The organism is Hyphomonas beringensis, from assembly GCF_000682755.1.
In the GTDB taxonomy this organism is placed as follows: Bacteria; Pseudomonadota; Alphaproteobacteria; order Caulobacterales; family Hyphomonadaceae; genus Hyphomonas; species Hyphomonas beringensis.
Genome location: NZ_AWFF01000024.1, coordinates 1 through 57,671 on the forward strand (window position 1 = coordinate 1; position 57,671 = coordinate 57,671).

Sequence of the window (57,671 nt, forward strand, 5' to 3'; positions counted from 1 at the left end):
ATGCCCAGACCAACAAGGAAGTCTCTGCGCAGGCCGTTTCCTATACGACGGGCGTACCACCGGTCTCCGGTGCGGCGATGTTCTTCCGCGGTGAATGGTCCGGACACGGCGTGTTCAATGTCGAACAATTCCCGGCCAAGCCCTTCCTGGAAGATATCGCAAAGCGCGGCCTGCCCTGGCACATCATCGATGTGGATGGCGGCGACCAGGAAGACCTGTTTGCGGTGGAGACGTAGTGGACCCAACACTCAGCCCCAGCGAGAGAAAGAAGGCGGTTCGCAATGCGGGAATTGCGCTGTTTGCAATAATTCTCCCGTGGATTCTTCTTGGGCTCACCTTCATGGTACTGTTCGTTCTTTCCTCGGCGCATCACATATTCGGGCTTTGACAGACGCATGACCAATCCGATACTCACCCCTCTGCTGCGTCCTCGACGTTGCACGTCCCCGGAGAAATCTGGAGACGGCTCAGCGCGTGCGGGAGGAAGCCGATTGCAAAATCCTGCTGGCCACCAAGGATGGAGAGCCGGTGGCGAAGATGCTGTACAATGTCTGCGACCATGCCCAGACCAACAAGGAAGTCTCTGCGCAAGCCCCGTGCTGTTGGAAACAGGATCATCATGACAGAAACAAATACGCCGCCCGGAATGGAACTGACCCTGCGGACGCTGGCCATGCCGGCCGATGCGAATGCGGCCGGAGACATTTTCGGTGGCTGGGTGATGTCGCAGATGGACCTTGCCGCCGCCGTGCGCGCCAATGAACGCTGCAATGGCCGCACCGTAACGGTCGCAGCCAACGAGATCATCTTCAAGCAACCGGTCCATATCGGCGACACGCTGTGCGTATACACCGAAGTTGAAAAAGTGGGCCGCAGCTCTATCATCATTCGTATAGAAACATGGGCGCGGCGTGCCTTGTCATCCCAGCGGGACAAAGTGACCGAAGCCCGCTTCACCATGGTGGCCGTTGACGATAATGGCCGCCCACGTCCGGTGGACGCCCCGCCGCCTGATCGGCCTATCAAGGCCTGACACTTAAAGGACTGATCCTTATGACCCCGCCGCCCCTGCCTGACCATATCCCCACGCCCTGCTTTGTGCTGGATGTGTCCCGCCTGCGGAAGAATCTGGAGACGGCTCAGCGTGTGCGGGAGGAAGCCGATTGCAAGATCCTGCTGGCGACCAAGGCCTTCTCGCTGCCAGCGACGTTTCCGATGATGACGGACTATCTGGACGGCACCACGGCCAGCGGCGAGCATGAAGCAATCATGGGCGCGGAAAGCTTTGGCAAGGAAGTGCACGTCTATTCGCCCGCCTATACCGAAGACGAAGTGCGTCGTCTGACGGATGTCGCGCAGCACATCTATTTCAACTCCAATGAACAGCTGAAGCGCTTTGGCGATATTGCCCGCGATGCGGGTGCGAAAGTGGGCCTGCGCGTCAATCCCGGCTATTCCAATGCCACGCTTGGCGGAGACCTTTATAATCCCTGCGCGCCGGGCAGCCGGTTTGGCGAAGTGGCCTCAAAACTGGATGAGGTCGACTGGTCCGGCGTCGACATTTTCCACGTGCATGCCCTGTGCGAGAGCCTGCATGAAGGCTCTGTCGGCCTGATCCAGCATGTGGCGGAGACGTTCGGCCAATATATCGAGCAGGTGAATGCCGTGAATTTTGGCGGCGGGCACTTCCTGAACAAGGAAGGTTATGATGTCAGCCAGCTGATCAATGCGACCAAGGCCTTCAAGACGCGCTTTGGTGTGGAAGTTATTCTGGAGCCCGGCGCGGGCCTGGTCGTGAATACGGGCGAACTCTATGCCAGCGTTCTGGCTCTGCACTGGAACGAGATGGATTTGGCCATTCTGGACGCGTCCGCCTCCACCCACATGCCCGATGTTCTGGAAGTGCCCTACCGTCCGGACATCATCGACGCAGGCCAGCCGGGGCAGAAGGCGCATACGTATCGCCTTGGCGGCAAAACCTGCATGACCGGTGATGTGATCGGCGACTATTCCTTTGAAGCCCCGCTGAAGCCCGGCGACACACTGATCTTTACCGACCAGATGCACTATTCCTTTGTGAAGACAAACACGTTCAACGGCACGCCACTGGCCAATCTCGCCGTGCGCTGGGAAGACGGCATTGTCGAAACGCTGTCAGACTTTGGCTATGAAGAATTCCGCCATCGCCTGGGGCGCTAATCAGAACAGGGAAATTCAAGAGCCATTCTTAACGGCTCTTTGCGCGGGCCAGGCTATTCTCCGCCTTCGGAGGAAAGACCGATGCGCAGATCACACACGGCAATCCTGTTGGCGCTATTGCTGAATGCGGGACCAGCCCTGGCCCATGGCGGCGGCTTGAATGCGCAAGGCTGTCACACGAACCGCAAGACCGGCGATTATCATTGTCACCGCAAGTCGCCATCTGCCTCCCCCACGCCGCAACGCACACGTCCGGCAGATCGCGTGCAGCCTTTGGCCTCTCCCGCCTCACCTGGCCGCGCCTTCCGAAACTGCACAGAAGCGCGCGCGGCAGGCGCCGCCCCGGTCCGACGGGGCGAACCGGGCTATGGCCCTCACCTTGATCGCGACAATGACGGCATAGGCTGCGAGTAATTCTATCCGCACTCAATCCGGGTCAGCACAGAAGACCTAAATCAAAATATCCCGATCATTGCCGAGCGATGGGATGCGGGCGCGGGCCTTGGCGATGGCGCCCAGATCGAGGTCTGCCAGCAGGATACCCGGCGTGTCATCGGCTTTCTCGGCCAGCACCTCTCCCCAGGGTGAGACGATCAGTGAGTGGCCGAAGGTTTCGCGGCCATCTTCATGTTTGCCGCCTTGAGCGGGCGCGATCACAAAGCTGCCGGTTTCTATGGCGCGCGCCTGGATGAGGACATGCCAGTGCGCCTGCCCCGTCACACGCGTGAACGCAGCGGGGATGGTGAGGATACCGGCGCCCGCCTGAGCGAGCTTTCGATAAAGATGCGGGAAGCGGACATCGTAGCAGATGGTGAGGCCCAGCGTGGCAAAGTCTGTCTCGGCCAGAACAGCGCGCTCTCCCGGCCGATAGGCGCGGCTCTCGCGATAGCTCTGCCCGTCGCCGACTTCGACGTCGAACATGTGGATCTTGTCATACCGTGCACGGATGCTGCCATCCGGCGCGATCAGGATGGAGCGATTGGCGAAGCGGTCCTCTCCCTCCACCGTGACGGCGAGCGAGCCGATCAGCAGCCAGACGTCCAGCTCCTCTGCCAGCGCGCGCAGCGCGGCCAGCGTCGGGTCATCTGCCTCTGCCATCAGTTTCGGGCGCGCCATGCCGGGGCGGATATCCAGCAAGTTCGTCATTTCCGGCGTCGCGATGAACCTGGCCCCCTGCCCGGCTGCCTCACGGATCAGCTGGCTGGCATGGGCAATGTTCGGCGCGAGTTCCACACCGGAACGCATCTGAATACAGGCGGCACGTAATTGGGTCATGGCGGGCACCCTATCGAATCTGCCGCAACGCGAAAGCCCCGCTCAACTTGACGCCGCCCTGTCTGCACGCGGGATGGGCAATAGAGTGAGACACGATCCAAACTGTCTGATTATCAGGCGCCTGTTCCGGGCAGCAGGTCTTCCAGGAAATAGGCGGACAGGGCATTGCGTCCGGCCAGCTGGCTTTTGCGGTAAACGGCGCGGGCCTGTTCGCGCACCGTGCGTTCGCTGGTCTCTCTCAGATCGGCGATTTCCTGCAGAGAGAGCCCCTTCAGCAGCAAAAGGCCGACATCTGATTCCGCATCGCTCAGCCCCCAGGCAGAAAACTGCCGCGCAATGGCAAGGCCCAACCCCTGAACCAGCGCACGGTTCTCTTCCTGCCAGCGGCCGACATCCTGACGCGCATCGGCCAGCGCCCGGCGCAACCGGCCGAGACGCCACAGCATCGCGCCGAGGCCAAAGGAGGCCGCGACCAGCACGATCATCTCGGCCGCAAGATGCACTGCACCAACCCCCTCCCCGCGATCAGTGAGAAGGTCCACGCCAATGAACAGCGCGATCGCGCCAAACAGCGCGGCTATGCCGAGAAGGCCCCTGCGGCCGGATACGTCATCTGACATAAAGCCATCTTGCCCAAAGCTGTAGGAATGGGAATGCGTCATGTGGCGGGTAGCCTGGCCCAAGCGGGCTGCGCACCTTCATCCATATGCCAATCCTGCAATATGGAGCCCACCCTATGAGCCAAACATCTTCGCGCCAAACCGTCTGGGACCCGCTTGTGCGAATCGGCCACTGGACCCTCGTCATTGCCTTTTTTACCGCCTATTTCGCGGGCGATGACCTGTTCAGCATTCACAAATGGGCCGGCTATGTGGTTGCAGCGTATGTGCTGGTCCGCGCTGTCTGGGGCCTTGTCGGCACGCGACATGCGCGGTTTACGGATTTTGTACGCGGGCCGGGCGCCGTGTTCGGCTATCTGCGCGGCCTGGTAAGCGGAAAGGTGCCTGACTATGCCGGACACAATCCGGCAGGCGGCGCCATGGTGGTCGCCCTTCTGTTCAGCCTGCTCGTTACCACGTCCAGCGGTCTCGCACTCTATGCGGTTGAGGACAATGCGGGCCCACTTGCAGGCATCGTGACAGAACAAACCTTCGCCCCCCTCGCATCAGCCTTTAGCGAGGAAGAGGAGCATGGGGGGCGCGAAGAGTCCGGCAGCGAGGACCTGCTCGAAGGCGTGCACAAGACCTTCATCTACATCACGCTAGCTCTTGTGGGCCTGCACTTGGCCGGTGTGGTTGCCTCCAGCCTTGCCCACAGGGAAAATCTCGCCCGCGCCATGGTGACCGGCCGCAAGACCATACGTGACGCGGATCATGGCGACGCCTGACCCGGGCGGCGCCAATGGCTCCGGGCTCAAACTACATGCTGAACTCGCCCAGCCAGGCCAGCGCGGCCTGAAGGGCAAGGTCTGGTCCGTCGCCATTGTCTGCCGTCACCTGATGCGGCGGCGTCCATTCATGGCGCGGTGTGCCATAGACATGGGCGAGACTGTAGGCAGGCAGACGAATGGGAAAGCCCGTATGGCTAAGTGTGTATTCTTCCACGCCGCCTGCAAGGCGGGCCATGTCACTTCCGAAGACGTCGCCCCGGCGGGCCCCGTCAAAGCCGATGGCCAGCCCCTCACCCATACTGCCCGTCCAACGGCCGACCAGAACGACAACCGTGCCTTCAGCCTTCCAGCCACCATGCGGCGAGGCCTGCTTCACCCAGGCGGGTTCATCCATAGGCAGGACACGTTGATAGCCCGTCGTCTCACCCAGGAAGTGGCCGAGGATCGGTTCGGCGACGTCGGTATTGCCGCCGCCGGGCGTGTCGCGCAAATCGAGAATCCAGGCCCGCGCGCCTTTCAGCTGGTCCATCGCGGCGTCAAAGGCCGCGACGGTCGCGTCCTCTCCTAGGGAATTGTTGAGGCGGATATAGCCGATCCGGCCTGGCAGCATGTCTGCTGTTACAAGTTCCTGCGGCTCGGCCACACTATAATTCTCAAGCGAGAGCGTGTCCGGCCCACCCATGCGAGCAACCGTGACAGACCGCGGTTCGTTCCGGTAACCGGCAGCGGCCGCGTTCAGCGCCCAGGCTTTCTGGGCCGCGTCATAGGCAACGCCTTTCGGCTGAAGCCGCGTTTCCATGGCCTCGTCCAGCGGGCGGCCATTGATGGCGATCACTCGGTCGCCAACTTTCAGCCCAGCTTGCGCGGCTGCGCTGCCTTGGCGGACGGCCACGACCTGATTACCTGTCAGCCAATAGTCTGCCCCCGAAGGAACAAGGCGCGGCGATATTCCGGAATTCGTTCCAAAGCTCGCATGCGGATCATGGAGCGCGTCTAGCAATGTCTCCAGAACCTGCAACTGCTCTGCCTGGTTCATGACGGGCCCGACCTTTTCCGGAAGGTCTGCGCAGGCCGCCTCCCAGATGTTGCGGCGGGATTCATAGAAAGCGTAGTCGGTGCGTACGAGGGCGCACAACTCCTCCGCATCGGCGAGCGTGTCGGGACGCATATCCGGCTGAGTAAGTGTGGCCGTGTGTGACAGGGGCGCCGTCTGGGCGCACCCTGCCAGGAAGAGACCGGCCAGCAGCAGGCCGGGGCTTAGACGTCCCATTCGCTGAGCGCCGCATCGATGATGCCCGTCGCTTCGCGGACATTCTCGTCATTGATGACCAGCGGCGGCGCCAAGCGCAGCACATTGTTACCCGCCACACCGACCAGAAGGTTCTTGTCGCGGCAGATGCCCTGCAGGCTTTTCGGTTCGCCCTTCATCTTCAGGCCGGTCAAAAGACCCTTGCCGGTGACGCCTTCCACCTTGTCAGGATGGCTATCGGCAATGCTTTTCAGGCCCTGGGCCAGCGTGCCGGACACGCGGCGCACTTCAGCCAGGAAATCCTCATCGGAGATGATGTCCCAGACCACATTGCCCACCGCCATAGCCAGCGGGTTGCCGCCATAGGTAGAGCCGTGGCTGCCGGGCTGCATATGCTCACCGCAGGCTTCAGTCGTCAGGCAGGCGCCAAACGGGAAACCGCCGCCGATACCTTTGGCGGAGCACAGAATATCCGGCGCGGCCCCTTCGACCCATTCATGGGCGAACAGTTTGCCGGTCCGGCCCATGCCGCACTGCACTTCATCATAGATCAGCAGCACGCCATGCTCGTCGCACAGCTCACGGAAGCGTTTCAGGTCTTCCTCAGGTAGGGCGCGCACGCCGCCTTCGCCTTGCACCGGCTCAATCAGGACAGCGGCAGCGGTTGGGCGGGCGATGGCGTCTTCAAGAGCGGCCATGTCTCCCCATTCGAGGTGCACGAAGCCAGGCAGGGCCGGGCCGAAGCCTTCAAGGTATTTCGGATTGCCGCCAGCATTGATCGCGCCCAGCGAGCGGCCGTGGAAGGCGCCCGTAAAGGTGATGATGTCGATCCGCTCTTCATGGCCATTGGCCCACTGATATTTGCGGGCAGACTTGATGGCGCATTCGATCGCTTCAGTGCCGGAGTTCGTGAAGAAGACGCGGTCAGCAAACGTGTCGCGGCAGATCTTGTCGGCCAGCTCTTCGGCTCCGCGCACGCGGAACATGTTGGATGTGTGCCACAGCTTGTCAGCCTGATCACGCAGGGCTTTGACCATGGCCGGGTGGGCATGGCCAAGGGCGTTTACGGCGATGCCGGCGATGAAGTCCAGATATCGCGTGCCATCCTCAGTGAAGAGGCAGACGCCCTCCCCTTTTTCAAAGACTTCTTCCGGTGGCCGGTAGACTGGCATGATGTGCTGGCGCGGATCGCTCATGATGGCTCCCTAGGGTCTGCAAGAATTACATTTAATCAGACGCATGGCCGGGCCCTGACTCGGAGTCAACACATCGGCCTGCTCCGGCAGGGCATTTTACTGACCCGGGCGAGACATCAGGATATCTCATCGCCCTCATTAAAAAACATTAATCGAAAATCGATAATAATGATTGACGTTTATCGATAATCGTTTATTGATATTCGTGAAGCCAAGGCGGACCGGGGTGATGTTCAAAACGCCCCCTACCTCACCTGAGCCGTTGTCCCGGACTGCCTTGGCCTACCCAATTTCCCTGAGTGCAACAAAAAAGGCGCGAAAGCCTCATTAGAGCTTTCGCGCCTTCCACCGTTTGCAGCGTTTCCTCCCAGAAACTTGCTGTGTCATATGGCCGCGCGTTTAGAGATATGTCAAGATTATGAATTCAAGTTTTTCAATAAATCTCGTCAAGAATCTTTGCTGCACTGCGCAATAAAGACAATGAGTTGCGCGCTTCGCCGGTCCAGTCAGCGCGCGTGGACACTGCAAGAACGGCCTCGCTTTTCAGAATAACCCCGTCCGACAACACTTTCAGGCCGTTGGCCCTAAGGGTTGCCCCTGTTGACGTGATATCGACGATTACATCCGCAGAGCCTGTGGCGGGCGCAGCTTCGGTCGCCCCGGCGCTTTCGACAAGACGATATTCCCCGACTGATTTGGCCGCGAAGAAGCGGCGCGTGAGTCGCATGTATTTCGTTGCGACTCGCAGGCGGCGGTGATGCGCCTTGCGGAAAGCAGCGCCAGCGGCCTCCAGATCCGACATCGTGTCGACATCCAGCCAGGCCTGCGGAACAGCAACAATGACGTCCGCGCCGCCAAAGCCGAGGCGTTCGGCAATCCGGAACTCGGCATCGCCCGTGGGAGACAGATCCTGCAGCAGGTCTTCGCCCGTCACGCCGGCATGGATCGTGCCGTCAATCAGGCCCTGCGCGATCTCTCGGGCCGAGAGGAGACGCATGTCGACCTGCCCCAGCCCGTCAATCTCGGCCTGATAGCCGCGCTCCCCACCGATCTGGCGAATGGGAAAGCCCTGCTCGCGGAACCAGTCTTCCGTCTTTTCCTTCAGCCGCCCCTTGGACGGAATGGCGAGTGACAGGATGCTCATGCCGTCTCTCCCTTTGCACGCAGGATACGATCCGGGCGGACCATGCCGCCTATGCCCGACGCAGAAGCGCGCGAGCGGGACAGGCCTTCGATCAAGCCATCATACCGCCCACCAGACGCAAGAGGCTGGCGAGAGGTGAGGTTCTGCCCGAAGGTCTCAAAAACGAAGCCGTCATAATAGGTGAAGCGACGCCCGAAGCCGGAGCGGAACCGGGCCTCGTCTGCAATGGAGGGCATGGCGGCCAGGATCGCCTCCATGCGCCGCGCAATCCGCTCGATGACGGAAGACACGGAACTGAGGCCATGCTTGTCAGCAATCTGCTGCAGCACATCTGCAGCTTGCGCCGCCGGGCAATTTACTTCCGCTAGGTCTGACAGGGCTGCCCGCGCCGCGTCCGGCACACCGCCCGCATCATGCACAGCCGCCTTGCCGCGCAGACCGGCAATGATCTCTGCCTCGCTGCGCGTGCCGATCATGGGAATGCCCCGTGCTTCAAGCACTTTGCGGAACTCGGTCTCTGCGGCCTTGGCGCCATTGGCGTCCAGCGTGGCCTGCAGGTCTGCGTCAACGGCCTGCGGCGCTGCCACGAGCAACTCGCCCACGCCGCCCTCCTGCCGAAAGGCGCGTTTCAGCAGATCCGTCGTGATACGGGCCAGGCCCAGAGCATCGACAAAAGCCGGGAATACGGAAAGGTCGCCCATCTCGGTCGCCGTGGGGGTGACGTCACAGGCGGCCACGGCTTCGCGCACCAGCGTGAAGGCCTCGGCATCTGCCTCCGGTGTTCTGTCGCGGCCGAACCATTCGAAACCGACCTGAGTGAACTCCATCGGATCATTATCCGTGGCCGGAAGGCGGAAAGCGCGCGCGGCATAGGTATAGGCTTTTGCGCCATCGCCGCCAGCGGCGCGGCGCTCTGCCTCCTGCCCCGCCACAGGCAGGGTCAGGTCTGGCCGCATGACCATTTCCGTACCGCGATGATCGGAGAACACGCACAGGCGGGCGCGCACAGCCTCACCTGACAGCTCAAGCGGAATATCCGACGGAAGAACATAGGCCGGATCAATGCGCTCTGCGCCCGTTGCCTCAAAGACACCGCGCGCTGCGGTTACCAGCGCATCCTGTGTCATGCCTGGGCCTCGACAATCTTGCGCACAGCTTCGACCATTTCGCCGCGTGGCACCTCGATCTGGCCGGGGCGGGCCTCGCGGTATTCCTCATTGGACTTGATGGCCTTTGCCTTCAGCGCGCCCATTTCAAGATCCTTGATCGTGACCGTACCCTTGGCGATCTCGTCCTCGCCGACCATGACAACGGCTGGGGAGCCGCGGCGGTCGGCATATTTCATCTGCTTACCCATATTGTTCGCGCCGCCCATATAGGCCTCCGCGCGCAGACCTGCAGCACGCAGTTCCGCAGCCGTGGAAAGCGCAACGGACGGGTTGTCCCGGTCCAGGCTGAGCACGACGACCGGACCATCCAGCTTCGGTGTCTCGTCCATGATCGCCAGCGCCGCAGCAAGCCGCGAAATGCCGATGGAGAAGCCGGTGGCCGGAACGCTCTGGCCCGTAAAGCGGGCGACGAGATCATCATAGCGCCCGCCGCCGCCAATAGAACCGATGCGATAGGTCTTGCCATCATCGCCGGTCACTTCGCGTAGCAGCTCTGCCTCATAGACCGGGCCGGTATAATATTCGAGGCCGCGCACAACCGACGGATCGATCACGACATCGCCCTCTGGAGCGCCGAGCGCTTCGAGGGCCTTGGCGATGGCTTCCAGCTCAACCAGCCCGGCCTTGCCTTCTTCTGTATCGCCGGTGGCCTTGGTGAGGTTGGCGAGGGTCTCGGCACGGGTATCAGCGCCCGCCTGCGCGAAGGCCAGCACACGCTTGACCTCTTCCGCACCGAGGCCTGCACCTTTCGTATAGTCACCGCTCTCATCCATGCGGCCTTCGCCGAGCAAGTCTGCGACGCCTTCAATGCCGAGGCGGTCCAGCTTGTCCAGCGCGCGCAGGATGGCGAGGCGGGTGTCGGGATTGGAGGCCCCTACCCCGTCCAGCACACCATTGAGCAGGCGGCGGGTGTTCACGCGGATCACGAACTCGCCCGTCTCCATGCCGACTGCGCGCAGCGCTTCGGCGCCCATCGCGATCATCTCGGCATCGGCGTGATAGCCCGGCGCGCCAATCGTATCGGCATCGCACTGCCAGAATTCGCGGAACCGTCCGGGGCCCGGCTTCTCATTGCGCCAGACCGGACCGGCCGCATAGCGGCGGAACGGACGGCCGAGCGACTGACCCGCCTCTGCCACGAAACGGGCGAGCGGCGCGGTCAGATCATAGCGCAGCGCCATCCATTGCTCATCATCATCCTGGATCGAGAAGACACCGGCATTCGGGCGGTCGGCATCGGGCAGGAATTTGCCCAGCGCGTCGGCATATTCGAATGCGCCGGTCTCCAGCGCCTCGAAGCCCCATTTGCGGTAAACGCCGGTGATCGTCTCAACCAGTTTCGCCTGAGACTGGATCAGAGCCTCGCGCTTGTCGGGGAAGCCCCGCGGCTTGCGGGCAAGTTGCTTACCGGTGAGGGGCTTTGGTTCCTTGTCACTCATGTCTCTTCAGGTCCTGGTTGCCGACGCGCCCCGCATAGACGGAGACGGCCGTATTGGGAAGACAACACACCGAAGAAGCCCGAAGCCGGAGCAGCTCGCCTCATCTTTTCTGGTTCTGGAGAATGAACACTGTGAAGAAGGCGCAGCCGGACCGGTTCGCGCCTCGTCGGCGCGTCACGCGTGATGATGATGGTGGTGCAGCATCGTGTTCATTGCGGTGGCGGATACTGAGCACGGCCGGGAAAGTCAACCGGCACGGCCGGGTCAGGCGCCCTTGTCAGGCCGGATGAAAGGCTTTTCCTGGCCTTCCCGGCGCTCGATCACCTTGAAGATGCCTGTGCCGCGCATCAGCAACTTTTCCCCGGTATAGATGCGGCCCTCGACCGTGAAGACATCCTCCTGACGACCGACAATGGTGCCGTGTCCCTCAACAAAGCTGCCAAGCGGCGCGCCGGATAGAAAGTCACACATCAGGCGGACCGTGACCCACCAGGTGTCCTCATCATTCTCGACGGCCGCGCCCCAGGCCATGTCCGCGAACGTCATCAGCATGCCGCCATGGGCGTTCATCATGCCATTTGTGTGGTGTTCTTCCACGCGGAAGGCACGCCGCAGCAGGCCGTTCTCGTCACGCTTTTCAAACAGGGGGCCAATCTGGCGGCCAAAACCGCGATGCCATGGCAAGGTTGAATAGCCGGCAGGCAGATCATCCGTCTGGTTTTTGGTAAGATCGTCACTCATGCAAAGCGGATTAGCGCCGAGGCGATGCAAAGACCAGAGGCTGGCCCTTTTATTTATGCGCAGACTGGAGCCCGACCGCCTCCGTTGCCTCGGCCTGACGGGCAGCAACTTTGTCGATATCAAAGCCTTCAAGGCTTTCATTGAACAGCTTGTAGAAGTTCAGCTCTGCCCCCAGCCGCAGATAGGCTGCGCCGAGGCCGATTGCGGCGCGGTCCATGAAGACGAATTCGCGCGGCACCTTGACCGGGCCCTTCTCCTTCAACAGGCGGCGAACCTCAAACGCTTCCCGGCGACCATACTCGCCTGCCGTCACGCCATCGGCGACCGAGCGCACGCGGTCATCCAGCAGCGGGCCATAGATGAAGCGCGCCCAGATATTGAGAACTTCGACCAACTCCTTGGACAGGCCCTCAAAGCCCCATTTCTCATAGGCGGCAAATGTCGCGTCGAAATCATCGTTTGAGAGCGCACGGTAGAGATCCACCACGCCGCTGACGAATTCCGGCGGGAAGACACGGATACAGCCAAAGTCCAGCAGGTTCAGGCCGGTCCCCTCCCCTGTCACCTGATAATTGCCGAGATGCGGGTCGCCATGGATCACGGCGTGGGAGTTGAATGGCCCCCACCAGGTCCAGAACAGCATTTCGGCGATGCGGTTGCGGGTTTCCTGGGGCGCATCCTCAAACGCGGTGAGGCGCTGGCCGTCCATCCAGGTCATGGTGAGGAGGCGATCTGTAGAGAGGTCCAGCACGGGGTCTGGCACGGTGACAAAATCATGCTGCCTCAGCATAAGCTCATAAAGAGCCATATGTTTGGCTTCCCGCGCATAATCGAGTTCTTCGCGCAGGCGGTCTGTAATCTCGTCGACCATGGCGGTCGGGTCGATAGAGCCATCCATGCGCTTGAACAGGCCGAGCACGGTTTTCAGCTGGCCGACATCGGATTCCACAGCGCTGGCCATGTCGGGATATTGCAGCTTGCACGCCACACGGCGGCCATCATGCATCGTCGCCATATGCACCTGGCCGAGCGAGGCGGCATGGGCAGCCTCCTTTTCAAAGTCGGCAAAGCTCTCCTGCCAACCGGCCCCCAGCTCTGCCCGCATGCGGCGTTTGACGAAGGGCCAGCCCATGGCCGGGGCCTCTGCCTGCAGCTGGCTCAGCTCGGCGGCATATTCCGGAGGCAGGAAATCCGGGATGGTGGAGACCATCTGGGCGACCTTCATCAAGGGCCCCTTGGACTTGCCCAGCGCGGCGGCAAGCGCCCGCGCGATCCTTTCATCCCCCTTGTCCCCGCCGAACAGCGATTGCGCTGCGAACGTCAGGCCTGCGCCGGAGAGATTGGCCCCGACTTTCGCTGTGCGGGCGATACGGCCCGTCAGGCGATTGCGTTCGGGATCCTGAGGGCTGGAAGCATCATCTGTCATGCACGGGATATAGGCAGTCCGAACGCAAAGAGCCAATACGTGAAAGTATGGACTTGCCAGTCAGGTGACTCGAACCAGATGACAGGTATGTCATCTTTGCGGTATATGGCCCGCCTTCGCGTCAGAGAGGCGCCTCAAATGCTAATGCCCACTACAGTTTCCCCCGGATTGGGCACCGGGCGTAGATTGAACCGGACTATACAGGCCGCGACACATTGAAGGTCAGCGCCACACCGTGATCAGCAGGAATTTCTTTTATGGCTTACAAAACACTCCTCACTGAGGTCGACGAAGATGCGGGCGTTGCCCTCATCACCCTCAACCGCCCAGAGAGCCTGAACGCCCTCTGCGAAGAGATGATGAATGAACTGAGCAATGCCCTCGACCGGTTTGAAGCCGACGAGGAAATCGGCTGCATCATCCTGACCGGCGGCAAAAAGGCTTTCTCCGGCGGGGCAGACATCAAGGAGATCCAGGACAAGACTTTCCCGGAATCCTATTATGAAGACTTCATCAGCCGGAACTGGGAGCGTGCGGCCCGCATGCGCAAACCCGTTATAGCAGCTGTATCCGGCTATGCCATTGGCGGCGGATGCGAACTGGCCCTGATGTGCGACATCATCCTGGCAGCAGACACGGCCCGCTTCGGACAGCCGGAAGTGCGCCTGGGCGTGATCCCCGGCGCAGGCGGCACACAACGCCTGGCCCGCGTGATCGGCAAGTCAAAAACCATGGAATTGTGCCTGACCGGCCGCATGATGGAAGCCAAAGAGGCCGAGATGTGCGGCCTGGTCAGCCGCGTTGTGCCAGCAGATGACCTGCTGGAGGCGGCCCGCGAACTGGCACGCACCATCGCCTCCATGCCACTGGCCTCAGCGCTGATGATCAAGGAAGCGGTCAATATCGCCTACGAAACCCCGCTCAGCCAGGGTATCCAGTTCGAACGCCGCCTGTTCCAGTCCCTGTTCTCTACAGATGACCAGAAAGAAGGCATGGCCGCCTATATTGAAAAGCGCTCGGCGCACTTTAAGGACAAGTAGGGGCGCTTAAAGGCGAAAAGAGTGCAGTCAGGCCTGCATTTTCCTGCCTTTGCCCCCATATGCGCTGTTGACGCCAACCCGCCCTTTATGTATTTCCGCGCCTTCAGTCTGAAGGGAAGCCTTCGGACCACAGGAGTTTAATATGGCTAATACCCGTTCTGCCAAGAAAATGGTCCGCAAGATTGCGCGCCGCACCGAAGTGAACAAAGCCCGCCGCTCGCGCGTGCGTACTTTCGTTCGCAACGTTGAGGAAGCGATCGCATCTGGCGACAAGTCTGCTGCACAGGATGCCCTGCGCAACGCACAACCCGAACTGATGCGTGCTGTCACCAAAGGCGTCATGCACAAGAACACATCGGCTCGTAAGGTGTCTCGCCTGTCTGCCCGCGTAAAGGCAATGAGCTGATCACCGGATAAACCGGACCCGATCTTGAAAAACCCGCCGGTCGCCCGGCGGGTTTTTTCTTGCGTGAAATCCCCTACAAATTTCTGTATCCTGCCTATTCAGGACCTACAGACTCACGGATTATCAAAGGTGGAAATGCGAAATTGAAGCGTCTCGACATCCCAGCCCTGCAGGAATGTACTGACTTAATTTTAGGCGCCCAGACAGTAACGATTTCGAGGCGAATTTCACAGCCTATTGCGGCTTTCCCCTGTTGACAGAACAGTTGCGAACAAAAGTGTCGAACGACTCACTCACAAAAAAATTCCACTGCCCAAGCGACTGATTTGATTGCGATTTGACGCGGGGTAATAAGAGTCAAGCAGCCAAAACCCGCTGTCAAAAAAAAGTTGCACTTGTCAGAAAAATCCCTGTTCGGTACTTTGAATACACCAACGAAAAGCTCTCTCTACACGGAGTATCGCGGGGCCAGATTCTCATCTGGTTAGAGAGGCTGTGTGCCAGTTGGACAGAGTGTAACGATAACTAGAAAATGGGGCTCGGCATGGACGGGAACAGACTCTTTGATTCAAAAACTGGCGTAGAGTTCAACACTTCTGACAAGGCGCGCAATAAGCCTGGCCAGGAAATCTGGCTGACCGTCAAGGCACACCTGGCGACCATTCTCAACGCAGCGGACTATGACCGCTGGATTGATGATCTGCGTCTTGTGGCGGAAGTGGATGGCGAGATGGTCATCGCGGCACGTGACCCTCTCTCCTTTGATCGCGTGAATGGCGCCCATCGCCACGCGATCCAGCGCATCTGGCGCGAGCATGATCATGCGCGCCGGGCGATCCGGCTCGTCTGCTGGCGCTCTGCGCCGCAGGACCTGCTGGAAATTGTGAAAGACCCATGGGAAGCAGCAGTTCCCGCGCAGGAGCCTAAGGAACAGGCGGCCCCTGCAGAACAGAAAGCCGCCCCTACAGGCGCGCCTCTGATGACGTTCGACACGCTTGTCACGGGCGAGGCAAACGAACTGGCCTTCGAGATGGCTCGCCGTATTGCGGCCGGCCTTCCTGTTGGCACACTGACAACCTTGTTCTATGGTCTGCAGGGCACCGGCAAGACACACCTGCTGCACGCCCTGAAGGCTGAGGCGGAGCGCAATGATGCCGACTGTCACATCGTCTATCTGACAGCGGAGGAATTCCTCTCCTCCTACACCGATGGCGTGAAGGTGAAGGATACGAGCCAGCTGAAGAAACGCCTGCGTGCAGCCAGCATCCTGATGATCGATGACCTGCATCGTATCAGCGGCAAGCCGGGCACCGAGAATGAGCTGTTCCAGAACATTCGCGAAGTTACGGCGAATGGTGGCCACGTCATCCTCGCAGGCGACAAGGCCCCCGGTGATGTGACCGGGTTCAGCCCGCGCATGGTCAGTGAGTTGAAAGGCGCGACAACTGTTGAAGTTGGGGCACCTGACGCCAGCATGCGTCATGAAATCATGCGCCGTCTGGCCGACCACATTCAGGCCGGTCATCCGGACTTCATCGTAACCGACGAGATGATTTCCGAGTTCAATGCCGGCATTCGCGGCCAGGCCCGTGAGATGACGGGCGCCATCTGGAACCTCTACACCGAGGCATCCTTCGGGGCCCGCACACCGACCATGGACATGGTGCGCAAGATCATCCGCCGGACTGAAGGCGATGTGCGCCAGCCCTCCATTGAACTGGTCAAAAAAGCTGCGATGAAAGTATTCGACATTTCGAAAACGGACATCGAAAGCCCCAGCAAGGCCCGCAATGTGGTCTATCCGCGCCAGATCGCCATGTATCTCTGCCGCGAATTGACCGGGAAGTCCTTCCCCCAGATCGGCCGCAGCTTCGGCAAACGCGACCACACGACCATCCTGTACGCCCACCGCAAGGTGACCGATGCCCTGCAGGAAGATCGTGAACTCGCGGCACATGTGAAGCAGGTCAATGAGATGATCCTGGAGCTTCAGGCCGCTGGCATGAACTAGGCGATTTCGAGAAAGCCAGCCGAAATCACTATCAGCGCTTGGCTTTTTTGACTCTTTGAGTAAGTGTGCTCGGCCCGCTCTCCTAGGAGAGCGGGCTGATTCCACTCCGGGACCACCTTTTCCGGGCGGGAGCAGCCGACTGATGAAGAATTCCGGGCACCTTTTCGGGTGTCCCCCGATGAACGGAACGGACGATGAAACTGACGATTGAACGTGGCGACCTGCTGAACGCACTCTCTCATGTGCAGAATGTGGTGGAGCGCCGGAACACGATCCCGATCCTCTCCAACGTCTTGCTCGAAGCGGGCAATGGCGAACTGAAGCTGACTGCGACGGATCTCGACATTGAAGCGGTCGATAGCGCCGATGCCTCCGTGGAGCGCGAAGGCGCGGTGACGGCACCGGCCGGTACGCTGTTCGACGTGGTGCGCAAGCTGCCCGCGGGCTCTGAGGTCGTGCTTGAGGTTCAGCCTTCCAGCTCGCGTCTGCAGATCACGGCCGGACGCTCCAATTTCGAACTGCCAACGCTGCCCGCTGACGACTTCCAGACGATGAACTCTGATGATGGCGCGACGAAATTCTCTCTCGACGCCAAGGATTTTGCCCGGCTGATCGACAAGACGCGCTTTGCGATCTCCACCGAAGAGACCCGTTACTATCTGAACGGTGTCTATCTGCACGGCGCCAAGACAGATGAAGGCGACGCTGTGCTGCGCACAGTTGCCACAGACGGTCACCGTCTGGCGCTGGCGGAAGTGCCAGCCCCGGCAGGATCCGAAGACCTGGAAGGCGTAATCGTTCCACGCAAGGCCGTCGCAGAAGCCCGCCGCCTGGTCGACACTGTCGACGGCGACGTGGAGATCGAAGTGTCTGACACCAAGATCGTCGTACGCGCTGGCCGCGCGGTGCTGACCTCGAAACTGATCGATGGCTCCTTCCCGGACTATGGCCGCGTGATCCCGAAAGGGAATGACAAGAAGCTGACGCTGGACAACAAATCCTTCGAAGCGGCTGTGGACCGCGTGTCCACGGTTTCGGCAGAGCGGTCGCGCTCTGTGAAGCTATCTCTGTCCGAGGGCAAGCTGGTACTGGCCGTAAACCACGCCGAAACCGGCGCCGGTAATGAAGAGCTTGAAGCAGAGTATGCAGCAGACCCGATGGAAATCGGCTTCAATGCAAAATACCTGCTGGATATTGCTGGACAGATCGAAGCGGTGGATGTGGAGTTCATGTTCAATGATCCCGCCTCCCCTGCCCTGGTGCTCGACCCGTCGGATGACAGCGCGCGCTATGTGCTGATGCCGCTGCGGGTATAATGACCTGCGGGACAGCCCGCTGAAAAGATGACTGCGCTAACCCGGCTGACCCTGACGAATTTCCGCAATTATGCGTCGCTGGCCCTGCCGCTGGATGGGCGCCATGTCTGCATGTATGGCGCAAATGGCGCGGGCAAGACCAATCTTCTGGAAGCCGTCAGCCAGCTTGGCCCGGGCCGCGGCCTGCGCTCTGCCACCCTGCAGGAAATGACGCGCAAGGATGCGCCAGGCGGCTGGGCGGTATCCGCCACGATGCTCAGTGAGCAGAAAATTGGCGTGGGGCTCGACAGTGGCCCCAGCGCCAAACGCAATGTGCGGATTGATGGCGCGCCGGCCACAGCCTCTGATCTGGCGGAACTTATCCGCATCGTCTGGCTGACGCCGTCCATGGACGGTGTGTTTCGCGGTAGCGCTTCAGACCGGCGACGCTTCTTTGATCGTCAGGTGATGTCTCACATGCCGACACATGGCACCGCCGCCAGCCGCTACGAGAAGGCGATGCGTGAGCGCAATGCCCTGCTGGAGCGCGGCCATGTAGACCCAGCCTGGGCCGATGCCATCGAGGCCCGCATGGCCGAAGCTGGCGCGGAGATGGCAATCAACCGCGCCTATGTGCTGGAAGCCCTGCAGGCCGCGATCGAGACACGGCCCGAAGGCCATTTCCCCAAGGCCGACCTCTCATTGGAAGGTAGCGCGGAAATCGCTGCAATACGCGGCGATGATTTCAAGAGCATCTTTGAAAGCCTGACTGAAACTTTCCGCACCACGCGGCGACGCGATATTGCCGCTGGCCGAACGATTGATGGTCCGCACCGAACGGATTTGGCCGTCATCCACCGCCCGACCGGCGCGCCGGCAAAGGACGCCTCCACAGGGCAACAGAAAGCGCTGTTGATCGGCCTGATCCTGGCAAGCGCTTCAGCCCTGCGAGCCGGCGGGGAAGGCCCGTCTCCCCTTCTCTTGCTGGATGAGGCAGCGGCGCATCTTGATGCAAACCGCCGCGCCGCCCTGTTCGACGAGTTAACCGCGCTTGGCGGTCAGGCCTGGCTGACCGGCACGGAGGCCTTCCTGTTTGAAGCCTTTGGAGACCGCGCACAGAAAGTACGCGTTGAAGACGGTAAAGCCTCTGTCGATGACTAGTTCTTGATCCGCAAATCCGAGATCGACTGGGCGATCTTCTTGTAGACATCCTTCAGCTCATCCCCATTCGACGCATCAAATGCGTAGGAGGCGCTGCTGGCGCAGTATTGCAGGATGGTACGCCCGTCGGAGGTTGTCTGTACATAACTCGGCACCTGAAAGCCGACTGTATAAATCTCGACATTGTAGGGCTCAGCCTTCATCGCATCGCACAAATCCATGGCCTGCCGGAAAGAGCTCTTGCCCGCGGTCGGGTGGTTTGCGTTGAAGTCACCATCCGTCATCAGAATAACCACTTTGGTGGCATTCACTTCGTCATACTTCCAGGGCTTGGAGTCGACGGGCCAGACGGAGGCCCAGTTGGGCGAAATGAGATACCAACCCCAGGCAACACCCAAATGTCCGGCTGTGCCACCGTTTGCTGTCATGCTTTGCACATGGGCTTTCAGGGCGTCCTTGTTCTCGGTGAGGGGCACCGGACCGGTATTGCGGCACTGGGCGTAATAGAAATCGAGCGCCCCGGTGGAGCCATTTGCACCTCCATTCTCGATTTCGTTCTCCCCGCGATACTTGTCACGATCGCTATCGTAGAAATTCCATCGCGGATTACCTGCGCCAATCCAGGCAGACACACCGGGCGGCACATCGCTGTCAGCATAGGTGCCGGTGCGTTCATAGACGCACGTGTCGGTAGCGGAGGAATTTTCCCAATACCAGCGAGCGACATCCCAGTCATAGTCGCCATTTTGATCGCAATTTGACGGATAGTATTCCAGACAGGTGCCGGTTTCGTAATACATGAAGCGCTTGCCGGTCGCTTGGTCGTACATTCGCGCGCCATTGTAATTATTGTAATTGCTGAACCCATTGCTGTTGGACGTATCCGCCGGGATGGTCACGCTGCGGGTGACGGCATTGAAATATGAGCCCGCATTCACGGCATTATTGTAGGTAACGATGCCAAGGCGCACTGTGCCGTCGCGTACCTCGTCATCCGGCAGCAACTCATCAAACGCGACCTCGGCCGCGGATTTGAGGAGGCTCAGCCGGTTGTCGCTATTCATTGATCCTGACACGTCGAAGACAAAGGCAACATCCACCTTGCCGACAGAAAAGGTGGAGGTGGATGAGACGCTGAACGACATATCGTCCTGTCCCATGATCTGAGAAATGAAGGTGGGCTGCGTGCAGACTGTGCGACCGTGAATGTCTTCACTCACCTCATCAAAGGTAACGACGAGCGGCGTACAGCTGAGCCCGCCGCCTGCCGTTTCGATGAGGCTGGCGGCGTATTTCCGGACATCCGCGATAACGAGATCATCCGCCTCCCCCCGCTGACGGGAAAGCGCCCCGGCCAGCACGGCAGAGTCCACTGAATGCTGGACGCGTTCTTTCTGTCGGATGGTGAACTCGAAATCGATGGCCAGGCCAACGACAGACATGATGGCGATCATTAGAAATGCCCCGAGCAGGGCGAGATTTCCGTCCGCATTCCCGGCAAACCGCCTGACCAGATGTCCGGTTGATTTTGTCACGCTTTTCAAGCCCCTGCCGGTATAAGCCCCGGGCCTGATTGTCCGTCAGATGGCTTTCTGCAGACTTCATACGCACAGGCGAAATGGCTTGCCGGATGCAATGCCCTGTTTACCATGTTTGACCAGTTCCAGCTGTCTCACTTGCCCCATAAGCGGGCTTTCGTGATATTCTGGTGCATAGAATCAGTTCCCTGACCGAGGCCGACATGAAGCAATATCTGGATCTCCTGAGAGACATCCTTGAGAACGGTCACGAACGGTCTGACAGGACCGGGACGGGAACCCGTGCCGTGTTCGGCCGCCAGATGCGGTTTGACCTGGCAGACGGCTTCCCCATGGTGACGACCAAGAAGCTCCACCTGCGCTCGATCATCATCGAACTGCTCTGGTTCCTGAAGGGCGACACCAACATCAAATACCTGAAGGACAACAAGGTCTCGATCTGGGATGAATGGGCCGACGAGAATGGTGATCTTGGTCCCGTCTATGGCAAGCAATGGCGCAGCTGGGCCGCGCCAGATGGCCGTGTGATTGACCAGATCCAGTGGGTGCTTGACGAGATCCGCACCAATCCGAATTCCCGCCGTCTGGTCGTCTCTGCCTGGAACCCGGCAGATGTGAATGAGATGGCGCTGCCGCCGTGCCACTGCCTGTTCCAGTTCAATGTCATGGACGGCAAGCTGAACTGCCAGCTTTACCAGCGTTCAGCTGACATCTTCCTCGGCGTGCCGTTCAACATTGCCTCCTATGCCCTGCTGACCATGATGATGGCCCGCGCGACCGGGCTGGAGCCGGGCGAGTTCGTGCACACATTCGGCGATGCGCATCTCTATCTGAACCATGTCGAGCAGGCTGAGCTGCAGCTCAGCCGGGAGCCGCGCCCCCTGCCTCGCATGGTGATGAACCCGGAAAAGACAGACCTGTTCGGCTGGGAGTATGAAGACTTCACGGTCGAAGGCTATGAGCCCCATGCCCATATCAAGGCCCCCGTTGCGGTCTGACCGCGCGCCTAGCTGTCTTTCAGCGCCAACCAGGCCGACCAAGCATCCCCCGCATACATCAAGGACGGACCACCGCCCATATAAACCGTCATGGCGAGTGTTTCGGCAACTTCCTCATCGCTTGCGCCGAGGCGCTTCAAGGCCTTTGTATGGAAGCCGATGCAGCCATCGCACTGTTTTGCAACACCTATGGCAAGCGCGATGAGTTCCTTGGTCTTGCTGTCCAGTGCACCGTCCGCAAGGGCGGCCTTGGCCATGGTGTTGAACTGGTTCAGCGTCTCTTTCGCGCCAGTCCCCCGAAGCCCCGAAATGCCCTCACTTATGGCACTCGTGATCGCGGTATAATCCTTTTTGCCGTCTGCCATACTGATGCCTCCTCTGATGATTGATCAGATGATCACACAAATGGGAGTAAACAATAAGGATGTGACCGGATGGGCAGACGTTAGGCGTCTGCCGGATTCGTCAGCCCCAGATCCTCGCGCCGCCGGATAATGGCGGAGACGATCACCGCGCCGACCATCTTGCCGATGACGAACACGATCCAGTTCCAGAAGTGCAACGAATTGCCCGGCGCGGCGCCAAGCTCAATCTGCTTGGCCAGATCAGCGCCATAGAGGAAGACGGTCGTATCGACCGGCGCGGCAAGCGCGCTGGACAGAAGGATACGCGTGGACAGGCGGTATTTCGAGAAGGTAAAGAGCAGCCAGTCCACACCCTCGGAAATCGCAAAGGCGACGCCGCTGGCCAGCGCAATGACCGGCCACGCATAATAGAACGACCATGCTACGGCCATCGCCATGACCAGAAGGACGCGGTGGCCCATCTCTCGCTGGACGAAATCCCGCACGACAAAAACCATTCCTGTGACCATGGTCATGGGATGTAGTGAGACACCGCTGCCAAACATGCCGTGTCCTGTCGGCTCGACCACTTGAAATTCCGGAATGACTCCGAACGACCAGTTCAGGAACGGGATCAGTGCGACATAGACCAGCGCCCATCCGCGTCCCTGCAGCATCCAGATGGCCGTGAAGGTCAAAGCCAACGCAATAAAGGCGAGCGGGAACTGTCCGGGGTTCCCGTTGGTCAGAATGTTCACCAGTTGGCCCATCACGTGTTCCCCTGACAAGACTGTCTTTTTTGACGGTAGAAATGTTGCACACCGGTTGCAATAAACCGCGAAACCCGGCTCAGCATGTCCGGAACAAAGTTGAAGGGAATGCATACCCTTCTTCACTGACGACGCAAGAAGACTGGAAGTTATATGCCCCGTTCCGTGAAGCTTTGCCTGATTGCTGCGCGCGCGCAGAATGGTGTTATCGGCTCACAAGGCCAACTGCCCTGGCGCCTCAAATCAGATCTCGCTTTTTTCAAGAAAGTCACGCTCGGCTGCCCGATCCTGATGGGCCGCAAGACATGGGAAAGCCTGCCCTTCAAGCCGCTGAAAGGCCGAGAGAACATCGTGATGACGCGTGACTGGGCGTATGCGGCTGATGGCGCGCGGGTATATTCCAGCTTTCCGGCAGCGGTGAATTCTGCCCGCGCGGTTGCGACCCGCGAGGGAGCCGACAAGGTTTTTCTGATTGGCGGCGAAGCCATTTACCGGCTGGGCTTGCCGCTGGCAGACAGGCTCTACCTGACCGATGTCGAGGCAGAGCCTGAAGGCGACGCCCATTTCCCGCCGCTCGATCCCGGTGAGTGGGAAGAAACATCCGCTGAGCGTTTCGAAGCCGGTGATGGCGACGACTTTGCCTTCACGATCCGCCAGATGGACCGCGTGCACGCCTACGCTTCACGTTAGGACACGCATTGCCGCTTTCTGCCGTGAGGCCTAGCCTTCTGAAAAATATCAGGAGGAGCCCCCCATCATGGAATATGACATTGTCGCGAGCGGTCTGCGCTTTCCCGAAGGTCCTGTCGTCATGGAAGACGGCAGCATCATCGTTGTCGAGATCGAGAAGAAATGCATCACCCGCTGCTGGGGCGACGACAAGAAGGAAGTGATTGCAACGCCAGGCGGCGGCCCGAACGGCCTGGCCATCGGCCCCGATGGGGCCCTCTGGATCTGCAACAATGGCGGCTTCATTTATCATGAGATGGACGGCCTGCTGATCCCCGGCAATTGTCCGGAGGATTATGATGGCGGCCGGATCGAACGGGTCGATCTTTCAACCGGCAAGGTGGAGCGCGTGCTCGACACCGTTGAGGGCCACCCACTGAAAGGCCCGAATGATCTGGTGTTCGACAAGGAGGGTAATCTCTACTTCACGGACCATGGAAAGACCTATGACCGTCACCGGGATATGGGGGGTCTGTTCTACCTGGCCAAAGGCGCGTCAGAAGCCAAGGAGCTGGACTTTCACTATACCAGTCCAAATGGCGTCGGCCTCTCGCCTGATGAGCAGACAGTTTACATGGCAGACACCCTGACCGGGCGGATGTGGGCTTTTGATCTGGAAAGCCCTGGCGTCATCACCCCCGCCTCCCCCTTCAATGGCGGACGGGTCGTCGCGACCATGCCGGGCCTGCAATATTTTGACAGCCTTGCCATGACGGCAGCAGGCAATGTCTGCGTTGCCACCATCTTCAATGGCGGTATCACGACGATTACGCCGGAGGGCGAGCACAGCCACACCGCTTTCCCGGACCTGGTCGTGACCAATATCGCATTTGGCGGGGCGGATATGCGCGATGCCTATCTCACCCTTTCCAGCACCGGACATCTCGTGAAATGCCGCTGGCCGGAGCCAGGCCTGAAGCTGAACTTCAACGCCTGACCTGACTTAAACGGTCAGTCCTCGAACACGATTTCGGGGGCTGGCTTTGAAACCAGCGTGTCCAGCTCTACAGCAACACGGCGGGCGAGTTCGTGAAACAGCTTGCCTGCCGTGTCATCCACGAGCGACGCAGGCTTGCCCGCGTCCCCACCTTCGCGAATGGCTTGCAACATAGGCATCTGAGCCAGCAATGGCAGGCCCAGCGCGGACGCAGTTGCTGCGCCGCCGCCCTGCCCCATCAGATAGTGGCGGTTGCCAGCGGGGTCTTCAAACCAGCTCATGGTCTCAACCAGGCCCAGAACCGGAACGGCCGTCTTTGTGAACATGGCGGCGCCGCGGCGGACATCTGCTAGAGCGACTTCCTGCGGCGTAGTCACGATCAGAGCGGCGGTGACCGGCACTTTTTGCGCGATGGTCAGCTGCGCATCGCCTGTGCCTGGCGGGGTATCAATGATCAACACGTCAAGCGGGTCTTCCGGCGTACCCCAATCGGCATCATTCAGCATCTGCGTGATTGCCGACATCACAATCGGACCGCGCCAGATCATTGGGGCATCGGGGTCTGACAGATAACCGATGGAGAGCGTCTTCAGCCCGTGCGCCTCGACCGGCTGGAGACGCCCCGTTTCGGGATTTGTTTCGGGCTCTGCGTCTTGGGTGCCCAGCATGGTCGGGATGGAGGGGCCATAAATGTCAGCATCCATCAGCCCCACTTTCATCCCCACCTTGGCCATCGCAGCCGCCAAATTGACCGAAACGGTGGACTTGCCCACCCCGCCCTTGGCACTGGCCACGACAAGAATGCGGGAAATACCGGGAATGGAGCTTTTTGCAGCATTAGCAGCAGGCGCGCCCTGCTGCATGGCCTCATCGGACAGCCGCGCACCCTTGCGCACACGTTTGGGCGCAGGGGTCAGGCCGATCTCCTTGTCACCTGCAGGCGGAGGCGTACTCGCGCGCTCAGCTGTCAGGACCGTGGTGACGGATTTCACCCCGGAGACCAGTTCCGCCTTGCCCTCTGCCTCGATACGCCGGGCCTCGGCCGCTTCAGGGGATGCCGGGTCTGCCAGAATAACCAGAATGGTCCGGCCCTCCGCGTCCACTGAAACCGATTCCAGCCAGGCCGGCTGACCCAGGCTTTCCGCGACCTTATCAGCCAGTTTCCGGCGGGCTTTTTCCTTAGATCCAAACACCTTCTGCGACCCCATAGCTCTTGATGCCCATGAACAGGCATGCACTTATCATCAAAGCACCTATATAGAACCCATCCAAAGTAACACAGGGAGGGCACATGCCCTGGGATGATAAAACTAAATCCAGCGGCCCATGGGGCGGCGGGGACGGAGAGAATGGCGGAGGCGGCAAGGATGGCGGCTCCCCCTGGAACCGTCCTGGTGGCTCTGGCAATGGGGGCGGCAAGGATCTGGAAGAACAGATGCGCCGCATGCAGGAGCGCTTCCGCAAGCGTGGCGGAGGCGGCGGTCGCCGACGTGGCGGCGGAGGCGGAGGCGGAGCCAATTTCGGCCCGCTCGGCTTCCTCGTCATTGCCGGCATCGCACTGCTCGCCTGGCTTTCCACTAGCGTGGTGATGGTAGACCCGGGCCAGCAGGCCTCAGTCTTCCGCTTCGGCAAGTGGCAGACGAATTTCGGGCCCGGCCTGCATTTCCACCTGCCTGCCCCGTTTGAGGAGCACCAATTGGTCAATACCGAACGCCGGGAAGAAACCCGCATTGGACAGACCATGGAAGAAAGCCTGATGCTGACGCAGGACGAAAACATCGTCGACATTCAGTTCTCAGTCTTCTGGAAAGTGAAATCCGACGCGCCGCAGAACTACATTCTGAACGTCAAGGACCCGCGCGAGGCAGTCGAGATGGTCTCTGAATCCGTGATGCGCGAAGTGGTCGGCAAGTCGCTGCTGCAAAACGTGATCACGACTGAGCGTGACGTCGTGCAACAGGAAGTGAAAGAGCAGACCCAGAGCCTGCTGAACTTCTACAATGCCGGCATCGACATCCTGAACGTTCAGATCGACAAATCCGACCCACCGCAACAGGTGATCGAGGCTTTCAACGATGTGAACGTGGCGGAACAGGACGCCGAAACGAACATCAACCAGGCGACCCAGTACGCCAATGAAGTGGTGCCTCAAGCTCGCGGTACGGCGCAGCGCCTGTTGCAGGAAGCTGAAGGCTATCGCGACCAGATCGTCGCCGATGCGCAAGGTGAAGCCTCTCGCTTTGAGCAGATCTATGAAGAGTATCGCAAGGCACCGCGCGTGACGCGGGAACGCATGTATCTCGAAACCATGGAACGTGTACTTGAGCGGTCAGACAAGCTGATCCTGGACAGTGAGTCCGGTGCAGTTCCGTATCTTCCGCTCGACTCCGTTCAATCCAGCAATCGCGGAGGGCAGAACTGATGCGTGCATTCGGATGGCTAACGCTTGTAATTGCCGGGATCGTGATCCTGGTTGCCGTGAACTCCTTCTATGTTGTCCGCCAGGATCAGCAGGCTCTTGTCCTTCAGGTCGGCGAACCGAAAGAGGTCCGCAACGCACCCGGCACAGATGAAGCCGGTCTTTACCTCAAGATCCCGGTAATTCAGCAGGTCGAGATTCTCGACAAGAAGAACCTTGGTCTCGATATCGAAAACATTGAGGTTCTGGCCTCGGACCAACGCCGCCTGACGGTGGATGCCTTTGTCCGCTGGCGGATCAAGGACCCACTGAAATTCTATCAGCGCTTCCGGACAGAAAAAGCTGCCAGTGCCCAGCTGATGCGGATTACCACCTCCACGATCCGTGAAGAGCTTGGTGACGTTCGAGTGCCGGAGATCATCTCCGGTCAACGTGCCCAGCTGATGGATCGAATTCGCGAGAAGGTGAATGCCGGACTGGTCGATGACGGCATCGACATCATTGATGTTCGCATCCGTCAGGCAGACCTGCCGCATGAAGTGGCTGATGGCGTCTATAGCCGGATGCAGACGGCCCGTAAGCAGGAAGCGCAGCGCATCCGCGCCGAGGGCGAAGAGCGAGCCCGTCTGATCCGCGCCCAGGCGGAACGGGAAAAAACCGTTCTGGAAGCCCAGGCCCGTGAACAGGCAGAAAAGATCCGCGGTGAAGGCGATGCCAAATCCACCGAAATCTATGCTCAGGCCTATAATCGCGATCCGGAGTTCTTCCGTTTCCAGAGGGCGCTGATTGCGTGTGAAAAATCCCTCCAGAAGGGCACCCGCATGGTCGTGGGTCCTGACGGGCTGGGCATCTGCGATGAGTTTATCAATAGCGCCCGCAAGAATGGCGGTTAAGTCCGGAGCGGACCGGCCATGACGCTGAAACTGATCCTGATCGGGATTGGCATGTGGTTCTTCATTGAGGGGGCGATCTACGCGGTCGCCCCTGAATTCATGCGCAGGATGGCGGCCTTCCTCACGCGCATGCCAGGCCGGGAGATCGCTCTTGCGGGCATCGGCTCGGCCGCAATTGGCGCAATCCTTATCGTCATTGCAGTTCGGTGGCTGTGAAGCGGTTGCAACACGCCCGCAAAGCGCCATAGTTTGTTACGACAATTCGATTACGCGCTTCGAAAGGAGGCTCGGCAGCCCATGCGAATACCGGCCCTTGCTGCCATTATCCTGATCTCTTCGGCAACGATGGCGATGCCCGTTGTTGCGCAGGAGAGTCTTTCAGAGGCTGTGGACGGTATTGACCAGAAGGTTCAGCCGCAAAGTTTTCGCGATCTGTCGCGCCGCCTGATGCCAGCTGTCGTCAATATTTCGACGTCGCAGACAATTGCCCCGGAAGGGATGCCGAGCTTTCCGGAAGGCTCCCCCATGGAGCGCTTCAATGAGTTCTTCGGCCGCGACGAAGACGGCTTTCGCCGCGAAGGCTCGCTTGGCTCCGGCTTTGTGATTTCGGCTGACGGCTACATCATTACCAATAATCACGTCATCGAGAATGCTGACGAGATCGACATCAATTTTGCGGATGGCCGTGTCCTGAAAGCAGAACTTGTCGGCCGGGACCGGGATACCGATCTGGCCGTGCTGAAGGTTAAATCCTCCACACCCCTGCCCCATGTCGATCTGGCAGACAGTGACAAGGCGGAAGTTGGGGATTGGGTAATCGCCATCGGCAACCCGTTCGGCTTTGGCGGCTCGGTGTCCGCTGGCATCATTTCTGCCCGCAACCGGGACCTGAATGCCGGGCGTTCGGATGATTTCATCCAGACCGACGCTGCCATCAACCGTGGCAACTCTGGCGGCCCGCTGTTCAATCTGGGCGGCGAAGTGGTCGGCGTGAACACGGCGATCATCTCCCCGACTGGCGGGTCTGTCGGCATCGGCTTTTCCGTGCCCTCCAATCTTGTGAAACGCATTTCAGACCAGTTGATCAAGGAAGGCCGCGTGCGCCGTGCCTGGCTGGGTGTCAATGTACAGGATGCGGATGAAAACCTGGTCAAAGCCTACAAAGCGACTGGCAAGGGCGGCGTTATCATCACCCGCATCACCGACGATGGGCCGGCCGAGAAATCCAATATTGAAGTTGGCGACCTTGTGCTGCGCTTCGGCGGCAAACCGGTAACCAGCGTGCGTGAGCTGACCCGCCTGATCAATGAAACCGCCATCGGCAAGACGGTGCCGGTATCGCTGGTGCGCGATGGCAAGGCCCGCACGGTCAATGTCACGCTGGGGGAGCTGGAAGACGAAGAAACGCCCGCAGGGGCCAATGCAGCTCTGGACGCCCCTGCTAGCTCAAACGATCTTGGCGCGGAGCTTTCCAGCCTGGATGATGATGTCCGCCGCCGCTATGGCATTCCCAAGGATGTCGAAGGCGTCGTAGTTACCACAGTCTCCGCGCGTGGGCGCTCCTTTGGAAAGCTGCGCAGAGGCGACGTACTGGTCGAGGTCAATTTCGAACGTGTCGCGACCGTGACGGACACGATTGAAAAAGTGGAACAGGCCATGACCACGCCGCGCCAGCCCCTGCTGCTGCGCGTGAAGCGCCGCGGCGATGCGGGCTGGTTCGATCAGTTCATCTCGATTGACCTCACCAATTCCTGATCTTGCAAGGCTCGCAAGAGCGGAATGTGGCCAGTCTATTCCTCGACGAACTCGTTTGCGGTGTAACCTTGGAAAAAGAGCGCAGCACGCAGGTCTGTGTGTGCAATCGCGGCATGGGCCTCTGACGCCACAATGGGCTTTGCCTTGTAGGCAATGCCGAGGCCGGCGGCCTTGATCATGGCAAGATCATTCGCGCCATCGCCCAGCGCCAACGCATCTTGGCGCTCAAGCCCGGCATTGGACGCGAACTCATCCAGTGCCGATAGTTTCGCCTCCCGCCCAAGAATGGGATAGCCCACCTCCCCTGTCAGCGCGCTGCCATCATCTATCAGCGTGTTGCCCCGATGGGCAGAGAAACCGGAAGCCTCTGCTACCCGCTGCGTAAAGAAGGTGAAACCGCCTGACACGAGCACAGTCATCGCCCCATGCGTTTTCATCGTGTGCACCAGCGTCTTTGCGCCGGGGTTCAGCGTGATCCGCGCTTCATAGGCCTGTTGCAGCGCCGTGAGCGCGAGCCCCTTCAGCATGCCGACGCGGGTTGTCAGCGCGCCTTCAAAATCCAGCTCACCTCGCATGGCCCGTTCCGTGATGGCAGAGACTTCCGCCTTCAGGCCTGCAAAGTCAGCGAGCTCATCGAGGCATTCCTGCCCAATAATGGTGGAATCCATATCCGAGATCAGAAGCCGCTTGCGACGATTGTCTGCCGGCACGAGTGCTGCGTCCACGTTCTGCTTGGCCAGATTGGCCAGAATGTCGGCTTTTATTTCTGCGCTTACAGGCTCAAACGGAATCTCCGCGCCGGCAATGCCCTCCCCCTCGCCAAGCGAGCGCATGATATTCGGGGGAACTGCAAGGCCAGATGCCCCTGCCGCTGCAGCCAGCATGACGCCAATCTCTTGCGGAGAGGCCTTGGCCGCGCCAACAAGTATCATCGAGGTTTCCAATTTCTCAGTCATTCCCGCCTCATCACGGGTTTCCTCTCCCATGACAAGCCCTTACGTCTAGTATCATGAAACCAGCCATCCTCATTCACGGCCCGACAGCCAGCGGCAAGACGGCCCTCGCCATCGAAGTGGCCAAGCGTCTGGGCGGTGAAGTCATCAATGCCGACTCCATGCAGGTCTACCGGGACCTGCAGGTCATCTCTGCCCGTCCTACGGAGGAAGAGATGGACGGCGTTCAGCATCATTTGTTCGGTCATGTTGATGCAGCAGAGCGCTATTCCACCGGCGAATGGCTTGAAGAGGCACGCGCCACGATCCGCAAAATGGAACTCAGCGGCAAGCGGGCGATCCTTGTGGGGGGCACGGGGCTTTACCTGCTGGCCCTGACGCAAGGCCTGTCCAACATCCCCCCTGTTCCGGAAGACGTACGCGCTGACGTCCGCATGATTGCCGAGACAGAAGGCGCTGAGGGTCTGCGCGAAAGACTGGCCCCTGTGGATGCCGAGACCGCCGAACGCCTGGGAACAGGAGACCGCCAGCGCCTGGCCCGGGCCTATGAAGTCTATCTCGCCACCGGCAGGCCCATCACGGATTTCCAGAAAGACCGCCAGCCCCCTGTCTTGCAGGATGGCGAATGGATTGGCTTTGCGCTGACCCCGCCCCGCGCAAAACTCTATCAGAAGATAGACCGCCGCTTTGAAGGCATGCTGATGCAAGGGGCTATGGAAGAGGCCCGGAAGTTGATTGAACGCAACCTCGACCCCGAACTTCCTGCAATGAAAGCACATGGAATGCCGTGGCTTGCAGCTTTCGCACGGGGAGAGATAACGGCAGAATTTGCCGCAGAAAACGCCAAACGCGACACAAGACGCTACGCAAAGCGCCAATTCACGTGGATTGGGCGTCAATTTCCCTTCTGGCCGCGCATACCTTCACCTGAGCTGGAGGAGCGCATGAGGGTTATTCTTGCCCTCTATAGAGAGATTGACAGGCCCGTTGAGGCAGATTATTCCTAACCCCCAACGTTGGAGGAAACGTTACGTGCGCATCGCAGAGGTACTCGTTATTAGGCACCCGTGACTGGCTTGAGAAAGCCAGTTGCGGGTGCGCGCACATAAGGGTCTCCATCGGGGGCCCTTTTTCTTTTCCGCTACAGACCAGAAATCGCCCCCAACAGAGACCAGAGACATGACCACAGAGACACAGACCAAGCCCGAAGCTGACGCCCGCACCATGACAGGTGCAGAGATCGTCATTGAAGCCCTTCGCGAGCAAGGTGTGGAAGTCATGTTCGGCTATCCCGGCGGGGCGGTTCTACCGATCTATGATGCCCTTTATTCGGCGAGCGATATCCGCCACGTTCTGGTGCGCCATGAACAAGGCGCCGGGCACGCTGCCGAAGGCTATGCCCGCACCACCGGAAAGCCAGGCGTGTGCCTGGTGACCTCCGGCCCTGGCGCGACCAATATGGTGACACCGATCGCCGACGCGATGCTGGATTCCATCCCCATGGTCGTGATCACCGGACAAGTGCCAACGCATCTGATTGGCACCGATGCCTTCCAGGAATGCGACACAACCGGCATCACCCGCGCCTGTTCAAAGCACAATTACCTGGTGACGGATGTCGATGAGCTGGCCCGTACAATTCATGAGGCCTTCCTGATCGCACGGTCCGGCCGCCCAGGCCCCGTCGTGATCGACGTTCCGAAGGACGTTCAGTTCGCGACCGGCACCTATGTCGGCAAGAAAGGCATTCACAAGCCAACCTATCACCCACAGACATCCCCGCATCCGGATGCGATTGCCGCAACGGTGGATCTGATGCTGCAGGCGCGCCGACCTGTCTTCTACACCGGCGGCGGCGTGATCAATTCCGGTCCGGAAGCATCAAAACTGCTGCGAGAGCTGCAAGACCTGACTGGCATTCCCGTCACCTCAACCCTGATGGGGTTGGGCGCCTTCCCGGCGTCGCACCCCGACTGGCTGGGCATGGTGGGCATGCATGGTAGCTTCGAAGCCAATAATGCGATGCATGATTGCGACCTGATGCTGTGTGTCGGCGCGCGCTTTGATGACCGCGTAACGGGCCGGGTGGACGCCTTCTCTCCAACCTCAAAGAAGGTGCACATCGATATCGACCCCTCCTCCGTGAACAAGATCGTTCGCGTGGACATACCGATTATCTCTGACTGCGCCGAGGCGTTGGCCGCGATCATCAAAGAGCTGAAAGCCCGCAAGGCGAAGCTGCAGGACATGTCCGGCTGGAAGCAGGAAATCGACATCTGGCGCGCGCGCCAATGCTTTGCCTATACGGGCTCTGATGAGGTGATCAAACCGCAATACGCGGTTGAGCGCCTGTACGAGCTGACCAAGGATCGCGAGACCTACATCACCACCGAAGTAGGCCAGCACCAGATGTGGGCCGCGCAATTCTATCATTTTGAAGAGCCGCACCACTGGATGACCTCCGGTGGACTGGGCACGATGGGTTACGGCCTGCCGGCAGCTGTCGGCGTTCAGGCCGCGCACCCGGATGGCCTTGTCATCGACATCGCCGGGGAAGCCTCTATCCAGATGGTGATGCAGGAGTTCTCAACCGCCATTCAGCATCGCCTGCCGGTGAAAGTGTTTATCCTGAACAATGAATGGATGGGCATGGTGCGCCAATGGCAGGAATTGCTGCACGGCGAGCGCTATTCGCATTCCTATTCAGAAAGCCTGCCGGATTTCGTAAAACTTGCCGAAGCGCTAGGCGGACATGGCATCCGTTGTGACAATCCGGCCGAACTTGACGACAAGATCCGCGAGATGATTGACCATCCAGGCCCTGTCCTGTTCGATTGCTGTGTGGAGAAAGGCGAAAATTGCCTGCCCATGATCCCGTCGGGTTCTGCACATAATGAGATGATCCTCGGCGAAATTGTGGGTAACGAAATCGGAGAGGCTGGCAAGAAGCTGGTCTAAGGCACCGCAGAGTGCCGGTTGGGTATGGAAGTAAGGTAAGGACCAAGATGGGCCTGAACAGTATCTTCATGGGGCAGCCCGCATTTTGCGGACAGGTCTTCGCGCCCTCGCGTGCCCTGCTGGCGCATGCCTTGCCCCTGCCCGGCCAACACACAAACGCCATCCGCCGCACATGCAGGCAGACGGCAAGCCCCCTTTCCCGCCAGCCCGGCCCTTCTATAGAAGGATGCCAGGCACTACAGGCACAAACGGAGACACGCCAATGAGCGACGGATCAGCAGGCAACGCGCCCCAAGGCAATCCGAAATCGGCCTATTTCCTCTCTCATGCAGATGAGGAAATCGAACGCCGTACCCTGGCCGTGATGGTCGATAACGAACCGGGTGTCCTGGCTCGTGTCGTCGGCCTGTTCTCTGGCCGCGGCTATAACATTGACAGCCTGACAGTGGCCGAGGTGGACGCCAGCCAGCATCAGTCCCGCATCACCATCGTCACCCAGGGCACACCGCATATCCTGCAGCAGATCGAGGCCCAGCTGCTGCGCCTCGTGCCGGTGGGTGAAGTGATCGATATCACAAAGTCCAAACGCGGCATCGAACGCGAACTGGCCTTGGTGAAAGTGGCCGGCAAAGGGGAAGCCCGTGTCGAAGCCCTACGCATCTCTCAGATTTTCCGCGCGAATGTGATAGACACGACAAATGAGAGCTTCATTTTCGAGCTGACGGGCGCGTCTGACAAGATTACGCAATTTGTAGACCTGATGCGTCCGCTTGGCCTTGTGGAAGTCAGCCGGACAGGTGTTCTGTCCATCAAGCGCGGGAAGGAGAAAGGATGAAACTCGCCTCCCTCTTCGCTATCAGTCTTGCGCTGACGGTCGGCGCTGCGCATGCTCTTGAGGAGCAGCCTGCAAGCTGTCGCATGAATGCCTCCAGTGATGACGCAAAGCTTCAGTGCGACATTGACCGGGCACAGATGGTCTCTGCGCGAGCGAAAGTTATTTTCGGCACGCCACCCTCCCCTATCATCACAATTGTTGACACCCAGTCCCCCAGCGGAACGGCCTATGTCTATGACATTTCTGATGTTGGCGGCACGATGATGCTGGACGCACGCTCTGTTCCCGGCACGCATGAGACCGCGAGGCCTGTCCCGCCATGCCGTCTTCAGGCCCAATTGCCGGACAATGTTGCCAACAAGGCCGCGCTGTCCCTTCTGTTTGCGGCCGAACCGGATATCCCGGCCTATGGCAAACGGCAAAAAATGGTCGTCAACGCAGATGGATCGCGCAGCTATGAGCTGCTGCTCTCTTCGCATGACATCATCACCCATATCGAAACGGTCGAAGGCACACGTGACTTTTCGCGTCATGCCGATGCCACGGACAAAATTGCCGATCTCAATCGCAGCGTAATCGGCGTCGCCAATTTTTCAGATGGTTGGGTTTGCAACACCAACTGACTTGGAAAACCTCCCCCCACAAACAATATCTCTAGCGGAGCAATGATAGGCCCATGAAAATCTATTACGAACAGGATGCGGATCTCTCCCTCATCCAGAGCAAGAAAGTCGCCGTCATCGGGTATGGCAGCCAGGGCCACGCCCACATTCTGAACATGCGCGACAGTGGTGTGAAGAATGTGAAAGTGGGTCTCTATGAAGGCTCCCCAAGCCGCAAGAAGGCTGAGGCCGAAGGGCTGGAAGTTGTTACGCCCGCAGAAGCCGCTCAATGGGCCGACGTGATCATGATCCTGATCCCGGACGAAAAGCAGGCTGTGCTGTACGCCAACGAAATCGAACCGCACCTGCGCGCTGGCCAGCACCTGATGTTCGGCCACGGCTTCAACGTACACTACAATTTGATCCGTCCGCGTGCCGATGTAGACGTATCCCTGTCCGCGCCGAAAGGCCCCGGCCACACTCTGCGCGCGCAGTATCAGATGGGCTTCGGCCTGCCGGGCCTCGTCGCCATCCACCAGGATGCAACCGGCACCGCAAAAGATGTCGCCCTGTCCTATTCCAAGGCCATCGGCAACACCCGCGCCGGTGTCATCGAAACCTCCTTCCGTGAAGAAACCGAAACCGACCTGTTCGGCGAGCAGGCTGTTCTCTGTGGCGGCATCGTGGAGCTGATCAAAGCTGGTTACGAAACGCTGGTCGAAGCAGGCTACGCGCCGGAAATGGCATATTTCGAGTGCCTTCACGAGACAAAGCTGATCGTGGACCTGATCTATGAAGGCGGCATCGCCAACATGAACTACTCGATCTCCAACACGGCCGAGTATGGCGAATATGTCTCCGGTCCTCGTATCGTGGATTCCGAAGCCAAGGCAAACATGAAGAAGGTTCTGGAAGACATCCAGAACGGCACCTTCGCCCGCAACTGGGTGCTGGAAAACCAGGCCGGCGCACCGGGCTTCAACGCCATGCGCCAACGCATGAACAGCCACCCGATCGAAGAAGTCGGCGAAAAGCTGCGCGGCATGATGCACTGGGCCCAGAACGACCGTCTGGTTGACAAGTCCCGCAACTAGTCACGCATTTATTGTGACACATGTGAAAGCCCTGGCCGCAAGGTCGGGGCTTTTTCATAAGTATCAGTACACTCACTTATTATCTGCGCGCACCCCCGGCACTCTGTTCATGTCAACCTTGCCCTCTATGCCAGGCACACGGGCAGACATTGTATATTGCCAGATATCAGCCTGGCGGTGATCGCGCGTTTCCGGAATCTCATCTCCCAGCGCCCGAAGCCAGAGCGGATAGGTGTCATACCGACCAGCCAGCCAGTCCGCATGGAATTCCTTGGTCGTGTACAGAACTGGGCGCACACCATATTCCGCCTCAAGGCTCAGGAGAAACTGGTCCAAATCCGCCAAGGTCTCCTCAGTCGAGCCATAGGGCTCACAATTGTGCGCGTATTCAAGATCAACGGCAGGCGGCAATGTGCCCTGTCTCACTTCCACGGTCTGGATAAAGTTCTGTGCCTGCTCTTCGCCAGGGCGGCACAAGCGATAGAAATGATAGCCTCCAACCAGCCAGCCGCGCGCCTTCGCTTCACGCCAATGCGCCAGAAAGCGCGGATCTTTCCAGTCGCCGCCCTCCGTCGCCTTCAAATAGATGAAATCAACCGGGGCCGCTTCCAACTGGTCCCAATCGATCCGTCCGTTGTGATGGGACAAATCCACCCCGACATAGCCTGGCGGCAAGACAGTAGATGACGCGCCCAAGACGCTGGGGGAGCGCTCGCACCCCATTAGGGGCAGCGACAGACAGAGCAGAAGGCAAATCCATTTCATGCCTTGTTTCAACACTGAATTATGGCATGGACGCGAGCAGAAATTGCCCGAAACTTGCATCATTTGCATGGGATACGTGCCTGGCACTTATGCTTAAGGCTTAATAAAAACAATGAAATCAAGCGCCTGACCTGTCATCCCGTAGAGTGATGCGGTATGCTGTTGGTCCGGACTGAGACAAGAAAAGAACGTGTGATGGCTAAAATCGAGAAAGACCGGGCTGAGAACAGCCGTCAGATGCGTTCCGGAGACGGCAGCTTTATTGCCGCAGAATGCCATCTGGAAGGAGACTTCAAATTCTCCGGTCCGCTAACAGTCGCTGGCAGCCTGAAAGGGCGTATCAAATCCGATGGCATGGTGATCATCGAAACACAGGGCATGATTGAAGGTATCATCGATGCGGCCATCGTAATTGTGCACGGCAAGCTGAACGGGAGTGTGCTGGCGACAGACTCCATGGAAATCTGGACGGGCTCAAACGTACGCGGCAGTGTCCATGCGCGCAGCATCCGCGTCGATGAAGGATCTCTGCTGACGGCAGACCTTACAATCTCAGAGGTTCTTCCAGAGCAAAGGCTGGATTTGTCTTCAGACACGGCCTCCCCAGATCAGGAAAGCCCTCAGCAAAGCCTAGCGCCACAACGTTCTTCCAGCCCGCTACCTGGATCAAATCTCGCCCGCAGGTTGGCTGCGATGAACGAAAATCAGTAGCGAGACTTTGCGTCCTTCAGACGCTGCCAGGTATCGTCATCCGGCTGGTAGGCGCCGAGCCCGGTAAGCCGGTCGCAGGCCCATTCATAGTCCTGATCACAGGCATCTTGCAGCAGACGCTGGCCTTTCGCGACATTCTTGCTGCCGCCCTGCCCCGTGTACAACATATTGCCGTAAGCAGCGCACCCGCTCAGCTCACCATAGTCGCAGGCCTTTTCATACAGGACACGCGCCTTGGCCGGGTCTGCATCGACACCGCGCCCATGCGTGGTCAGATACGCCAACCCGGCACATCCTTCGCCATTCTTGCCATTGCAGGATTTGCGATAGACTTCTGCAGCCTTTTCATAGTCTTGCAGGCCACCCAGGCCGCGCCGATACATGTCTCCCAAGCGAAAGCAGGCATCATAATCGCGCGCGGCACATGCCGTAATGGCGTCACTACGCGCAACCCGGTTGCCTTCAAGGCTGGCCGTTGCCTCTTCCAGCGCAATTTCTGCCTGGGTCCTCTTTACGTCTCCGTACTGGGCCGCCGCCGGCAAAGCCGCACCAGCCAGAACCAGAATGGACAATGCAGTTGCTGCGATACGCATGGATTATCTCCCTTGATAAGCATCTGATATAAGTGGCGCGCCGGGCCCCGTCCATCGGACAACCGACTTACCTTTCAGTAAGGTGGAACTTGCGGGCTTGCCGAGTGAAGGGCACACTCGGATTATTGAATATAGTCAGCACTGAAGGGGATGGAGATGGCACAGGAAGACCAGAAACCGATCGGATCAGGCTTTCATGCCAAATCCACGGCAAGTGAAGTCCTTGAGAATATTGATCTTTCAGGGAAGAATGCCATCGTGACCGGTGGCTATTCAGGCATTGGCCTGGAAACCGTAAGAGCCCTCGCAGCCGCGGGCGCGCGCGTCACAGTGCCTGCCAGGAGAATGGACGCTGCTCAAGAGGCCCTCGCAGACATTGCAGGCGACATTGAAATTGCCGCCATGGACCTTGAGGATATTTCAAGCGTCGACAAGTTCACAGCCGATTACGAAGAGACTGGCCGCGCGCTGGACATTCTCATCAACAATGCCGGCATCATGGCTTGCCCGGAGGCGCGGGTCGGCCCCGGCTGGGAGCGTCAGTTCGGCGTGAACCATCTGGCCCACATGAAGATGAGCATGGCTCTGGCCCCTGCCCTTGAACGCGCTGAAGCAGGACGGCTGGTGGCCCTCTCCTCAACCGCGCATATTCGTTCTGATGTGATCTGGGATGACCCGAATTATGAGTCCCATCCCTATGACAAATGGGAGGCTTACGGGCAGTCAAAGTCTGCGTGCGCCCTGTTTGCCCTCGGCGTGGACCGTCGCGGACGCGATATCGGCATTCGTGCATTCTCTGTCCATCCCGGCGGGATATTCACGCCGCTTCAGCGCCATCTCAGTGATGAGGAAATGGCGGCCTTGGGCTGGAAAAATCCGGATGGCACCATCCCTCCGCAAGTGCAGGCCATGTTCAAGACACCCGAACAGGGTGCCTCGACAAGCGTGTGGGCAGCCACATCCCCCAAGCTGGAAGGCAAAGGCGGCGTGTATTGCGAGGATTGCGACATCGCGCAACTCGCAACGGAAGACAGTCAGAGATGGGAGCATGCACGCCCCTGGATCTGTAATGATGAGAAAGCCGAGCGTCTCTGGGAGATGAGCGAGAAAATGCTGCAGAGCCTCTAAGGCCCTGAAAACGGGAGTTGAAACAATGAAACAAGTCGCCTTCCTGGCCCTGTCCGCCGCATTGCTAGCTGGCTGTGCCCATGATGCAGCACCTGAAGATTCTACGACTCTGGAAGTGGTAGAGCCCAACTACGACTACGCATCCGTCTTTGTAAAAGATGACCGTCCTGAAGGCGACTATGAGCAATACGAGATCCGAAAGTCTCGTGACGTTCTGGAATTCACAGGCGTTCAGCCCGGCATGACCGTGGTGGATTTGGAAGCTGGTGGCGGCGTGTATACAGAACTTTTCTCCCGCGTCGTCGGGGAAGAAGGCCGCGTCTTTCTACAAAACCCGCCCGCATTCGACGCCTTCCTGGGTGACTCAGTGGAAAAGCGCATGGATGGGCGGCTTCTGAATGTCACCCATATCAAGGTGCCGTTTGATGATCTGGAACCTGTTGGTGATCAGCAAGCTGACCTTGTTACCTGGCTACTCGGGCCGCATGAGCTTTGGTATACGCCGGAAGGTTCCGAACCGGGCGACTTGGGAGATCCGGAAACAGCCTTTGCAGAAATAGCTCGCGTGCTGAAACACGGCGGACACTTTGTCGTGATTGATCACAACGCCCCGGAAGGCGCCCCGGCAACGACTGGCGGCGAAACGCACCGGCTTGCTGAGGCTATCCTCATACAGATGGCAGAAGATGCTGGACTCGAACTGGTTGAGGAAAGTGATCTGTTAGCCAATCCGGCGGATGACCGGACCCTGAACGTGTTCGATCCTTCCATCCGCCGGCATACTGACCGTTATGTTCTAAAATTTGAAAAGCCCTGAGACGGGCTAGTCGGAGGAGTTATCCTCCAGCTTGTCTTGTGTACTGGTTTCGAAATCACTCGCATCATGACGCTCGTGCAGCTGGGATGAGGGCTCACCAAATGTGCGGTTGACCATACGGCCACGCTTGACTGCCTCACGCTGGGCAAGCTGGTCTGTCCAGCGGATGACGTTCGTGTATTCCTGGACCTGCAGGAACTCGCCTGCATCATAAACAACGCCCTTCACCAGTGCGCCATACCAGGGCCAGATTGCCATGTCCGCAATCGTGTACTCATCCCCGGCCATGAATTCGCGGTCTGCCAGATTGCGATCCAGAACGTCCAGCTGGCGCTTCACTTCCATGGCAAACCGGTTGATCGGGTATTCGAACTTTTCAGGCGCATAGGCGTAGAAGTGGCCAAATCCCCCGCCGAGATAAGGCGCCGAGCCCATCTGCCAGAACAGCCAGTTCAAAGCCTCTGTACGCTTATTGTGATCGGTTGGCAGAAAGGCGCCAAACTTCTCAGCCAAATAGAGCAGGATCGAGCCGCTCTCGAATACGCGCGTCTTGGTGGTCGTGTCGAACATGACCGGGATTTTGGAGTTCGGGTTCAGCTCTACATAGCCAGACCCAAACTGATCCCCTTCCCCGATATTGATCAGCCATGCATCATATTCTGCGCCCTCATGCCCGGCTGCCAACAGCTCCTCCAGCATGATCGTGGCCTTCACCCCGTTTGGCGTGCCCAGCGAATAGAGCTGAAGCGGATGCTTTCCGACGGGAAGTTCCTTCTCGTGGGTCGGTCCGGCAATGGGGCGGTTGATGTTGGCAAACCGACCGCCGCTGCCCTTGTCCCAGGTCCAGACCTTGGGGGGCGTGTAAGTATCATCGGCCATGTGGAGCGTCCTTCCTTTTGCGTTTACTGCAAACATGTAGGAAGGGATGGCGGATTGTCAGCAAACTTCTTTGTGAGAATTCCTAAACAGCAGCCCGCAATCGACGTCCGCAATCATCAGGCAGGCACGCCTTCAGTCAGCAAAAGCTCCTGATTGTGGACATTCCGGGCCGCCTGAACGGGCAACCAGCAGGTCACTTCAAGACCGCCGCCATCGACCGGTCGCATGCCCACAGTGCCGCCATGCAGGTCCACAAAATGCTTCACAAGCGCCAGCCCCAGTCCTGCGCCGCGCTGGTCCCCTGAGACGAAGCTATCAAAGCTGGTCGCGCGTTTATCGGCCTCAAGGCCCCGGCCATTATCACGCACAGACAAGGTAACCATATCGCCGACGCGCTGGGCAGAAACGGTGATCTCTCCACCAGACTCCGTAAAGCGCAGGGAATTGGAGATCAAATTGAACAATACCTGACGTATGCGTCGCTCATCAGCGCGGATTACGCCAAGAGATCCCTTTACGTCTGCGCGCACAGCAATCTCGGTATCTTCCGCCTTGGAAACGACCATATCGATGCTCTCATCAATCACGCGGTGGAGATCGACATCCTTGAGATCCAGATCCATACGGCCGGCCTCAATCATCGCCAGATCAAGGATGTTCTCGATCAGCTTGGAGAGGTGATCGGAGGCAGACAGGATCGCGCTGACATAATCCGCCTGGCGCTCGGTCAGGTCACCATTGCGCTGTGTTTCCAGCAATTCCGCATAGCCGAAGATCACAGTCAGAGGGGAGCGCAGTTGGTAGGATACGTTGCGGACAAACTCCGTCTTCAGACGGTCAGCAGCCTCGAAAGCCTCCGCGCGGTCGCGGAGGGCAGATTCCACCCGGCGGGTCGCGGTGACATCGGCAAAGGCAATCAACGTATTACCATCCGGCAGTGGATGCGTCAGGTAAGTCAGAATAGACCCATCTGACCGACGCATCTCACCTGTAGTAGACTGACGCGCGCGCGCTGAAGGGTCTGTAATGTGTCCCTTGATGCTGTCCCAGATTTCCAGATCGTGGAAAAGTGGCACGCATTCCTCGATCACATCCGCATAGTCTGGCTGATCCTTCAGTCGATCATGATCAAGAGTCCAGAGTTGTTCAAACGCCTTGTTGAACAGCTTGAGGCGTCCGTCACCGCCGAACACGGCAACCGCTTCATGCAGATTGTCCAGCGTAGACGCCTGCGTCTTCACGATAGCGTTGAATTTGGTCTTGAGGTCCAGCTCGCCGGTAATGTCCTTGAACAGAAGAAGCAGGCCGCCCATCGGGTGGCGCTGGCGCGTGACGGACAGTGTGCGGTCATCCGGAAGAGACCAGGTGTCTTCCTTCACGCCATCAATATCGAGATAGTAGGACAGTTCTTCTGCGCGCCATTCGGCATAATTCGTCCGAGCCGGCAATTTGCGGCGCTCGCGCAGACGGTCCAGTAGTTGACCGTGGTTTGGGCGATCCAAAAGGAAGCTTTCATCCAGATCCCACATGTCGCGGAAGGCCTTGTTGTAGAAAGTCAGCTTCCGGTCTGCGCCAAAGATGGCGACAGCATCTGCCACATGGTTCAGCGTCTCATCATGTGCGCGAACATGGCGGTTCAGTTCCTCGCGAGCATTCTCCTGCTCGGTGACATCAAAGGCCATGGCCCCTGCCCCACCGGACAGCGGGAATGTCAGCACACGCATCGCGCGGCGCTCGCCATCAATAATCATGTGGCGCGTTTCATCTATATCTGCGCCTTCGGAAATCGTCTTGCGGGCCTGATCTGAAGAGGCCTGGTCCAGCATCAACTGACGGTCCAGGACGCGATCAAGATTCACGCCGTCCACGGCTTCGATATAGGCCGGGTTGACCCATTGCAGCTTGCCCATGCCAGAGACACGCCATGCAGGGAATGGTGCCTTGCCCAGCATGTCGAGGAAGGCTGTAGGGTCCCGCGCGATGACCTGGCGCGCCTCTTCCAGCTTGCCGCGGGCGGAACTTTCTTCCAGCCCCTTAATTGTCGTGTCGGTAACCCAAACCACGGCGCGGGCACCAGCCGTACGTCCGTCAGCCTCAAGAAAGCGACCAGACGGGCCAATAATGGTCAGGGAAAAAGCCTGTCCTGTATCGCGCAGCTCACGCAGGCGAATTCGCAACGTTGTATCCTGTCCGGAGCTATCGCGCGCTTCGAGGTCAGCCAGCCCCTCAATGATACGCACAGCCGGGTCGGGCGAGATCGCGTCATCGGTAAAGCTCAGCAGGCCTGCAAGCGCGACGGGCGATCCGTAAAGTTCCGGCGGCGTGATCTCGACATCATCAGCTTCCAGCGCATCGCCCTGCCAGACCAGAATAACGCCCGGATGCGCGCCCAGAATGGAGCGATGCTCGGCAAGGGTCGTTTCAAGATCGGAAGACCGGTCCTTGTACTTTCGCGCTGCACCGCGCGCGCCATCTGACACCCGCATGGCCCACAAAAGCGCCGCCAGGCCCAGCGCCGTCGCGCCGGCTGACATGATGATAGGTACCTGGTCCGCCGTAATCGCCATAGCGTTTTCAATCCAACTCGTGCGAATCAGCCACCTGTTCAGCGGCCGCAACTGGTTAACGGATTGCTCCCTTTGCGTTAAGGCGGCGTTAACAAGAGGCTAATGCCACAGGGCTGTCCACACAAGATAACTGAAACGTCATGTTGCCAAAACGACACACAGGCCTAGTCTGAGTTCAAGAATGACGATGGAGTCAGCTATGCGAACTCGGGTGTTAGCCTTTGCCGTGTCGGCCTTTCTGTGCCTGCCAGCCCCGATCTATGCTCAGGCCAGCGAAGACCCGGATGAAATCGTGCGCCTGCCCGGCCAAGGCGTGATGCGGACCAGCGGCGAGAGCCCGGGTAAGGACAAACACAAGAAAGCCAAACGGCTGGTGCCCGGCGGCAGCCTCTTTGTCAGCTTTGACGCGAATGAGGATGGGGTTATCACCCCCGAAGAAGTAACCTCTGGCGCGGAAGCTGCATTCCTGGCTGCAGACACCAATGGCGATGGGTCTCTCAGCGCTCTTGAGCAGATTTCCTGGGCCGAAACCCTTCCCATTCGCGACGATACGCTAAGCAATCCGGCCTATTTTGACCCGAACCTTGACCGTATGGTCAGCCATGAAGAGTTCATGCGCGTCATCAGCGAACTGGCCGCAGATTATGCCGAAGAGTCCGGCGAAATCCTTGTCACATCGCTGCATGCCCCGAAGCGGGACCGGGAAAGGCGGGAAATGTCTCGCCTTATGCCAGACGAGACGCTCGGCAACTGATCAGACGAGGCCGTCGTAAAGGTCTGTCCGGCGGTCGCGGAAGAACCCCCATGCAGCGCGCTCGCGCTCAATCTCATCCAGATCAAACTCTGCCAGCAGAACGCCCTGCTCTGCACGGTCAAAATCCGTCACAATCTCGCCCGTCTGGTCCGCAATGAAGCTGGTGCCATAGAAGATCTGCCCCTCTTCATTCCCGACACGATTGGCGGCCACCACCGGAATGGTATTGGAGACGGCATGCCCCTGCATGGCGCGGCGCCAGCGGGCGGCGGTATCCAGGCTTGTGTCCTGTGGCTCTGAGCCGATCGCCGTGGGGTACAGAAGAGCATCCGCCCCCATCAGGGCCATGGAGCGGGCTGCCTCAGGGAACCATTGGTCCCAGCAAATCCCCACGCCGATCCGTCCCTTCATCGTGTCCCATACGCGAAAGCCCGTATCGCCCGGCCGGAAGTAATACTTCTCCTGATAGCCTGGCCCATCCGGGATATGGCTCTTGCGGTAGACGCCAAGGGCTGTGCCGTCGGCATCCAGCATGACCAGAGAATTGTAATAGAGAGGACCATCCTTCTCATAGATCGACACCGGAATGACGACGCCCAGCTCAGCGGCCAACTCTGCCAATTGAATAACAGCAGGGTGTTCATTCCAAGGATAGGCCCGGGCGAAATGTTCTTCTTCCTGCGTCTTGCAGAAATAATAGCCGCAAAACAATTCAGGCGGCAGCACAACGTCCGCGCCCTTACCGGCTGCGTCCCGCACATAGTCGGCAACGCGGTCTATATTCTCCTGGACGTCATCTGATGGCGTGAACTGGATGGCTGCGAGGGTGAGTTTACGCATGTCAGTCTCCTGCTGCAGGGATCAGGCGGGAATTTCTCTTGTCATACAATGGAAGCTTCCACCCCCATTCAGAATGTGACGCGCGGGCAGCCCGATCACTTTCCGCCCATCAAACAAAGCTTGAAGCTCGGCCAGGGCCACAAGACTGTAATGATCCTCATAGACCGGAACCAATACGGCCCCGTTCGTGATCGTGAAGTTCATATGGCTCGCCGGGACGGGATTTCCATCCTCGTCCCTGATCAAACCCGGAGAAGGGATCGTCGAGACTTCCAGTCCGGCACGGCGCAGACTGGTTTCGATTTCCGCCAGGGTTTCTGCATTGGGATCGCCATCCCCCGATGGGCGCTGGCAAAGGGCATGTCCCGGCGCAATGAAGCGAGCGATATTGTCGACATGACCATCGGTATGGTCGTTCACCAGGCCATCTCCCAGCCAGATGAAGTCTGACACGCCGAGCGCGGAGCAGATTGCCGCTTCGATTTTGTCCTGATCCAGTTCAGGATTGCGATTGGGGTTAAGAAGGCATTGGCGCGTGGTTAGCAAACGGCCGGTCCCGTCGGCATCAATGCCGCCTCCTTCCAGGATCAGATCATGCTGGATCACGGGCAGGCCTTCATGTGCGGCCACAGCTCCTGCCGTTTCTGTATCGCCAGGCATCAGATATTTCCCGCCCCAGCCATTGAAGTGGAAGGCCTGCGCCTGTCTTTGCGCCCCCTTCCCTGTCACAATAGGGCCCGTGTCCCGCAGCCAGATGTCGCCCGTCGGAATACGAACGATCTCGCCTGCACCCTCAAGGGCAGCAGACGCGGAGTTCGCCGCCTCATCGGATCCTGCCGCGACACGCACTGGCACGTACTCAGCGGCCGCCTTGATAAAGGCCGCAATTTCAGCGCGCGGACCTGCCAGATCTCCGCTCCACTCCTCAGCAAGGCGAGGCCAGCCAACCCATAGGGCACTCTGCGGAGCCCACTCGGGCAGAAGATGTATTGTCTCATCAGTCATTTGCGCGCCATGCCATAGCTTTCAATAAAGGAAAAGGGCGGCCTTTTCCAAGGCCGCCCTTCCCGAATGTGCATTCTGTCTGAAAAACTAGAACTTGTACTTCACACCGAAGTGGACCTGCCAGAGCGACGGGTTTGCCACGACGGAGTCACGATCAGCGCTGCTATTGAAACCGCTGATGACATACTGACCATTATCGATGCCGCTGATGTCATAGAGTTGGGCGTTGGCCGGGAAGCCATGCTCGCGCAGGATGCCCCACTCATCGTTCAGCAGGTTGCCGACGTTTTCGATGATCATGAACGCTTCAGCGCGGTCATCAGGACGGAAGCCTGGCAGTTCCTGAGCCAGACGCAGGTCGAACTTCGTCCACCAGTCATCCGCTGCAGAGTTCCGCGGAGCAATGCTGCCCCGATAGCCTCTCAGGCGCTCATTGCTCTCGATGTAAGCGTTCAGGTCTGCAACAGCCTGAGCGTCAGACAGCGGCGAGATCCGCGGATCGTTCACACCATACGGGATGTACGCCAGTTCACGTCTGCTGCGTGTGTATGGCGAGAACAGGGAGTTCGAACCGAAGGTGTAGCTGTAAGGCGCACCTTCGTTGGCCGTGCCGAACACAGACAGTTTTGTCGGCAGGTCTTTGAGGAACTCTTTTTCCCAGTTGAAGGTCAGGTTGATACGGTGAGCAATCTCGTAATCGCTGGTACCCAGAGCCGGGTTGACAGCATCATATGTGGTGAAGTTCGAGAAGTTCGAGAACGCCACAGAAGATGTCATCGGGTTCACATCGTCAGCATCCGTATAGGCATAGCCCAAGGACCAGTCGATACCGTTATCGTAGGACTTTGAAACACCAACGGATAGAACCAGCGAGTCGCCCTTCTCTTCGGTATTGGTCAGCACGAAGTCATTCGTGTTGCCCGTACCGTAGATCGGACGGCCATCAGGTGCCAGGCCAGTCTGTACCCAGCTGATCGGCACGACAATCGCCGCTTCGTTCACCTTGGAGTACAGGATGTCTGCCATCAGGTGCCAGTCATCGCCGAGATAAGGGTTGTTCGTGTCGAAGTTGACCGTGGTGCCCACAGCGAACTTCCACTCGGAAGGAATTTCGAAGTCTGGGTCAAGAGCGTTGACCGGGCCGCTACCAATGCCAGCTGCAACAGCAGCAATGCTCTCATCCGGGACGTCGATGAATGGCGAACCAGAGCCACCACCATAGGTGAAGTCATTGATGTTGCCACCGCGAACACGGGACTCGAACAGCGTTACACCATTGTTGGAGTAGTTGTTGGAGATCCAGACGTTCGGGTTACCACCGGAGTACAGGCCTGCACCACCGTGGAAGCTGATGTCATCATTGAATTCATAGGTGAAGCCAAGGCGCGGCTGCAGAAGGTCGCGACCGTCCATGGTTTCGTCGTTCCGGAAGCCATAATTGCTTTGGAAGTCAGGATTGTAGCTCGGCTTGTCGTCGGATGTGTAGTAGTCGTAGCGAAGGCCCGCGACAATATCGAGCTTGTCCGTGATCTGCCAGTCATCCTGAATGTATGCGGTGGTGACTTCGTAACCGAAGTTTGCAGCACCATCATTCTGGTCATTGGAACCAGCAGCGTTCTCATAACGGAAGTCTGAGAAGTCACCTGCAGCGAAGTCCTCAATGGAGTCAAAGGCCCACTCACCGAGAACTTCCTGGATGAACAGGTTGAAAACTTCAAACTCTTCACGCTCTGCACCGAACGTGATGGTGTGATCGCCAATCGTCCAGTCGGCTTTACCCTTGTAGTTCAGCGTCGTGTAGTTCAGCTGGTTGGCATGACGGCTGTCGTCTGCACCGAGGTATACAGTGGAGCCGCCGACGTCGACCTGGACTTCACCGAAGTTGTCAAAGCCGAGAACCGGGTTCTGACGGTTGTCGAGGTCAACATAGGTGACGCGGAACTCTGTGGAGAAATTCTCAGTCCAGTCAGAATACAGAGCACCAGCATAGTTCTGCAGCTTTGCACCGCGCTCATAGTAGTGGTTGCCATCAGCAAGACGGTTGGAGCCGCTGTCAGACGGGCTCAAATTGAAACCGTCATTGTAGTTGTACGAGAAGGCAGCACGGTGATTGTTGTTGATGTTCCAGTCGAGCTTGACGAAGATTTTCTCGTCTTCAACCGGAATGGAACTCGGAAGACCGCCTGAAATATAGCCATAGCCTTCTGCGATGGAAATGATCTCATCGTATTCAGCTTGCGTGATGCCAGCGCTTTCCGGCGTATAGCCGAAGATGTTTGCACCTTCAAACTTCTCGTAGGAACCGAAGAGGAACAGCTTGTCCTTGATGATCGGCATGCCAATGTTGAAGCCGTAGCGCTTCTCGTCGAAATCGCCGAGTTCAACATCATCACCATCAATGCTGTCGCCCGTCAGGGAGTCGCTGGTGTAGTCAAAGAATACACCGCCGTGGATTTCGTTACCGCCCGACTTCGTCACAGCGTTGACGTTACATGCAGTGAACTGACCGTACTCAACATCGAAAGGCGCAAGCTCGACAGAGACCTGCTCGATGGAGTCATAAGAGAACGGAATACGCTCGGTCGGATATCCGTTAGAGTTCAGACCGAAATTGTCTGAGAGGCGTGCGCCATCAACCGTCAGAGAGTTGTAACGCGGGTTTGCACCGGCACAGTTGATGGAGTCGTTGAATGCTTCGTCAACATAGACGCGCGGATCGAGACGCACGACATCTTTGATGTCGCGGTTCATGGCTGGCGTGTTTTCCAGTGTCGACAGATTGTAAACCGAAGACGGTCCAGCGGCGACTTGCGCAACCTGCATTGCAGAACCGGTGATGACCACCGTTTCCATACGGGCCGTGTCATCAGAGCGGCTGATCACGAGGTTCACGTCGGTATCGTTACCGAGGTTTGCGTAAACGTCTTCAGCGCGTGCCGGGACGAAGCCCGTGCCCGTGATGGTAAGGCTGTAAGGTCCGCCAACGCGCAGGTTCTGGCCGGTGAACTGGCCAGATGCATTGGTGGTTGCCATTGTTACCGTGCCGCTCGGCTCGTGCAGGATGGTGACGGTAGCGCCAGGAACGGCTGCACCGCTCTCATCCGTAACGGTTCCGCGGATAACGGAAGTTGTAACCTGCGCCATTGCGACGCCGGCCATGCTCAGCGCGATGGCAGAAACTGCCGTTCCACGCGCAAAATTGGTCCAATTGATCATGATATTCCCCTGGTCGAGAAGCCCCAGCCACGCCCTTGCATGCGACTGGTTTCCGGGTCGCATAGCGACTCCGGATGACAGATTAGTGACAAGAACTTGAAGGTTCAGCAGTTAATTCCGTGTTTGATGGCGATCATATTGTTGCGATGCAAAAAAGACACGGTTCTGGGCATGACGATTACCAGGAATTGTGCAGTCAGGGGTATATTCTACCTAGGCTGAGCGGCATAAGTCTCAGGATAATAGGGAATCGCCTGCCAATGACTGCTCGACCTGCTGATTCGCCCGATAAATGGCGGACCTTCACCTTCATCACACTGATCGTACTGCTGGTTGTGCGGGTTGTGTTCAATGCTGTTTCCCCGCTGGATCTCTACGCGGATGAAGCTCAGTATTGGCGCTGGGGCGATACGCTGGACTGGGGATATTATTCCAAACCCCCGATGATTGCGTGGGTCATCCATACAGTCACAGCTGTATTCGGGAATGCAGAATGGGCCGTTCGCCTGCCTGCCGCTTTCCTGCACACGGCCGGGGCCTTCATCATCTTCTTCCTGGCAAGGGACATGTACGGCTCCCGCGCCGCTATGTTTGCCAGCCTTGGCTATGCTCTGATGCCGGCGGTGATCCTGTCATCCGCAGTCATCTCTACAGATGGCGTCTTGATGCCCTTCTGGTGCGCCGCGCTGTGGGCGCTATGGCGTCTGCGCAGCGGCACCGGCAGCTGGGCGAGTGCCATTGGCCTCGGCGCGGCAGTGGGGCTCGGCTTCCTGTCCAAATATGCGATGGTCTATTTCCTGATCGGCACGGCCCTGGTTCTGGTCATTGATGCGGACAGCCGCCGTGCTCTGCTGACCTGGAAAGGCCTTGCCGCCCTGCTGACCGTGCTGGCCATCTTCGCACCGCACCTTGCCTGGAATGCGGCTAATGACTTCAAAACAGTCAGCCACACAGTCGATAACGCCAATCTGGGCGGCGACCTGCTGAACCCCGAACATGCCCTTACCTTCCTGGTGGACCAGTTGGGCGTCTTCGGGCCGATCAGCTTCCTGGCACTGATTTTCGGCGTATTCGTAATGCGTACGCAGGACCAGGGCATCATGGGCCGGGATCGCTGGCTGCTATGCTTTATTCTGCCAGTCCTTCTGATCATTCTCGTCCAGGCTGTTCTCTCACGCGCAAACGCCAATTGGGCTGCAACGGCCTATCCTGCGGCCAGCGTGCTGGTTGCCGCCTGGCTGACCCGCGCCCGGCCAAATCGCAGCCTCTGGTACTGGATTGCCGGGATTTGCTTCACCGCCTTCCTGTTCGCACCGGACATGTCACTGGTCGCACGCCTGGCAATCGGCACCTTTATCGCCCTCTCCATTCTGGGCTTTGGACATATTGTGAAGCACGCCCCTTCCGGCCTGCTCTGGACCAGTCTGGCACTTCACACTGTGTTGGCCCTATCTTTCATGACCATCGCCCTTTTGCCTGCCTCCACCTCTACAGCGCTTGGCTTTGACAATGCGCTGAAACGGACGCGCGGCTGGGAGCAAGTCGCTGAAGACGTCTTCTCGCGCGCGCAGGAGGCCGGAGCGACCGCAGTGCTGGTAGATGAACGCGAGGTCTGGCACGGACTGGATTATTATGCGCGCGAGCGCGCCATCCCGCTGATTTCCTGGCGGCGCTATGCCGGGCCGAAAAGCTTTTCCGAAAGTGTGCCACTGGAAGACCCGATGGCAGAGCGCGTTCTGGTCGTCTCCAAACACGCCGCCATGCGTCCCCGCCTACGTGGGGATTTCCAAGCCTTCGAGTCATTGGGAGACATCACCATTCCACTCGGCACGCGCAGCAATGGCTGCCCGATTGTCAGACGCTTCCAGCTGTATCTAGGCACAGGCTATCAGCCTCAGGCGCGGACGCAGGAATGGGAAGATCGCTATGCCGGGCAGTCGGAGTTTGAAACCCCGCCGTGCCCGGCAAAAGACGATTAGTGGCTGTCGGCTTTCGCCCAGACATCCCGAACTGTATCGTCCCGGCCGCATGTCGTGCGGTAAAAGCGATATTTGAGCGGGTTCTTCTTGTAATAATCCTGGTGATATTCCTCGGCAGGCCAGAAGGTTTCCGCTTTCAGTACCTTGGTCACGACAGGTGCCTTTAGCATGCCTGACTCGTCAATCTCGTGGATTTCCTCTTCGGCGGTTTCGCGCTCTGCATCCGTGTTGACGAAGATGGCCGTGCGATAGCTGTCACCCTTGTCGCAGAACTGACCGTTCGGATCCGTCGGATCGACATGATGGAAGAAATAGCTGACGAGCGTATCATAGCTCACGACATCCGGATCATAGGTCACGCGGACAGCCTCATAATGGCCGGTGCCCTTATGAGAAACCTGCTCATAGGTCGGGTTTGACACATGGCCACCAGTGTAGCCGGAAACTGTATCAACGACGCCGTTCAGCTTGTCGAAATCTGCCTCGACACACCAGAAACAGCCACCCGCGAACACGGCCTGGGACAGGCGCTTGCTTGCTGCATCCGGATGCGGGGAATCCTGTTGGGCGCCTGCGCTCGAAAGGAAGGCAAGAGCCATGGCTGAGATGCCGGCTATGGCAGCGATCGTGGGGGCAGAGGGTGTACGCATGACAACTCGATACTCAGATTACACAGGCAAAAAAACAACACGCCTGTGCTCTCCATATGGCGTACCGGCCCGGCAGGAGAAGCCACAAAGCGCAGGCCTAACGTAAATGTGTACAGCGCGTGTTGCCGAAATGCGTCATTCGGCAAGAGTTACTGAAATTTCATGCAGGACCAGTCAGCACACGAACCTTGACCGTGCTGGACCGGCCAGCATCATCAACGGCCGTCACCGAATAAAAACCCGGCCTTTGCGGCGTCCAGACCGGTGAGCCCGCATCATCGACATCGCAGGCCTGGCCATCCACATACCAGCTAAGCGCGCCCTCTCCCCTGCCCGCCAGGACAAAGCCTCGCGTAGGCTTGCCATTGACTTCACCGGCCCATAGCTCGGCATTCATGGGTGGGAAAAGGATTTCCGGCGGGGTTTCAGGTGTGAAGGTTCGCAGGGCGCCCTTTGTATTTAGCCGGCGGCTGGTGGTGAGCCGTGTGCGAGCCTCTCCCTCATCCTGCAGATGATGAGCGGTTCGATCAGCAATCTCGAACAGGATGGGCAGCGCCACTTCGCGGCCTGTCTTGCCGGGGCGCGGCGCGCCATCTGCGCGGCCAACCCAGACGACAATTGCATGCTCGCCTGACACAGCAGCCGCCCAGCTGTCGCGGAAGCCATAGGACGTTCCCGTCTTGAAGGCGACCTGCGGCGCACTCGCTGTCAGGCGGCCAGGCATGCGCCCTTCCGGCATCGGGGCATTCTGCAGGATACGGATTATTTCACCTGAGCTTTGCGCGCTGATAAGGCGGTGACCCATGCGCTCATAACTGGCCGCTTCCTCCTCTGCGCGCCAGACAAGTGGCTTGGCCACACCGCCATCACCCAATGCGGCATACAAGACAGCCAGCTCCCGAGCGGTCAGGCCTGCGCCACCGAGTGCGAGGGCGAGGCCCGCCTGATGACTGGCGCCGCCATGGATACGCGGACGCGCACCAGCGAGCGCCAGTTGAGCCGCAAACCGTTCCGGGCCAACCCGGTCCAGCATCAAGACGGCTGGCACATTCAGAGAATGTTGAAGCGCATCGGAGACCCGAACATCCCCGCGGAACATCCGGTCAAAATTCTGAGGCTGATATGTGGCGAACCTTTTCGGTAGATCTGCAATCCGTGTATCAGGTGTGGCCTGTCCATCATCAAACGCCATGGCATAGATAAAGGGTTTCAGCGTAGACCCCGGCGAACGAGCCTGGGCCGTCAGATCCAGCCAGCCGCCCGCACGGTCACGCGAGGCGGAGCCGACAAGACCTCGCACAGCCCGCGTAGGAATATGCACAACAAGGGCGGAGACCTGCACATCATCCCCCTCTTCTTCTGCGCTGCGCAAGGCGATCGCTTCCAGTTCGGCCTGGAGGCTGGCATCCAGTGTGGAGCGCACATCCATATAAGGCCCGCTGGCCAACGCCTTTTCCGTGCCATGCCAGGCACGCATCGGAAAATCACGCCTCCGTCCGGGAACGGATGATGCCGCCACGTCCGCAACATCCTCTTCGCTGAACACGCCATACCAGTTCAGCTTGGTTGCCACCCAGTTGCGTGCCCGTTCGGCCTGTTCAGAATGACGGTCCGGGCGGCGTACTTCCGGCGATTGCGGCAGCGCAATCAAAAGTGCAATTTCATCATCGGACAGGCGGTCTGCCTCATGCCCGAAATAGCTCCAGCTGGCCGCGCGGACGCCTTCCAGGTTTCCGCCATAGGGGGTCAATGTCAGATACAGCTCAAGGATCTCATCCTTGGAAAGACGGCGCTCGATCTGCCAGGCGCGCGCAATCTCGATCAGCTTGGACCTAATGTTCCGATCACGCGGCTCCAGCATGCGGGCGGTCTGCATCGTGATGGTTGAGCCACCCGAGACGACACGCCCGGCCTTTGCCGAGTCGAGAGCCGCACGCACCAGCCCGCCCCAATCCGTTCCCCGGTGGGAATAGAAATTCTTGTCTTCGACCCTGACGAGCGCCTCGATGAATTCCGGATCAATCTTGGCCAGATCACCGTGGAAGCGCCAGCGTCCGTCACGGGTCGGGAAAGCCCTGAGCGGCTTGCCTTCCCGGTCGGTCACGAGGGCAGAGATTTCCCCTGCCCGTTCGATCGGCGGCGGTAGCAACCAGTCGGCAAGGATCACCGTACAGAACAGTACGGCCACCCCCGCCAAAAGGCGCCTGGGCGTAAGCATGGCTTACTGCCCTCCCCCCACAGAGCCTGGCGCAGCGCTGATCGTGACGCGGCCCGCCTTGGATCGTGCAAACACTTCCGGGCGGTACATGTCCTCAGCCACAACACCGGGCATTGCAAAGTCACCCGGCGTTACAGCCCGCACGACATAAGCCAGCGTCACCGCGTCAGCATAGACATTCACTGCCGCGACATAGCGGTCATCCTGGGCCTGTGCGGTCTGCGCATGAGCCAACCTGCCCAGATACGCGAAAGCCCCGGAGTTTCCATACTCCTGCTCGCCATCCGCCGGCCGCAACACGGTCTCGATCTCGAAACCGGCCGGTAGCAGGTCTGCCACGATCACAGGGTTCAGGCGGCGCTCCTGCGGGGTTACCCGCATACGAACTACCAATTGGTCACCCTGCTGGACCCGTGACAAGTTCACCTTTCCGCCCGTCAGCGTGTAATAGGTCTTGTCTACACGCAGATCAGATGATGCGGGAGGCGGAGCAGACTCCGGCGCGCCGGTCACCAGCACGGTGCGGAACATCGGCGCCTTGCCTTCCAGTGTGAAGGTAACGTCTTCGCTCGCCTGGGCTTCCGTCAGAGCGTATTGGCGCTCATTATTATTGCCGCGGCCAAGGCCTTTCACGTCCAGCTTGAAGCCTTCGGCACCCTTGTTCAGAGCATTGACGGCCAGCAGGGCAAATGCCTTCTCCTGGGTCGTCATCTGGCTCGGGTCCGGAGCATCCTCACCCAGCTTCTTGGCCAGGCTCTCGACGTCATCCAGCATTCCGGCTTCAGATGCGAGCGCCAGAATGGCGGCCTCATCCCGCAGTGGCGTCTGGTAATAGTCGCCTGTATTGTCATAGCCGATGCCATCCATGGCAGCCTTGAAGGCGGACGAAGCGCGGGCGCGGTCCCCCAGCATGGCCAGTGCCGCGCCTATATGGGCACGTGCGAGCGGGCTGTCGATATTGCGCAGCTCACGATCGTGCAGATAACGCAGACGGGAAACGTCCGCCTTGCCTGCCTTGGCCAGCACATAGAGCGCGTAGGCCGAGGAGCGCTGCATCAGCTTTTCTGTCGTATCGTTGGAATAACGGCTCTCATAGACATCCGTGTCATAGCCATAGACGCGCCACGCATCGCCCGTGGAGACCGCCCGAAGGGCGCCATAGGCACGGTCGAGCGCTTCATTCGGCACTGCATAGCCAGCCTGCTGCGCCCGATAGACGAAGTCAGTGACATAAGCACCGAGCCATGGAGAGGCATACCCATCCCCTTCTCGCCACAGGCCAAAGGCGCCATCCGAGCTTTGGCGGTTCAGCACCGTATTCACGGCTTCCTGGATACGTGTCGTCGCATCATCCTTTGAGCCCTTGGCGCCCATGGCCACCAATTGCTCTGAATAGAGCAGCGGCAAGGCGCGGCTGGTGGTCTGCTCTGTGCAGCCATAGGGATACCGGTCCAAAGACGCATAGAGCGTGGCCGGGTCCATCGGCAGCGTTGAGAACCCAACACTGATGCTGGAAGAACCGGGCACATAGCCCTGCAGCAGGTCCGCACTCACCGTGTACGTATCACCGGGCTGCATCAGCTGTTTGGTGACCCGCGTTTCCGGCAGATAGGGAGACCGCGTCTGGATCTGATAACTGCGTTCCGTCGAGTATTTGTCAGGCCCGCTTACAGCAAGCATCAGCGTAGAAATGCCCTCACTCTCTGCTTCGATGCGAACTGGCACGTCAGCGCGCTTGCCTGTTTCAATGCTACGCGTGAGGCGTCCATCGGCGATTTTGACAGTACCTTCCTCTGTAATCGTCGCAGAGAATTCACCGCTATCGAGTTCTACATTGTCGATGCTGGCCGTCATCATCGCCTCGTCACCTGGTGCCAGGAAGCGCGGCATGATCAGGTCCGATGGCGCCTTATCGCGCACGATCATGCTGGACTCGGCAGAGCCAAGGCCGTTTTTCGACCAGGCAACCGCCATCAGGCGCAACTCGCCATTGAATTCCGGCAGGTCAAACCGAACGCGTGCCTTGCCGGAGCGGCCGATATCCACGAGGCCGGAGAACAGGGCGACAGATTTCACCGGTACAACGGAGAGGCCTTCACCGCCTAACTGGTCACCGCCCGAGCGGACTTCGGCAGGCAGTCCCATGTTCGGGTCCAGCAGACGTCCATAGTCGTCATACATCTCAACGCCCAGCGCCTTCTTGCCATAATAATAGCTGACAGGGTCAGGACTCTTGAACTTGGTGAGGCGCAGAATGCCCTCATCGACTGCAGCCAGGGTGAGATAGACAGGCTCACGCGGCCCACCTTCAAATTCCACCTCGACCACTTGCTCGCCTACTGGACGTACGACATCCGGCGCCTTGATGGTCATGCCGAATGTGCGCGACTCCATATTCACGGGAATGTGGGTGACACCAATCGCGCGGCGTGGCTTGGCCTGAAGGATGGGATCACGCTCTGTATAGACTGACACCATCACATAGGCACCTTCTCCCCACTCCTCCGTCACAGGCAGGGTTACATTTGCGCCCTGCTCACCCACTGCCAGGTTCTGCACAGACAATACGCGATCCGTAGCGACAACAATTTGGGCCTGTCCCGCATAGGGCGGAATGATCGTGATGTCGGCACTCTTGCCCGGGCCCGGCGCCTTGTCAGGGCCAAGCACACGGACACGGTCCGGGGCCTCAATGCCATCTTCCGACACGCGGCCACCCCAGCCGACATAGAAATCATCGCTGGCAGAAACGTTGGAATGCGCCTCCGTACCTTCCACGACCAGTTCATGGCTGCCCCAGTCGAGCCCGCTGACGCGGATCTCAGCAGAGCCACCTTCCGGCGTCGTCACGATGCCTTCATTGACCTTCGTGACAGTACGCGACCGGCGCCAGCGCCAGCGATCTCCATCACGATACCAGTCATAGTGATAATCAACCGCCAGAAGTTTCCATGTTAGCCGCTGGGCAATCGCCTTTCCGGCATCGTTCATTGCAACAACTTCGTAAGAGGCATCCTTGCCCTCTTCGACGGACCGGTCAAAGCCGGGTTTCAGGCCGACATAGAGCCGTTCGGGACGATAAGGAATCCGCACACTTTCCGTAACGGCGCGACCACCGGGCTCCAACACGCTGATAACTGCGTTGATGCGCAGCGGACGTCCGGCATTGCTGCCAGCATTGCCTGGCGCGATCTGAACTGTTGCGACGCCCGCCCCGTCCGTTGTCGTATCATCCATTTCGAGAATACGCTCATGGAAGCTCTGATCATGGCGGCCAAAGCTGAAATCCTTGAAATCGGGGAACGGATTTGGCGCCGCTTCGACACGCGCTTCAGACTTGACCGTCAGGCCTGCGCCCGGCGCGCCATAGAGGAAGCGCGAAGACACTTCCACAGCACGTGTCTGGCCAAGCTTCAGCGGCGTATCCGTGTCCGTCTCAAGATCGACAGCAATACGCTGCGGGACGAAATCCTCAACCGAGAAATTGACGGAGCCGGATGCGCCCGAAACACCGTCGACTTCCACCGTCGCACGCCACTGGCCGCGGGATGCCCCCTTGTCCAGTTCATAGCTATGCAGCACG

General features: G+C 59.0%; 52 protein-coding genes (1 of these 52 running past the window's edge). 27 read left to right on the forward strand and 25 right to left on the reverse strand.

The window, feature by feature from the left end; translation table 11 throughout:
• The coding region (locus HY29_RS02570; RefSeq protein ID WP_034791641.1) for a saccharopine dehydrogenase C-terminal domain-containing protein at window positions 1-236 on the forward strand (236 nt) is incomplete at its 5' end.
• Between the two features lie 175 nt (window positions 237-411).
• Here the strand turns inward: HY29_RS02570 and HY29_RS02575 are convergent.
• Window positions 412-621 carry a hypothetical protein gene (locus HY29_RS02575; RefSeq protein ID WP_034791643.1) on the reverse strand — a complete coding sequence of 70 codons (210 nt, stop codon included), beginning with the start codon at window positions 619-621 and terminating at the stop codon, window positions 412-414.
• Between HY29_RS02575 and HY29_RS02580 the strand changes: the two genes are divergently transcribed.
• From HY29_RS02580 to HY29_RS02590, 3 genes are all read left to right on the forward strand, one after another.
• Window positions 620-1,033 (forward strand): acyl-CoA thioesterase, encoded by a 414-nt coding sequence (locus HY29_RS02580; RefSeq protein WP_206741913.1) that lies wholly within the window; start codon window positions 620-622, stop codon window positions 1,031-1,033. The genes HY29_RS02575 and HY29_RS02580 overlap by 2 nt on opposite strands.
• A 20-nt stretch (window positions 1,034-1,053) precedes the next feature.
• Window positions 1,054-2,199, forward strand: coding sequence for a carboxynorspermidine decarboxylase (gene nspC, locus HY29_RS02585; protein WP_034791645.1), 1,146 nt, complete (start codon window positions 1,054-1,056; stop codon window positions 2,197-2,199).
• A gap of 81 nt (window positions 2,200-2,280) precedes the next feature.
• Entirely contained in the window at window positions 2,281-2,613 is a 333-nt protein-coding gene (locus tag HY29_RS02590) for an excalibur calcium-binding domain-containing protein (protein ID WP_155838183.1), read from the forward strand.
• A 36-nt stretch (window positions 2,614-2,649) separates the two neighbouring features.
• Here HY29_RS02590 and HY29_RS02595 read toward each other — a convergent pair whose 3' ends face one another.
• Together HY29_RS02595 and HY29_RS02600 are read right to left on the reverse strand one after the other, a co-directional pair.
• The gene (locus HY29_RS02595; RefSeq protein WP_034791647.1) at window positions 2,650-3,474 is read right to left on the reverse strand and encodes a carbon-nitrogen hydrolase family protein; all 825 of its coding nucleotides are present in this window, start codon (window positions 3,472-3,474) and stop codon (window positions 2,650-2,652) included.
• Between the two features lie 113 nt (window positions 3,475-3,587).
• A complete protein-coding gene (locus tag HY29_RS02600) occupies window positions 3,588-4,094 on the reverse strand; it encodes a helix-turn-helix transcriptional regulator (RefSeq protein ID WP_155838184.1) in 507 nt (168 codons plus the stop codon).
• Between the two features lie 116 nt (window positions 4,095-4,210).
• On the opposite strand from HY29_RS02600, the gene HY29_RS02605 reads away from it, so the two are divergent.
• Window positions 4,211-4,861, forward strand: coding sequence for a cytochrome b/b6 domain-containing protein (locus tag HY29_RS02605; protein WP_081811193.1), 651 nt, complete (start codon window positions 4,211-4,213; stop codon window positions 4,859-4,861).
• 31 nt (window positions 4,862-4,892) lie between these two features.
• Here the strand turns inward: HY29_RS02605 and HY29_RS02610 are convergent, their stop codons facing one another.
• From HY29_RS02610 to HY29_RS02645, 7 genes are all read right to left on the reverse strand, one after another.
• The gene (locus tag HY29_RS02610) at window positions 4,893-6,134 is read right to left on the reverse strand and encodes a S41 family peptidase (RefSeq protein ID WP_034791654.1); all 1,242 of its coding nucleotides are present in this window, start codon (window positions 6,132-6,134) and stop codon (window positions 4,893-4,895) included.
• Window positions 6,122-7,309 (reverse strand): aspartate aminotransferase family protein, encoded by a 1,188-nt coding sequence (locus HY29_RS02615; protein ID WP_034791655.1) that lies wholly within the window; start codon window positions 7,307-7,309, stop codon window positions 6,122-6,124. Before HY29_RS02615 ends, HY29_RS02610 begins: the two co-directional genes overlap by 13 nt.
• A gap of 433 nt (window positions 7,310-7,742) precedes the next feature.
• On the reverse strand, window positions 7,743-8,453 hold the full coding sequence (gene hisG / locus HY29_RS02620) for an ATP phosphoribosyltransferase (RefSeq protein WP_034791657.1): 711 nt from the start codon (window positions 8,451-8,453) through the stop codon (window positions 7,743-7,745).
• Window positions 8,450-9,580: an ATP phosphoribosyltransferase regulatory subunit gene (locus HY29_RS02625; RefSeq protein ID WP_034791659.1), complete on the reverse strand. Its 1,131-nt coding sequence runs from the start codon at window positions 9,578-9,580 to the stop codon at window positions 8,450-8,452. The genes hisG and HY29_RS02625 overlap by 4 nt, the downstream gene beginning before the upstream one ends.
• On the reverse strand, window positions 9,577-11,061 hold the full coding sequence (gene hisS / locus HY29_RS02630) for a histidine--tRNA ligase (protein ID WP_034791679.1): 1,485 nt from the start codon (window positions 11,059-11,061) through the stop codon (window positions 9,577-9,579). The genes HY29_RS02625 and hisS overlap by 4 nt, the downstream gene beginning before the upstream one ends.
• Window positions 11,062-11,325: 264 nt before the next feature.
• Window positions 11,326-11,802 (reverse strand): PaaI family thioesterase, encoded by a 477-nt coding sequence (locus HY29_RS02640; protein WP_034791684.1) that lies wholly within the window; start codon window positions 11,800-11,802, stop codon window positions 11,326-11,328.
• A 49-nt stretch (window positions 11,803-11,851) separates the two neighbouring features.
• Window positions 11,852-13,228 (reverse strand): ABC1 kinase family protein, encoded by a 1,377-nt coding sequence (locus HY29_RS02645; protein ID WP_034791686.1) that lies wholly within the window; start codon window positions 13,226-13,228, stop codon window positions 11,852-11,854.
• A gap of 257 nt (window positions 13,229-13,485) precedes the next feature.
• Between HY29_RS02645 and HY29_RS02650 the strand changes: the two genes are divergently transcribed.
• The 5 genes from HY29_RS02650 (at window position 13,486) to recF (ending at window position 19,141) form a co-directional block, all read left to right on the forward strand.
• Complete coding sequence (locus HY29_RS02650) at window positions 13,486-14,268, forward strand: enoyl-CoA hydratase (protein WP_034791688.1); 783 nt, start codon at window positions 13,486-13,488, stop codon at window positions 14,266-14,268.
• 142 nt (window positions 14,269-14,410) lie between these two features.
• Window positions 14,411-14,674 (forward strand): 30S ribosomal protein S20, encoded by a 264-nt coding sequence (gene rpsT, locus HY29_RS02655; RefSeq protein WP_034791692.1) that lies wholly within the window; start codon window positions 14,411-14,413, stop codon window positions 14,672-14,674.
• Between the two features lie 544 nt (window positions 14,675-15,218).
• Entirely contained in the window at window positions 15,219-16,685 is a 1,467-nt protein-coding gene (locus tag HY29_RS02660) for a DnaA ATPase domain-containing protein (protein WP_162176665.1), read from the forward strand.
• A 194-nt stretch (window positions 16,686-16,879) separates the two neighbouring features.
• The gene (gene dnaN / locus HY29_RS02665; RefSeq protein WP_034791697.1) at window positions 16,880-18,001 is read left to right on the forward strand and encodes a DNA polymerase III subunit beta; all 1,122 of its coding nucleotides are present in this window, start codon (window positions 16,880-16,882) and stop codon (window positions 17,999-18,001) included.
• A 27-nt stretch (window positions 18,002-18,028) separates the two neighbouring features.
• Entirely contained in the window at window positions 18,029-19,141 is a 1,113-nt protein-coding gene (recF, locus tag HY29_RS02670; RefSeq protein WP_034791699.1) for a DNA replication/repair protein RecF, read from the forward strand.
• On the opposite strand, the gene HY29_RS02675 is transcribed toward recF, so the two are convergent.
• Window positions 19,138-20,676, reverse strand: coding sequence for a TadE/TadG family type IV pilus assembly protein (locus HY29_RS02675; RefSeq protein WP_155838185.1), 1,539 nt, complete (start codon window positions 20,674-20,676; stop codon window positions 19,138-19,140). The genes recF and HY29_RS02675 overlap by 4 nt on opposite strands.
• Window positions 20,677-20,882: 206 nt before the next feature.
• Between HY29_RS02675 and HY29_RS02680 the strand changes: the two genes are divergently transcribed.
• Window positions 20,883-21,677: a thymidylate synthase gene (locus HY29_RS02680; RefSeq protein ID WP_034791703.1), complete on the forward strand. Its 795-nt coding sequence runs from the start codon at window positions 20,883-20,885 to the stop codon at window positions 21,675-21,677.
• Window positions 21,678-21,685: 8 nt separating this feature from the next.
• Here the strand turns inward: HY29_RS02680 and HY29_RS02685 are convergent, their stop codons facing one another.
• Both HY29_RS02685 and HY29_RS02690 read right to left on the reverse strand, forming a co-directional pair.
• Window positions 21,686-22,042: a carboxymuconolactone decarboxylase family protein gene (locus HY29_RS02685; protein ID WP_034791705.1), complete on the reverse strand. Its 357-nt coding sequence runs from the start codon at window positions 22,040-22,042 to the stop codon at window positions 21,686-21,688.
• A gap of 80 nt (window positions 22,043-22,122) precedes the next feature.
• Window positions 22,123-22,791, reverse strand: a complete 669-nt coding sequence (locus tag HY29_RS02690) for a hypothetical protein (protein WP_034791707.1) — start codon at window positions 22,789-22,791, stop codon at window positions 22,123-22,125.
• Between the two features lie 153 nt (window positions 22,792-22,944).
• On the opposite strand from HY29_RS02690, the gene HY29_RS02695 reads away from it, so the two are divergent.
• A complete protein-coding gene (locus HY29_RS02695) occupies window positions 22,945-23,481 on the forward strand; it encodes a dihydrofolate reductase (RefSeq protein WP_034791709.1) in 537 nt (178 codons plus the stop codon).
• A gap of 67 nt (window positions 23,482-23,548) precedes the next feature.
• Entirely contained in the window at window positions 23,549-24,457 is a 909-nt protein-coding gene (locus HY29_RS02700) for an SMP-30/gluconolactonase/LRE family protein (RefSeq protein ID WP_034791711.1), read from the forward strand.
• 14 nt (window positions 24,458-24,471) lie between these two features.
• Here HY29_RS02700 and HY29_RS02705 read toward each other — a convergent pair whose 3' ends face one another.
• Window positions 24,472-25,665 (reverse strand): Mrp/NBP35 family ATP-binding protein, encoded by a 1,194-nt coding sequence (locus HY29_RS02705; RefSeq protein ID WP_241765117.1) that lies wholly within the window; start codon window positions 25,663-25,665, stop codon window positions 24,472-24,474.
• 83 nt (window positions 25,666-25,748) lie between these two features.
• Between HY29_RS02705 and hflK the strand changes: the two genes are divergently transcribed.
• The 4 genes from hflK to HY29_RS02725 all read left to right on the forward strand — a co-directional run bounded on the left by hflK (window position 25,749) and on the right by HY29_RS02725 (window position 29,524).
• Window positions 25,749-26,879, forward strand: a complete 1,131-nt coding sequence (gene hflK / locus HY29_RS02710; protein ID WP_034791713.1) for an FtsH protease activity modulator HflK — start codon at window positions 25,749-25,751, stop codon at window positions 26,877-26,879.
• Window positions 26,879-27,769, forward strand: a complete 891-nt coding sequence (gene hflC / locus HY29_RS02715) for a protease modulator HflC (RefSeq protein ID WP_034791715.1) — start codon at window positions 26,879-26,881, stop codon at window positions 27,767-27,769. Before hflK ends, hflC begins: the two co-directional genes overlap by 1 nt.
• Before the next feature lie 18 nt (window positions 27,770-27,787).
• On the forward strand, window positions 27,788-27,985 hold the full coding sequence (locus HY29_RS02720; RefSeq protein ID WP_034791717.1) for a DUF2065 family protein: 198 nt from the start codon (window positions 27,788-27,790) through the stop codon (window positions 27,983-27,985).
• Between the two features lie 81 nt (window positions 27,986-28,066).
• Window positions 28,067-29,524 (forward strand): Do family serine endopeptidase, encoded by a 1,458-nt coding sequence (locus HY29_RS02725; protein ID WP_034791719.1) that lies wholly within the window; start codon window positions 28,067-28,069, stop codon window positions 29,522-29,524.
• Window positions 29,525-29,559: 35 nt separating this feature from the next.
• Here HY29_RS02725 and serB read toward each other — a convergent pair whose 3' ends face one another.
• A complete protein-coding gene (serB, locus tag HY29_RS02730) occupies window positions 29,560-30,480 on the reverse strand; it encodes a phosphoserine phosphatase SerB (protein ID WP_081811204.1) in 921 nt (306 codons plus the stop codon).
• 53 nt (window positions 30,481-30,533) lie between these two features.
• On the opposite strand from serB, the gene miaA reads away from it, so the two are divergent.
• The 5 genes from miaA to ilvC all read left to right on the forward strand — a co-directional run bounded on the left by miaA (window position 30,534) and on the right by ilvC (window position 35,966).
• On the forward strand, window positions 30,534-31,484 hold the full coding sequence (gene miaA / locus HY29_RS02735; protein WP_034791720.1) for a tRNA (adenosine(37)-N6)-dimethylallyltransferase MiaA: 951 nt from the start codon (window positions 30,534-30,536) through the stop codon (window positions 31,482-31,484).
• Between the two features lie 172 nt (window positions 31,485-31,656).
• A complete protein-coding gene (locus tag HY29_RS02740; RefSeq protein ID WP_034791721.1) occupies window positions 31,657-33,435 on the forward strand; it encodes an acetolactate synthase 3 large subunit in 1,779 nt (592 codons plus the stop codon).
• A gap of 262 nt (window positions 33,436-33,697) precedes the next feature.
• On the forward strand, window positions 33,698-34,270 hold the full coding sequence (gene ilvN / locus HY29_RS02745; protein ID WP_034791722.1) for an acetolactate synthase small subunit: 573 nt from the start codon (window positions 33,698-33,700) through the stop codon (window positions 34,268-34,270).
• Entirely contained in the window at window positions 34,267-34,893 is a 627-nt protein-coding gene (locus HY29_RS02750; RefSeq protein WP_034791760.1) for a hypothetical protein, read from the forward strand. Before ilvN ends, HY29_RS02750 begins: the two co-directional genes overlap by 4 nt.
• 53 nt (window positions 34,894-34,946) lie before the next feature.
• Complete coding sequence (gene ilvC, locus HY29_RS02755; protein ID WP_034791763.1) at window positions 34,947-35,966, forward strand: ketol-acid reductoisomerase; 1,020 nt, start codon at window positions 34,947-34,949, stop codon at window positions 35,964-35,966.
• 72 nt (window positions 35,967-36,038) lie between these two features.
• Here the strand turns inward: ilvC and HY29_RS02760 are convergent, their stop codons facing one another.
• The gene (locus HY29_RS02760) at window positions 36,039-36,731 is read right to left on the reverse strand and encodes a GH25 family lysozyme (RefSeq protein WP_051601067.1); all 693 of its coding nucleotides are present in this window, start codon (window positions 36,729-36,731) and stop codon (window positions 36,039-36,041) included.
• Window positions 36,732-36,926: 195 nt separating this feature from the next.
• Between HY29_RS02760 and HY29_RS02765 the strand changes: the two genes are divergently transcribed.
• Window positions 36,927-37,442, forward strand: coding sequence for a bactofilin family protein (locus HY29_RS02765; RefSeq protein WP_034791765.1), 516 nt, complete (start codon window positions 36,927-36,929; stop codon window positions 37,440-37,442).
• Here HY29_RS02765 and HY29_RS18220 read toward each other — a convergent pair.
• A complete protein-coding gene (locus HY29_RS18220) occupies window positions 37,436-38,035 on the reverse strand; it encodes a tetratricopeptide repeat protein (protein WP_051601068.1) in 600 nt (199 codons plus the stop codon). The two genes, HY29_RS02765 and HY29_RS18220, sit on opposite strands and share 7 nt — an antisense overlap.
• Before the next feature lie 156 nt (window positions 38,036-38,191).
• Here HY29_RS18220 and HY29_RS02775 point away from each other — a divergent pair, with 156 nt between their 5' ends.
• Together HY29_RS02775 and HY29_RS02780 are read left to right on the forward strand one after the other, a co-directional pair.
• On the forward strand, window positions 38,192-39,163 hold the full coding sequence (locus HY29_RS02775; protein WP_034791994.1) for an oxidoreductase: 972 nt from the start codon (window positions 38,192-38,194) through the stop codon (window positions 39,161-39,163).
• A 25-nt stretch (window positions 39,164-39,188) separates the two neighbouring features.
• A complete protein-coding gene (locus tag HY29_RS02780; RefSeq protein WP_051601069.1) occupies window positions 39,189-39,980 on the forward strand; it encodes a class I SAM-dependent methyltransferase in 792 nt (263 codons plus the stop codon).
• 6 nt (window positions 39,981-39,986) lie between these two features.
• Here the strand turns inward: HY29_RS02780 and yghU are convergent, their stop codons facing one another.
• Both yghU and HY29_RS02790 read right to left on the reverse strand, forming a co-directional pair.
• On the reverse strand, window positions 39,987-40,859 hold the full coding sequence (gene yghU, locus HY29_RS02785) for a glutathione-dependent disulfide-bond oxidoreductase (RefSeq protein WP_034791767.1): 873 nt from the start codon (window positions 40,857-40,859) through the stop codon (window positions 39,987-39,989).
• A 116-nt stretch (window positions 40,860-40,975) separates the two neighbouring features.
• The gene (locus tag HY29_RS02790; RefSeq protein WP_241765118.1) at window positions 40,976-43,426 is read right to left on the reverse strand and encodes a sensor histidine kinase; all 2,451 of its coding nucleotides are present in this window, start codon (window positions 43,424-43,426) and stop codon (window positions 40,976-40,978) included.
• A 199-nt stretch (window positions 43,427-43,625) separates the two neighbouring features.
• On the opposite strand from HY29_RS02790, the gene HY29_RS02795 reads away from it, so the two are divergent.
• Entirely contained in the window at window positions 43,626-44,180 is a 555-nt protein-coding gene (locus HY29_RS02795) for an EF-hand domain-containing protein (protein WP_162176666.1), read from the forward strand.
• Here HY29_RS02795 and aguB read toward each other — a convergent pair whose 3' ends face one another.
• From aguB to HY29_RS02810, 3 genes are all read right to left on the reverse strand, one after another.
• Window positions 44,181-45,020, reverse strand: coding sequence for an N-carbamoylputrescine amidase (gene aguB / locus HY29_RS02800; RefSeq protein WP_034791771.1), 840 nt, complete (start codon window positions 45,018-45,020; stop codon window positions 44,181-44,183). It lies immediately after the preceding gene.
• A gap of 21 nt (window positions 45,021-45,041) precedes the next feature.
• Window positions 45,042-46,025, reverse strand: coding sequence for an agmatine deiminase family protein (locus HY29_RS02805; protein ID WP_034791773.1), 984 nt, complete (start codon window positions 46,023-46,025; stop codon window positions 45,042-45,044).
• Window positions 46,026-46,112: 87 nt separating this feature from the next.
• On the reverse strand, window positions 46,113-49,241 hold the full coding sequence (locus tag HY29_RS02810; RefSeq protein ID WP_034791775.1) for a TonB-dependent receptor: 3,129 nt from the start codon (window positions 49,239-49,241) through the stop codon (window positions 46,113-46,115).
• A gap of 260 nt (window positions 49,242-49,501) precedes the next feature.
• On the opposite strand from HY29_RS02810, the gene HY29_RS02815 reads away from it, so the two are divergent.
• Window positions 49,502-51,220: an ArnT family glycosyltransferase gene (locus HY29_RS02815; RefSeq protein ID WP_034791777.1), complete on the forward strand. Its 1,719-nt coding sequence runs from the start codon at window positions 49,502-49,504 to the stop codon at window positions 51,218-51,220.
• Here the strand turns inward: HY29_RS02815 and msrA are convergent.
• The 3 genes from msrA to HY29_RS02830 form a co-directional block, all read right to left on the reverse strand.
• Window positions 51,217-51,870, reverse strand: coding sequence for a peptide-methionine (S)-S-oxide reductase MsrA (gene msrA, locus HY29_RS02820; RefSeq protein WP_051601070.1), 654 nt, complete (start codon window positions 51,868-51,870; stop codon window positions 51,217-51,219). The genes HY29_RS02815 and msrA overlap by 4 nt on opposite strands.
• A gap of 160 nt (window positions 51,871-52,030) precedes the next feature.
• Window positions 52,031-54,088: a penicillin-binding protein 1C gene (gene pbpC, locus HY29_RS02825; protein ID WP_034791796.1), complete on the reverse strand. Its 2,058-nt coding sequence runs from the start codon at window positions 54,086-54,088 to the stop codon at window positions 52,031-52,033.
• Between the two features lie 3 nt (window positions 54,089-54,091).
• Window positions 54,092-57,671, reverse strand: the 3' portion of a protein-coding gene (locus tag HY29_RS02830) for an alpha-2-macroglobulin family protein (RefSeq protein WP_034791835.1). The gene runs 1,397 nt beyond the window's last position; 3,580 of the gene's 4,977 nt are visible here — the last part of the coding sequence; the start codon falls outside the window, past its right edge; it ends in the stop codon at window positions 54,092-54,094.

Coding starts and splice junctions, on each gene's coding strand:
- HY29_RS02580 (WP_206741913.1), top strand. CDS start 620: ATGACAGAAACAAATACGCCGCCCGGAATGGAACTGACCCTGCGGACG.
- HY29_RS02575 (WP_034791643.1), bottom strand. CDS start 621: ATGATGATCCTGTTTCCAACAGCACGGGGCTTGCGCAGAGACTTCCTT.
- nspC (WP_034791645.1), top strand. CDS start 1,054: ATGACCCCGCCGCCCCTGCCTGACCATATCCCCACGCCCTGCTTTGTG.
- HY29_RS02590 (WP_155838183.1), top strand. CDS start 2,281: ATGCGCAGATCACACACGGCAATCCTGTTGGCGCTATTGCTGAATGCG.
- HY29_RS02595 (WP_034791647.1), bottom strand. CDS start 3,474: ATGACCCAATTACGTGCCGCCTGTATTCAGATGCGTTCCGGTGTGGAA.
- HY29_RS02600 (WP_155838184.1), bottom strand. CDS start 4,094: ATGTCAGATGACGTATCCGGCCGCAGGGGCCTTCTCGGCATAGCCGCG.
- HY29_RS02605 (WP_081811193.1), top strand. CDS start 4,211: ATGAGCCAAACATCTTCGCGCCAAACCGTCTGGGACCCGCTTGTGCGA.
- HY29_RS02610 (WP_034791654.1), bottom strand. CDS start 6,134: ATGGGACGTCTAAGCCCCGGCCTGCTGCTGGCCGGTCTCTTCCTGGCA.
- HY29_RS02615 (WP_034791655.1), bottom strand. CDS start 7,309: ATGAGCGATCCGCGCCAGCACATCATGCCAGTCTACCGGCCACCGGAA.
- hisG (WP_034791657.1), bottom strand. CDS start 8,453: ATGAGCATCCTGTCACTCGCCATTCCGTCCAAGGGGCGGCTGAAGGAA.
- HY29_RS02625 (WP_034791659.1), bottom strand. CDS start 9,580: ATGACACAGGATGCGCTGGTAACCGCAGCGCGCGGTGTCTTTGAGGCA.
- hisS (WP_034791679.1), bottom strand. CDS start 11,061: ATGAGTGACAAGGAACCAAAGCCCCTCACCGGTAAGCAACTTGCCCGC.
- HY29_RS02640 (WP_034791684.1), bottom strand. CDS start 11,802: ATGAGTGACGATCTTACCAAAAACCAGACGGATGATCTGCCTGCCGGC.
- HY29_RS02645 (WP_034791686.1), bottom strand. CDS start 13,228: ATGACAGATGATGCTTCCAGCCCTCAGGATCCCGAACGCAATCGCCTG.
- HY29_RS02650 (WP_034791688.1), top strand. CDS start 13,486: ATGGCTTACAAAACACTCCTCACTGAGGTCGACGAAGATGCGGGCGTT.
- rpsT (WP_034791692.1), top strand. CDS start 14,411: ATGGCTAATACCCGTTCTGCCAAGAAAATGGTCCGCAAGATTGCGCGC.
- HY29_RS02660 (WP_162176665.1), top strand. CDS start 15,219: ATGGACGGGAACAGACTCTTTGATTCAAAAACTGGCGTAGAGTTCAAC.
- dnaN (WP_034791697.1), top strand. CDS start 16,880: ATGAAACTGACGATTGAACGTGGCGACCTGCTGAACGCACTCTCTCAT.
- recF (WP_034791699.1), top strand. CDS start 18,029: ATGACTGCGCTAACCCGGCTGACCCTGACGAATTTCCGCAATTATGCG.
- HY29_RS02680 (WP_034791703.1), top strand. CDS start 20,883: ATGAAGCAATATCTGGATCTCCTGAGAGACATCCTTGAGAACGGTCAC.
- HY29_RS02685 (WP_034791705.1), bottom strand. CDS start 22,042: ATGGCAGACGGCAAAAAGGATTATACCGCGATCACGAGTGCCATAAGT.
- HY29_RS02690 (WP_034791707.1), bottom strand. CDS start 22,791: ATGGGCCAACTGGTGAACATTCTGACCAACGGGAACCCCGGACAGTTC.
- HY29_RS02695 (WP_034791709.1), top strand. CDS start 22,945: ATGCCCCGTTCCGTGAAGCTTTGCCTGATTGCTGCGCGCGCGCAGAAT.
- HY29_RS02700 (WP_034791711.1), top strand. CDS start 23,549: ATGGAATATGACATTGTCGCGAGCGGTCTGCGCTTTCCCGAAGGTCCT.
- HY29_RS02705 (WP_241765117.1), bottom strand. CDS start 25,665: ATGGGGTCGCAGAAGGTGTTTGGATCTAAGGAAAAAGCCCGCCGGAAA.
- hflK (WP_034791713.1), top strand. CDS start 25,749: ATGCCCTGGGATGATAAAACTAAATCCAGCGGCCCATGGGGCGGCGGG.
- hflC (WP_034791715.1), top strand. CDS start 26,879: ATGCGTGCATTCGGATGGCTAACGCTTGTAATTGCCGGGATCGTGATC.
- HY29_RS02720 (WP_034791717.1), top strand. CDS start 27,788: ATGACGCTGAAACTGATCCTGATCGGGATTGGCATGTGGTTCTTCATT.
- HY29_RS02725 (WP_034791719.1), top strand. CDS start 28,067: ATGCGAATACCGGCCCTTGCTGCCATTATCCTGATCTCTTCGGCAACG.
- serB (WP_081811204.1), bottom strand. CDS start 30,480: ATGACTGAGAAATTGGAAACCTCGATGATACTTGTTGGCGCGGCCAAG.
- miaA (WP_034791720.1), top strand. CDS start 30,534: ATGAAACCAGCCATCCTCATTCACGGCCCGACAGCCAGCGGCAAGACG.
- HY29_RS02740 (WP_034791721.1), top strand. CDS start 31,657: ATGACCACAGAGACACAGACCAAGCCCGAAGCTGACGCCCGCACCATG.
- ilvN (WP_034791722.1), top strand. CDS start 33,698: ATGAGCGACGGATCAGCAGGCAACGCGCCCCAAGGCAATCCGAAATCG.
- HY29_RS02750 (WP_034791760.1), top strand. CDS start 34,267: ATGAAACTCGCCTCCCTCTTCGCTATCAGTCTTGCGCTGACGGTCGGC.
- ilvC (WP_034791763.1), top strand. CDS start 34,947: ATGAAAATCTATTACGAACAGGATGCGGATCTCTCCCTCATCCAGAGC.
- HY29_RS02760 (WP_051601067.1), bottom strand. CDS start 36,731: ATGAAATGGATTTGCCTTCTGCTCTGTCTGTCGCTGCCCCTAATGGGG.
- HY29_RS02765 (WP_034791765.1), top strand. CDS start 36,927: ATGGCTAAAATCGAGAAAGACCGGGCTGAGAACAGCCGTCAGATGCGT.
- HY29_RS18220 (WP_051601068.1), bottom strand. CDS start 38,035: ATGCGTATCGCAGCAACTGCATTGTCCATTCTGGTTCTGGCTGGTGCG.
- HY29_RS02775 (WP_034791994.1), top strand. CDS start 38,192: ATGGCACAGGAAGACCAGAAACCGATCGGATCAGGCTTTCATGCCAAA.
- HY29_RS02780 (WP_051601069.1), top strand. CDS start 39,189: ATGAAACAAGTCGCCTTCCTGGCCCTGTCCGCCGCATTGCTAGCTGGC.
- yghU (WP_034791767.1), bottom strand. CDS start 40,859: ATGGCCGATGATACTTACACGCCCCCCAAGGTCTGGACCTGGGACAAG.
- HY29_RS02790 (WP_241765118.1), bottom strand. CDS start 43,426: ATGGCGATTACGGCGGACCAGGTACCTATCATCATGTCAGCCGGCGCG.
- HY29_RS02795 (WP_162176666.1), top strand. CDS start 43,626: ATGCGAACTCGGGTGTTAGCCTTTGCCGTGTCGGCCTTTCTGTGCCTG.
- aguB (WP_034791771.1), bottom strand. CDS start 45,020: ATGCGTAAACTCACCCTCGCAGCCATCCAGTTCACGCCATCAGATGAC.
- HY29_RS02805 (WP_034791773.1), bottom strand. CDS start 46,025: ATGACTGATGAGACAATACATCTTCTGCCCGAGTGGGCTCCGCAGAGT.
- HY29_RS02810 (WP_034791775.1), bottom strand. CDS start 49,241: ATGATCAATTGGACCAATTTTGCGCGTGGAACGGCAGTTTCTGCCATC.
- HY29_RS02815 (WP_034791777.1), top strand. CDS start 49,502: ATGACTGCTCGACCTGCTGATTCGCCCGATAAATGGCGGACCTTCACC.
- msrA (WP_051601070.1), bottom strand. CDS start 51,870: ATGCGTACACCCTCTGCCCCCACGATCGCTGCCATAGCCGGCATCTCA.
- pbpC (WP_034791796.1), bottom strand. CDS start 54,088: ATGCTTACGCCCAGGCGCCTTTTGGCGGGGGTGGCCGTACTGTTCTGT.